The organism is Pseudomonas sp. WSY_20 (genome assembly GCF_043104335.1).
Classification (GTDB): Bacteria; Pseudomonadota; Gammaproteobacteria; order Pseudomonadales; family Pseudomonadaceae; genus Aquipseudomonas; species Aquipseudomonas parafulva_B.
Window position 1 is genome coordinate 1 of the sequence record NZ_JBICKP010000091.1, and the last position, 42,808, is coordinate 42,808.

Consider the following 42,808-nt stretch of genomic DNA (forward strand, 5'->3'; position numbering starts at 1 on the left):
TTGATGCGGGCTTTTTCGTGGCTGGTCTTCGATCAGAACCGATACACTTCCATGTCGGTACGAATCGGCGAGGCCATCGGGATTTTGGATTTCTCGGGCTGCTTCTTGACCTGCACAGGCGCTGCAGGCTTCTTGGGTGCGGCTTCGGCAATGGCCGGCTGGTTTGCCAACGGCTTCACCGCAGTGCTTAGTTGCTCGGCCAGCTTCTGCAGCAGTTGCCCTTGCGCCTGGACCTGCGAGGCCTCGCTGCCTTCATGCTTCTGCTCTAAATGTACGATGCGGTTGTCACGCACCTGACCACGGCGGTCGAGCACACGCCATTGTGCATCCAGAACCGCAGGTTGGTTCTTGCCAGAGTCCAGTCGCGTGATCGATAGCAGCACTTGCACGTCCGGGCTGAAACCTGCCGTCGCCGGCGCCAGCACCACGCGCTGGCTGTCCAGACGCCAAGCCAGCTGCCGCACCAGCAACTGGTCGATATCCGAGGACAGGCTGCCTGCCCAGCGCCCGTCGGTCGCAGCACTGAGGCTGCCGTCGGCCTGGCGTTGCAGGAACGTCTCACGTTGCAGATAGTCGGCCACCGAAACCGGGCCGAGTACGACGGCCATGCCCGCATGTTGCGACGGCTGGCCAGGATCACCGCTGTCGAGCTGGTACAAGGCAACCGGCTGGTGCATGGTGCACCCGCCAAGGCCCAATAGACCCGTCATCAACAGCGCAAAGGGAAGGCGCAGAAATTTCATCATCCCATCCAGGCGGCTGCCTTCAGGCACGCCGCAGTGATACGTATGGATTCAAACGGGCACACGGCTACGCCGGCACCGCAGGGGGCATATCATCCGCGAAATAAGTGCCCGACTCCAGCATTTCTGCCCGCAACGGCGGTGAAATCGCCATTGCGGGCCTGTCGGATGCTCAGCCGGGCAATTCGACCTGCAGCCCATCGACCCGCTGGAAGCCACGGGGCAACTTGCTGCCGCGCCTACCACGTTCGCCCTTGTAGTGCTCCAGGTCATCGCCCTTGAGTGATAGGGTCCGCTTGCCGGCTTGTAGCACCAGCGTGGCCCCTTCGGCCACCACGGCAAGGTCGGTGACGTACTCTTCCCGGCTGGCGACCCGGTCACCGGGCACGCCGATGATCTTGTTGCCCTTGCCCTTGCCCAACTGCGGCAGATCACTGACCTTGAACACCAGTAGACGGCCTTCGGTGGTTACCGCTGCCAACCAGTCCTGCTCCCGGTTGGCCACCGGTCGCGGCGTCATCACCTTGGCGCCGTTGGGCAGGCTGAGCAGCCCTTTGCCAGCCTTGTTCTTGGCCTGCAGGTCTTCACCCTTGACCACGAACCCGTAGCCGGCATCGGAAGCCACCACGTAGAGCGCATCGTCTTCGGGCAGCAGCACGCACTCGAAAGTGGCGCCCGGTGGCGGCGCCAGGCGCCCGGTCAGGGGCTCGCCCTGGCCACGGGCTGACGGCAGGCTGTGGGCGGCCACCGAATAACTTCGTCCGGTGGAGTCGATGAGCACGGCAAATTGGTTCGAGCGCCCTGCGGCCGCGGCCTTGAACCCATCCCCGGCTTTATAAGACAGGCCAGTGGCATCGATGTCATGCCCCTTGGCACACCTTACCCAGCCTTTCTCCGACAGCACCACCGTGACGGGCTCGGTCGGCATCAGCTCGTTTTCCGAGAGCGCCTTGGCTTCTGCCCGCGCCACGATGGGCGAGCGTCGGTCATCGCCATAGGTCTGAGCATCCTTGATCAATTCGCTGCGCACCAACTTGCGCAACTTCGCCTCGCTGCCCAGCAGTGCCTGCAGCTTGGCCTGCTCCTTGAGCAGCTCGTCCTGCTCGCCACGGATTTTCATCTCTTCCAGCCGGGCGAGCTGGCGCAGGCGGGTTTCCAGGATGTAATCGGCCTGGATCTCGGTGAGGTTGAAGCGGGCGATCAGCGCCTGCTTGGGATTTTCCTCGGTACGGATGATATGAATCACTTCGTCCAGATTGAGGAAGGCAGTGAGCAAGCCGTCCAGCAAGTGCAGGCGTTTTTCGACCTTGTCCAGGCGATGCTGCAAGCGCCGCCGGACAGTGCCGGTACGGAACTCCAACCATTCCAGCAGCAGCGCCCGCAGGTTCTTCAGTTGCGGGCGGCCGTCCAGGCCGATGATGTTGACGTTGACCCGGTAGCTGCTTTCAAGGTCGGTGGTGGCGAACAGGTGCTGCATCAGCTCGTCGGCATCCACGCGATTGGAGCGCGGGATGATGACGATGCGGCAGGGGTTTTCGTGATCGGACTCATCGCGCAGGTCAGCGACCATCGGCAGCTTCTTGGCCTGCATCTGTGCGGCGATCTGCTCCAATACCTTGGCGCCGGACACCTGGTGCGGTAACGCCGTGACGACGATATCGCCATCCTCGACCCGGTACACTGCACGCATGCGAATCGAACCGCGCCCGCTTTCATACATCTTGAGAATGTCGGCCCGAGGCGTGACGATCTCTGCCTCGGTCGGGTAATCGGGCCCCTGGATGTGCTCGCACAAATGCTCGATGGAGGCCTTTGGCTCGTCGAGCAAGCGCACGCAGGCACTGGCGACCTCGCGCAGGTTGTGCGGCGGCACGTCGGTGGCCATGCCCACGGCGATGCCGGTGGTGCCGTTGAGCAGAATGTTGGGCAGGCGCGCGGGCAACACCGCCGGTTCCTGCAAGGTGCCGTCGAAGTTGGGCACCCAATCCACGGTACCTTGGCCGACTTCGTCGAGCAGCACCTCGGCATACCGCGACAGCCGTGCTTCGGTATAACGCATGGCGGCAAACGACTTGGGATCGTCCGGCGCGCCCCAGTTGCCCTGGCCGTCCACCAGTGTGTAGCGGTAGCTGAAGGGCTGCGCCATCAGCACCATGGCCTCGTAGCAGGCCGAGTCCCCGTGAGGGTGAAACTTGCCGAGCACATCGCCCACGGTGCGCGCCGACTTCTTGTGCTTGGCATCGGCGTCCAGGCCCAGCTCGCTCATGGCGTAGACAATGCGCCGCTGCACAGGCTTGAGGCCGTCGCCGATATGCGGCAAGGCCCGGTCCATGATCACGTACATGGAGTAGTTGAGGTAGGCCTGTTCGGTGAAGTCAGCCAACGAGCGGCGTTCGACGCCGTCCAGACTGTCTTGTAGTTCGCTCATGCGAGCCTCGTCATTTCAGGTTCTGGCGCAGCAGCATGGTGCCGCCGCGCTGGGTAAATTCAAGTTGTTTCAAGGCGCTCATGCCCAACAGCACGGTGGTGCCATCCAGGCCCGGCACCACGATCGCGCGAATGTCGCGCAGGTGGATATCGCCTAATTGCAGGCTGTCCAGCCGGGTGCGATAGCCTTGCGTGCGACCGTTGGCGGTGCTGACGGTTACCGGGCTGCCACGCTTGAGCGCAAGGCCGTCGGCCAGGGATTCGGGTATGGCAACATCGGTGGCACCGGTGTCGAGCATGAAATGCACCACCTGGCCATTGATGGCGCCATCGGCGACGAAGTGGCCCTGGCCATTGCCCAGCAGGCGCACCTCGACGAACCCTTGTCCATGGGAGGACTGGACCTGGGCATTGGGGTTGCGCTGGCGGTCTTCCCATTGCCCGAAGAAGCGCGTGGCCAGGAACAGCGCCGCCGCCCAGGCCAGGATCATCAGCACCCTGCCCGCCCGTTTGCCCGGTGCCTGGCTCACGGCTTGGCACTCCAGCCGCCGGCAGGGGCCGCAAAGCGCCAGACGATCGGCCGGCGCTCGCCATCGGCACGCGCGCCTTCATTGTTGTCCAGGCCGATCCACGCCCCCTCGGCGTCGACCACTAGCGCCTCGGCCACACCGAACAGCTGGTCATAGCGGCGTGGCTCGGTCAACGCGTCGGCCGCAAACGACCAGCAGCGCTCGATCTGACCGCTGTCGGCATCGCGGCGACAGATGCGATAGGCATTGCGCTCGAGCGTGAACAGTTTGCCGTCGAACCAGGCCAGGTCGGCAAAGTCCCGCGAAACCGGTCGCGCATCGGGTAGCTGCGGCGGCTGCATCTCTACACCGGCTTCACTGAACAGGACGCAGCGTCGCCCGCAGGCCCACACCGACTGTTGGCGCTCGATGGCCACCAGCCCACGGCGCTCACGCTCGCCGGCCAGCCACAGGCGATCGCCGGCAGGGTTGACGGCCACGCCTTCGAACAACGCATTGTAGTTCAGCAGCATGCCGCTGGCCCGTGCCTGGCGCACCATGGCCGAATCGATCTTCAGCCAGTGCGGCGCGCCCGAAACAGGCAGTTGCAGCACGGCGGCATGCGCCTCGCTGACCAGGTACAGGTTGCCGGCCTGGTCACAGGTGATGCCCTCGAAATCAAGGTCGCCACCGCGCAGCCACGACGCCAGCCAGGTCCGCATCTTCAGCCCCCACGGCAAGCCGCTCTCCGGCACCGGTGGTGGGTCGAACGCCACTGCCTGCGCCTGCCACGCACCATCCTTGAGTTCGAAACGGTAGAGGCGGTCGTCGTCCCGGTCCGAGACACCCCATAAGCTACCCCGGCATTGCGCAAGGCCCGACAGGTTACCGGCACGCATGCCATCGACGGGATGCTCGCCGATCAGTTCAAGTTCAGGCCAGGTGTCTGCCAGGGTCGGCAAGGCCACCAGCGGCAGGCAAGCCGCCAGGAGCCAACGAATCAAACCATGACCTCTGCCAGGTTGCCCTTGGTTTCCAGCCAGGCCTTGCGGTCCCCGGCACGCTTCTTGGCCAGCAGCTTGTCCATCAGCTCGCATGTGGTCTGCACGTCGTCCAGGGTGAGCTGGACCAGGCGCCGAGTGTTGGGGTCCATGGTGGTTTCGCGCAATTGGGGCGGGTTCATCTCGCCCAGGCCCTTGAAGCGGGTGACCTGCGGCTTGCCGCGCTTTTTCTCTGCCACCAGGCGGTCGAGAATGCCGTCTCGTTCGGCTTCATCCAGGGCGTAGTAGATTTCCTTGCCCAGGTCGATACGGTACAGCGGCGGCATGGCCACGTACACATGACCGGCTTCGACCAGTGCCCGGAAATGCTGCACGAACAGCGCGCACAGCAGGGTGGCGATGTGCAGGCCGTCGGAGTCGGCGTCGGCCAGGATGCACACCTTGCCGTAACGAAGCTGCGCCAGGTCGGTAGCGCCTGGGTCCACGCCAATGGCGACAGCGATGTTGTGCACTTCCTGACTGGCGAGCACTTCACCGCCGTCCACTTCCCAGGTGTTGAGGATCTTGCCGCGCAGCGGCAGGATCGCCTGGAACTCTTTGTCACGCGCCTGCTTGGCCGAACCACCGGCCGAGTCGCCCTCGACCAGGAACAGCTCGGCGCGCATCGGGTCCTGGCCCGCGCAATCGGCCAGCTTGCCCGGCAGTGCGGGGCCCTGGGTGATGCGCTTGCGCTCGACCTTCTTGCTGGCCTTCAGGCGACGACCGGCGTTGCTGATGGCCAACTCGGCCAGCTGCATGCCCAGCTCCGGGTGGGCGTTGAGCCACAGGCTGAAGGCATCCTTGACCACGCCTGAGACGAAGGCGGCGGCTTCGCGCGAGGAAAGGCGTTCCTTGGTCTGCCCGGAGAACTGTGGGTCCTGCATCTTCATCGACAGCACGAAGGTGATGCGCTCCCAGACGTCTTCCGGGGCCAGCTTCACGCCACGGGGCAGCAGGTTGCGGAATTCGCAGAACTCACGCATCGCGTCCAGCAGGCCTTGGCGAAGGCCGTTGACATGGGTGCCGCCCTGGGCCGTGGGGATCAGGTTGACGTAGCTTTCCTGAATGCTGTCGCCCCCTTCGGGCAGCCACAGCAGGGCCCAGTCGACCGCTTCCTTGTTGCCGGCCAGGCTGCCGCAGAACGGCTCGTCGGGCAGGCGCTGGAAGTCACTGACCGAATCCACGAGGTAGGAGCGCAGGCCGTCTTCGTAATGCCACTCCACCTTCTCGCCGCTGGCCTTGTCCTCGAAACTGACCAGCAGGCCTGGGCAGAGCACGGCCTTGGCCTTCAGTACGTGCTTGAGCCGGCTGATGGAGAACCGCGGGGAGTCGAAGTACTTGGGGTCGGGGCTGAAATAGACGCTGGTGCCAGTGTTGCGCTTGCCGACCGTGCCGACCACTTCCAGCTCGCTTGACTTGAAGCCATCGGCAAAGGTCATCTGGTATTCGTTGCCGTCACGCTTCACCCGCACGCGCACCTGCGTGGACAAGGCGTTGACCACCGAAATACCGACGCCATGGAGGCCGCCGGAGAATTGGTAGTTCTTGTTAGAGAACTTACCGCCGGCATGCAGCTTGGTGAGGATCAGTTCGACGCCCGACACGCCTTCTTCAGGGTGGATGTCCACTGGCATGCCGCGACCATCGTCGCTGACTTCCAGCGAATGGTCGGCGTGCAGGATGACCTGCACCGAACGGGCGTGGCCGGCGAGGGCTTCGTCGACACTGTTGTCGATGACTTCCTGGGCCAGGTGGTTGGGGCGGCTGGTGTCGGTGTACATGCCCGGCCGCTTGCGAACCGGGTCAAGGCCCGAGAGGACTTCGATGGCGTCTGCGTTATAGGCGCTAGCGCTGGGATTGGCCATGGGGTCTCGTCGTCAGTCTGGTGAATGCAAAAAAATCAAAATACAGAAAAATCGAGTGCAGCGTACTGCGTCGGGGCAACACCGGCGAAGGCCAGTAGGGCCGGCAGGCGCTCGGCGAAGCCTTGGAAGCTGTGGTCGCCACCGGCCTGGATACGCAGCGCGCAGTGGCGGTAGTACCGCTCGGCGTGGCGATAGTCCAGGGTTTCGTCGCCGGTCTGCAACCATACCTGGTAGCGGCTTGGGTCCGTAGGGGGCGGGACCTCCAGCTCGGCCAGCGCCTGGACGTGGTCGAGGGTCAACTCCCACGCCTGGCCTGTGTGATGGTTGTGCTGGGTACCCAAATAGCCGTCGAACAGGCGGTGCGGCCCTACGGCGGGGTTGACCAGCAAGGCCTTGAGGCCATGGCGCTCGGCCAGGAAGGTGGCATAGTAGCCGCCCAGTGAACTGCCCACCAGCAACGGCGCGCCCAGTTCGGCAATGCAACCTTCAAGCTGCTCGATGGCCTGGCGGGGATGATGATGCAGCGCTGGCAGGCGCAGCCGGTCGATCAGCCCGAGGTGCTGCATGACGGCCTGAAGCTGCCTGGCCTTGGCTGACAACGGCGAGCTGTTGAAGCCGTGTATATAGAGGATGGAACCCGACATGCTGCCCCCGGAAGCTGTAGCGTTGCGCCTGTAGGCAGGCGCAGGGACGCGCAGTGTATCGCGTTCGCAAGGTTTTGGCGCCGCGCTGGTTTTTCTGAAACACATTCCGCTATGGGCAGGTGGAGAGTCACTGACACTATTGGCAGCTATGGTGACACGGTTAGGATGGGAGCGGCCGGTCCGGCGCCCCGGCGAGGCCGTTCCCACACGGAACTGGGTTCTTTGGAGAGCGGGTGCAGGACAGCCCGCGCAGTTCAATACCCCGGGCTATCGAAATCGAGCCTGACCTCGAAATCCAGCGCCCGCTCCACCCCCGTGTCCACCGTCCCATCAGTCTGCAAGCGGATCCAGCGATAGCCAGGATGCTGCTGGCTTACCTCGAAATCTTCACTGCCTGGGGCGAACTGGATGCAGGTCGAAGGCGTGGCCAGCAGCCGCAGGTCGCCGCGCCATTGATCCCATTCCTGATGCACGTGCCCCCACAACAGCGCACGCACCTGGGGGTGACGATCGATCACGGCGAACAGCGCATCGGCGTTGCGCAGGCCGATGGGGGCGATCCATGCACAGCCGATGTCGACCGGTTGATGGTGCAGGCACACCAGGCAGTGGCGCTCCCCTGACGTGCGCAATGCAGTTTCCAGCAGGCTGAGCTGGGTATCCTGCAGCCAACCATGGGCCGCTCCTGGCACTGCCGTGTCGAGCATGACGATGCGCCAGGCCCCGATGTCGGTAACCGGCTGCACCAACTCAGGCGCCACCTGCGCCATCACCTGCGCTTCGTCATGGTTGCCCGGTAGCCAGCGCGCCGGCGCAGCAAAGCCTGCGGTCAATTGCTCAAAGGCCGTGTAGGAAGCAACGCTGGCGTCCTGGGATAAGTCCCCCGTGCACAACAACAGGTGCGTGTCGCTCTGCTCGCGCAATGCCTGCCGCACCACATGGCGCAGGCTGTCGCGGGTATTGAGGCCTAGCATGCTGCCCTCGGGGCTGGCGAACAGATGGGCGTCGGTCAGGTGCACCACGTTAACGGTGCCGGCAGGGTTCGAGTGCGGCAAGGCCGTCTCCTTTTCAGCGAGCGCTTACCAGTTCGTGGCCGCAGGCCAGGCAGTGAGAAAGCCATTCACCCAGGAACAGGTTCAGCTGGGCTTTTTCGTCCGGCTGGTGCATGGCGGCGTTGGGGTAAGGATAGATGCTGCGCAGACGCCTGGCGTGCTCGGCGCTCACCACTTCGGCCATGCGGGCGTCATGGTAAACCTGCACCTCCATGACCGGGACCGGCAGCCAGGGCAGGCTGTGCTCCTGGCGTATGCGCAGCGTGGTGGTGTAGGGGCAGGCCAGGACCACGTCGAGCACTAGCACGCCCAGCATCTGGTCGCCCTGGGTCATGCCGATGCTACGCGAGCTCTGGGTGGTGCGCATGTCCGGGAGCAGGCGCATCAGCCGGGCATAGTTGGCCTCACAGGCGGCCTGCAATCCGGCCAGGTCGACCCGGTAGCGCTCGCGCAGCAGGTTCACTTCCACATACCTCGAACTTCGTCACGGTTCAGGGCGAGCCATTGCAAGCCGATGATGGTCGCGGCATTGCAGATGCGCCCGTCGCGTACCGCCTGCAAGGCATCCTCGAACGACCACACGCGAACCCGGATATCCTCGCCTTCAGACTCCAGCCCGTGCAGGCCACCAGCACCCTCGGCGCTGCAGCGGCCAAGGAACAGGTGGACGTATTCGTCACTGCCGCCTGGCGAAGGGAAGTAGCGCGTCATCGGCCACAGCGCGCTGAACGTCAGGCCGGCCTCTTCCTCGGCCTCACGGTGGGCCACTTCTTCTGGCTGCTCGTCCTTGTCGATCAGCCCGGCGACCATCTCGATCAACCAGGGGTTGGCGACCTTGTCCAGGGCGCCCACACGAAACTGCTCGATCAGGACCACTTCATCGCGCTGCGGGTCGTACGGCAAAACGCACACCGCGTCATGGCGCACGAACAGCTCACGGCTGATTTCCCGGCCCATTCCACCGGCGAACAGCTCATGGCGAAGGTGCAGCTTGTCGAGCCTGTAAAAGCCCTGGAAGCACTTGTCCCGCTTGACGATCTCGACCGCCTGGGGCACTGAATTCAACGTATCCGACATGAAAATCCTCGTTGCATCGCTGCTGCATCGCGCCATCCTACTCTGCACGCTGGCACGTTTCACCCCCCGGCGACAACCGTTGGCGTACATGGCACAGCGGGCCCGGTCTCTGTTAGCTTAGTGGCGAACTGAAGGCCATGCCGACGGTCAAAGGCCGACTTTTCCCTGTTCTTGCAAGGATCATCATGACACTCGTCAAACTGACATCCATCGCTGTGCTGGCCTTGGCGCTGGGCGCATGCCAGAGCCTGTTCGCCCCCAACTACCGAGCACCGCTCGAGGTCAAGCGCGAAGCCTGGGAGCACGTCAAGCCAGGCTGCAGCGAGCGTGATTGCCCGTTGGTGAATATTGACACCGTGCATTTCCCGGCGTTGCCCAAGCTCGACGGTATTGTCGAAAAGCGCCTGCTACAGCTGACCGAGGACAACCAGCACGGGGCAGCACCGACCACGTTGCAAGCCTACGAACAGCACTACCTGGCCAGCGCCGAGAAGCGCAACAGCAGCTACTTGCAGGCCAAGGTACGCGAACAGCATGACGGGCTGGTGATCATCGAGCTGTCCAGCTACCTGGATACCGGTGGCGCCCATGGCATGCCAGGACGTGCCTTCATCAACTATTCACGCAAGCTGGACAAGGTCCTGACCCTGCAGGACATGCTGGTCCCGGGCCAGGAAGAAACGTTCTGGAAGACGGTGGAGGAATCGCACCGCGCCTGGCTGATCAGTGTCGGCATGGACAAGGATGCCGAGTTCATCAAGACCTGGCCATTCAAACGCTCGCCCCATATCGCCCTGACCTACGGCGCGGTGGTGGTGAAGTACGAGGTGTACGCCATCGCGCCGTATTCCATGGGCCATGTGGAGCTGAAAATCCCTTACCCACGCCTCAATGGCGTGATCAAGCCCGAACTGTTCCCCGGCCGCGGCTGAGGTTCAACACGCCATACAACACCCCTGCCAGCACCAACGCCGGCAGGGTCGCGCCCAGGTCCGGCGCCTGGGCGGCGATGATGTGATACGCCGCCACCCCAGCCGCCCATGCCAGCAATGCCGGCCAGTGCAGCGCCCCTACATGGGCTGGAACGCTGCGACGGCGAACCCAGTAATGGTCCATCAGCACCACGCCGAACAGCGGGGCGAACACCGAGCCGATCAGCAGCAGGAAGTTCTCGTACTGCGCAAGCGGTGCCAACAGGGCGATCAGCGTGCACAACACACCGATGGCCAGGGCCAGGTGTTCTACCTTCACGCGTGCCAGCACCCCGGCGGAGACCGCTGCCGAATGAATATCGGCGAAGGCTTTTTCCGATTCGTCGAGCAGAATCAGCAACAACGGAATACCCATGCCAGCCCCGGCGAGCGCCAGTAGCAGGGCATTGACTTCGCCCTGCGCCGCGAAGGCCAGGGTGTAGGCCACCCCCAGGCTCATCAGCCAGGTGTTGCCGATGAAGTACCCCACCACCGTACTACCGAACACCTGCCTGCCGTCACGGGCAAACCGCGAATAGTCGGCAATCAGCGGCAACCACGACAGGGGCATGGCGATGACGATGTCAAAGCCCACGGCCAGCGACATCGACCCATCCCCGCCGCGTTGCCACAGCGTCGCCAGGTCAGCCTTGGCGAACAGATTCCAGGTCAGCCAGGCACAGGCGCCCAGCAGCAGCCAGATACCCCAGGCCCGCAGGATCTTGCGCACGAAGGCCAACGGCCCGCTGACCGCAAGCACGGTGGCCAGCGCGCCGAAACACAGCGTCCACAGTACCGGGCTGTTCCACACGCTGGCCTCACCGAAGGCTCGTGCACCCAGCAGGCTTGCGGCATCGCGCATGACGATGATCTCGAAGCCGCCCCAGCCTATCAGCTGCAATACGTTGAGCAGCGCTGGCAAGCGCGCACCTTGCGCCCCCAGGCTGAGCTTGAGCGTACCCATGGCGGACAAACCGGTGTCACTGCCGATCACACCGGCAGCACCCAACAACAACACACCGACCCCGGTGCCCAAGGCGATGGCCAGGATAGCCCCGGACAGGCCAAGGCCCGGCGCCAGCATGGCACCGACTTGCAGCACCATCAGGCCGATGCCTAGGGAAAACCATAGTGAAAACAGGTCGCGGCCGCCGAACACGCGTTGGCCGTTGGGGATGGGATGATCGGGGGAGAATAGACTGGACGTGGTCATGCTTGCTCGCACTCGGCAATGTGATTGTAGGGGTGGGCGCAAGGCAGGCGGCTAACCGCGTTGCAGCACTTACCTGCTTCGCGGCGTAGGGTGTACCCACCTTGGCCCAAAGGCTGCGCCTCAGACCTTGTGGTACAGCTGGCTGCCGGCCTGGCGGAAGCGCTCGGCCTGCTCGCGCATGCCCTGCTCCACCGAGACGTCCACGGTTTCGATCCGAGCAGCGTATTCACGCACTTCCTGGGTGATCTTCATGGAGCAGAACTTCGGCCCGCACATGGAGCAGAAATGCGCCACCTTGGCCGACTCCTTGGGCAGGGTTTCGTCGTGGAAGGCACGCGCCGTGTCAGGGTCCAACCCCAGGTTGAACTGATCTTCCCAGCGAAACTCGAAGCGCGCCTTCGACAACGCGTTATCGCGAATCTGGGCCCCTGGGTGACCTTTGGCCAGGTCGGCTGCATGGGCTGCAATCTTGTAGGTGATGATGCCGGTCTTGACGTCGTCCTTGTCAGGCAGTCCCAGGTGTTCCTTGGGCGTCACATAGCAGAGCATGGCGCAGCCAAACCAGCCGATCATGGCCGCCCCGATGCCGGAGGTGATGTGGTCGTAGCCAGGGGCGATGTCGGTGGTCAGCGGGCCGAGGGTGTAGAACGGCGCTTCGTCACAGCACTCTAGCTGCTTGTCCATGTTCTCCTTGATCAACTGCATCGGCACATGGCCAGGGCCTTCGATCATGCATTGCACATCGTGCTTCCAGGCGATCTTGGTCAGTTCGCCCAGGGTTTCCAGCTCGCCGAACTGCGCCGCATCGTTGGCGTCGGCGATCGAGCCTGGGCGCAGGCCATCGCCCAGCGAGAAGCTGACGTCGTAGGCCTTCATGATTTCGCAGATTTCTTCGAAGTGGGTGTACAGGAAGTTCTCCTGGTGATGCGCCAAGCACCACTTGGCCATGATCGAGCCACCCCGGCTGACGATGCCGGTGACGCGCTTGGCGGTCAGCGGGACATAGCGCAGCAGCACCCCGGCATGGATGGTGAAGTAGTCCACGCCCTGCTCGGCCTGTTCGATCAGCGTGTCGCGAAACAGCTCCCAGGTCAGGTCCTCGGCCACACCGCCAACCTTTTCCAATGCCTGGTAGATGGGAACGGTGCCGATGGGCACGGGTGAGTTGCGAATGATCCATTCGCGGGTTTCATGGATGTGCTTGCCGGTGGACAAGTCCATGACGGTGTCCGAGCCCCAGCGAATGCCCCAGGTGAGCTTGGCCACTTCTTCTTCGATGGAAGAACCCAACGCACTGTTGCCGATGTTGCCGTTGATTTTCACCAGGAAGTTGCGGCCGATGATCATCGGCTCCAGCTCGGTATGGTTGATGTTGGCCGGGATGATGGCGCGGCCACGGGCCACTTCCTCACGTACGAACTCGGGGGTGATTTCCTTGGGAATGCTGGCGCCGAAGCTGTGACCGGCATGCTGCGTATCGAGCAGGCCTGCCGCCCGGGCCTCCTGCAGCTTCATGTTCTCGCGGATGGCCACGTATTCCATCTCGGCGGTGATGATGCCCTGGCGGGCGTAATGCATCTGCGACACATTGGCGCCTGGCTTGGCACGACGCGGGTTGCGGACATGGGCGAAGCGCAGCTTGGCCAGTTCGGCGTCGTTCAGCCGCTGCTGGCCGAAGTGGGAGCTCAGCCCGCTCAGGCGCTCGGTGTCACCCCGTGCGTCGATCCAGGCCGAACGCACGTCGGCCAGGCCCTTGCGCACGTCGATCAACACCTCTGGGTCGGTGTAAGGGCCGGAAGTGTCGTAGACCAGCACGGGCGCATTGCTCTCACCCCCAAAATCGGTGGGCGTGTCGGCCAGGCTGATCGCGCGCATCGGTACGCGAATATCCGGGCGCGAGCCCTGGACATAAACCTTGCGCGAGCGCGGAAACGGCTGCACGGACTGCCGATCGACTTGCGCCGATTCGCTGAGGTTCATCGCTTTTTCTTGTTGGGTCATCACAGGCTCTCCAGACGGCTTCCTAGCAGTGGAATGTCGGGGTGAACCTGAAGGACGCGGACGCACTCCTAGACGGGTGCGGTGCCAAAGACGGGGTGTCATGGGCTGCAAGCAGCCGATGCTTTCCCGGACCTGGCACAAGAGGCTCCCCGGGAAGGCGAGCAATCTTGTTCCCTACGCAGGCGCTAACCTGATCAGGTTCAACGGGATCCGCACCTATGCGATCTCAGCCTTTGCTTCAAGGCACCCCGACAAGAACATGCGCAGTCTAGACTGGAGTTGCCGGCAAAGCCAAGCGAGCAATCCCGGGAATGATCAACGGCATCCGGGGTGATTGTTGCCCGGTGCGCGTGGCACTACACTGCGTCATCACACGAAACTCAACAGTTCAGTAATTACATTTCGTACAAGGATTGCCCCTATGCTGCGCAAACTCTCACTGGCCCTGGCCGTGTCTTGTGCGTCCCAGACGATGGCCTGGGCAGCGGACGTGCCGGCTACGGTGAAGACCGATCTGGTGAGCGTTTACCAGGAAGCGGTACAGAACAACGCCGATCTGGCCGCCGCTCGCGCCGACTACGGCGCGCGTCGCGAAATCGTGCCCCAGGCCCGTGCCGGCTTGCTGCCCAACCTGTCGGCCGGTGCCGAAATGCAAAGCACCCGCACCAAGCTCGACGAACCTTCGATCACATCCAACCGCAGCGGCAATGCCTGGAGCGCGACCCTGGCCCAGCCCATCTTCCGCGCCGACCGCTGGTTCCAGTTGCAGGCTGCCGAAGCGTTCAACGAACAGGCCGCGCTGGAGCTGTCTGCTACCGAGCAGAACCTGATCCTGCAGACGGCGCAAAGCTACTTCGCGGTGCTGCGCGCCCAGGACAACCTGGCGGCCAGCAAGGCCGAGGAAGCGGCCCTCAAGCGTCAGCTCGACCAGTCCAACGAGCGTTTCGACGTGGGGCTTTCGGACAAGACCGACGTGCTGCAGTCCCAGGCCAGTTACGACACGGCCCGCGCCAACCGCATCATCGCCGACCGTCAGGTGCAGGACGCCTTCGAGGCGTTGGTCACCCTGACCAACCGGGAATACACCGCTATCCAAGGCGTGGTGCACAGCCTGCCGGTGCAGGTGCCCGTGCCCAACGACGCCAAGGCCTGGGTCGAAACTGCAGGCCGGCAGAACCTCAACCTGCTGGCGACCAACTACGCAGTGTCCGCGGCGCAAGAAACGCTGCGTCAGCGCAAGGCCGGTCACGCCCCGACCGTGGATGCCGTGGCCAAATACCAGAAGGGTGACAACGACAACCTGGGCTTTAGCAACCCTTCACCGCTGGGTGTTCGCTATGGCGGCGACGTGGAGCAGACCACCGTTGGCTTGCAGTTGAACATCCCAATCTACAGCGGCGGGCTGACCAGTTCACAGGTACGCGAAGCCTACCAACGCCTGAGCCAGAGCGAGCAGCAGCGCGAAAGCCTGCGCCGCCAGGTGGTGGAGAATACCCGCAACCTGCACCGCGCGGTGAACACCGACGTCGAACAGGTGCAGGCGCGCAAGCAGTCGATCATTTCCAACCAGAGCGCACTTGAGGCTACCGAAATCGGCTATCAGGTGGGCACCCGCAACATCGTCGATGTGCTCGACGCCCAGCGCCAGCTGTACACCTCGGTGCGCGACTACAACAACAGCCGGTACGCCTACATCCTCGACAACCTGAGCCTGAAACAGGCAGCCGGTACGCTGAGCCCGCAAGACCTGCAGGACCTCAAGCGCTACCTGAAACCCGACTACAACCCGGACAAGGATTTCCTGCCTCCGGACCTGGCGGCAGCGGCGGCGAAGAATTTCGAGCGCAGGCCCTGAGGGCGGGCTGTCCGAACTGCAAGATGGGCCGCAAAAGCGGCCCCCCTGATCACGGCAACCGCAGCCATCGCCCCCGTGGTGAGCTCAGGGCATCAACTTTTCCAACCCCTCGAGCAAGCGCTGCAACGCCCCCTGATTGGCCCTCATCACCGCCCTGCCCGCCTCACCCATGCGCCGGGCATCTTGCGGTAATTCGACCAGCCGCTGCACGGCACCGGCCAGCCCCTGGGCGTCATCGACCTGCTGCAACCCGCCCGCCTCGCGCAACATGGCACTGATCTCGAGAAAATTGAACACGTGCGGCCCCATCAGCACCGGTAGCGCCAGGGCTGCCGGTTCCAACGGGTTGTGCCCGCCAGTCGGCACCAGGCTGCCGCCGACGAACGCCATGTCGGCAAGGGCATACAAGAACAGCAACTCACCCATGGTGTCGCCCAGCAGCACTTGGGTTTGTGCAAGCACCGGCAGCCCGGTGGAGCGACGCACCGTGGCAAACTGCTGGCTGCATAAGGCATGGACCGCCTCAAAGCGCTCCGGATGCCGGGGCACCAGGATCAACAGCGCATCCCCATGCACCTGCAACAACTGCCGGTGCGCCTGCAGGACCAGGGCATCTTCGCCATCGTGGGTGCTGGCGGCGATCCACACCGGGCGCGAAGCGGCGGCCCATTGCTGGCGCAAGGCCTGGGCCCGCGGCACCAGGTGCTCATCGATCTTCAGGTCGAACTTGATCGAGCCGGTCACCTGCACGCAGCCAGTACGCGCTCCGAGTGCAAGAAAGCGCTGGGCCTCGACTTCGGTCTGCGCAGCAATCAGGCTCATTTCGGCCAGCATGGGCCGGGTCAGCCTGGCAAACCGCCCGTAGCCACGGGCCGAGCGTTCTGACAAGCGCGCGTTGGCCAGCGCCACGGGAATGCCACGCCTGGCGCACTGATGGATGTGATTGGGCCAGAGTTCGGTTTCCATGATCACGCCCAGCCTTGGCTGCACATGGTCGAGAAAGCGCCCTGCCGCCCACGGCAGGTCATATGGCAAGTAGCAATGCTGGACCCGGGGTTCATCGCCGAACAGGGCGCGAATACGCTCCGACCCGGTGGGCGTCATGCACGTCAGTGTAATCGGCAGCTCAGGGTAGGCCTTGAGCAGGGCGCGCACCATGGGCGCGGCTGCAATGCTTTCGCCCACCGAGACGGCATGCACCCAGATGCCGCCTTTGCGCATGGCCGGTAGCCTGAAGGCGAACCGCTCACCGAGGCGGCGGCCGTAGGCAGGGGCCTTGCGCGCGCGCAAGTACAGGCGCAGCGCCAGCAAGGGCAGGCCCAGGTGAAACAGCAAAGTGTAGAGGGTTCTGTTCATGGCGACGCAGTTTACCCGATCGCACGCAAATGCACCGCAAAGCGCTCGGCCAGCCACTGCGCAGCAGGCCCCAGCGGTTCGTCCCGACGCCAGGCAAGCTCCACCACCAGCGCCGGTGGCCGCCAGTCGCTGGCCAGCTCTACCATGTGCGCCTGGTAGGTGGGGTACTGCACCACATGGCGCGGCAGCCAGGCCCAGCCCAGCCCACGCATCAGCAGTTCGGCCATGGCATAGAAGCTGTCGGCCCGCCATACCTGCGGGCTGATCGCCTCACCCCCCGGGTAACCGCTCTGCTGGGGCGTAATCAGCAGCTGTCGATGGCGTGCCAGTTGCTGTCGGTCCACCCGGCCGGCCTGCGCCAAAGGATGGCCGACGGCGCAGACTGTGACCATTTCCACGCTACCCAAGGCCCGCCGTTCAAGCGACGCCGGTATGCGCTCGTGGTGAAAGAACAACCCCAAGTCGGCGCGCCGCTCCACCAGCTTGCGCGCGACATCGCCCTGAGCGCCGCTGGCCAGTTGCACTTGCAGAAAGGGGTAACAGGTTGCCAGCTCATCCAGGCTGTCGATGACAGGCTGATACGGCATCGCCTCATCCTGCGCCACCCGCAGCAGTGCTTCCTGGCCACGCATCAGTGCCAGGGCCCGCCCGTCCAGGCGCTCGCATTGGCGCAGCAGCTCACGGGCATCGGCAAGCAGCGCTTCGCCGTTTGCGGTGAGCTTCGGTTGGCGCCCACTGCTGCGTTCGAACAAGGTGACCCCAAGGTCCGCTTCGAGCAGGGCGATGGCGCTGCTGATCGCTGACTGAGCCTTGTGCTGTTCGCGTGCAACCGCCGAAAACGAACGCAGCTCAGCCACCCGCAGGAACGTGCGCAGCTGATCCAGACTCCATTGCTCGGCCATCCACCTATCTCCTTGCCAGATAGGTAATGACTTTACCGCATCCGAGTACGGCCTAGAATGCGCCCATCGAATGGAGAACCGTCATGAATGCCTACACCTACCTTGCGATTGCCATCTGCGCCGAAGTCGTCGCCACCGCTTCCATGAAGGCCGTCAAAGGCCTTAGCACGCCATTGCCTTTGCTGCTGATGGTGGTGGGTTACGGCATCGCGTTCTGGATGCTGACGCTGGTGGTGCGCAGCATTCCGGTGGGCATCGCCTACGCGATCTGGTCTGGGCTCGGTATCGTCCTGATCAGCGTGGCAGCACTGGTGATCTATGGGCAGAAGCTGGACATCCCGGCGATACTCGGCATGGCGATGATCGTCGGCGGCGTGGTGGTGATCCAGTTGTTCTCCAAGACCACGGGGCATTGAGCCGGGCCTTGGCAGCAGCCTCTGGATGCGTGACGCACGCCACCCCGTGCATCCGATCCTGAGCCTGTATACTTGCCAGCTGTCCCAGTTTTCGAGGTATCGCCATGCCATCTGCCATTTCCACTGACGTGCTGATCGTCGGCGCCGGGGTCGCAGGCCTCTGGCTCAATGCCCGCTTGCGCCGCTTGGGTTATTCGACAGTGCTGGTGGAGCGCGCCACGGTAGGCGGCGCACAGACGCTCAAGTCCCAGGGCATCATCCATGGCGGGACCAAGTACGCGCTGCATGGGGCCTTGACCGGCGCCTCGGAAGCGATTGCCGACATGCCGCGCCGCTGGCGCGAAGCCTTGGCGGGCAACGGCGAACTGGACCTGCGCCACACGCGCTTGCTGTCCGATGCGCATTACCTGTGGTCTCCAGGCACCCTGGCCGGCAACCTCACCAGCTTCTTCGCCAGCAAGGCGGTGCGTGGCCGGGTGGATCAGGTCAAAGGCGACCAATTGCCTGCGGCGCTGCAAGACCGCGCCTTCAAGGGCAAGGTCTATCGCTTGGCCGAGCTGGTGATCGACGTGCCCAGCCTATTGGCCAACCTGGCCGAACTGGCCGGTGACAGCCTCTTGGCAGGCGAGCGCATCGAGCCGCTGCGCGACGATGGCGAGCTGGTGGGCCTACGTGTGGATGGGCGTGACATCCGCGCCCAGCGCATCGTGCTCAGCGCCGGCGCCGGCATCGCGGACCTGTTGCAGGCACTGGGCCTCGAGCAGCCCGCCATGCAAACCCGCCCCCTGCACATGGTGATGGTCAAGGGGGCCAACCTCAAGCCACTCTATGCCCATTGCCTGGGCGCAGGCCCCAAGCCGCGCATGACGGTGACCACCCACCCGGCCGCCGACGGACAGTGGGTGTGGTACCTGGGCGGCGAGCTGGCCGAAGCCGATGGGGTGGCCCGTGAGCCGGCCGAGCAGATCGCCGCGGCACAGAAAGAAGTGGCCAGCCTGCTGCCCTGGGTGGATCAAAGCCAGCTGCACTGGGCCACCTTGCGGGTGGACCGTGCCGAGCCTGCCCAGTCCGGCCTGGTGCGCCCGGACAATGCGTTTCTTGCCGAGCAGCAACGGCTGCTGGTGGGCTGGCCTACCAAGCTGGCCCTGGCACCTGATTTCAGCGATCGGGTTATCCGCCAGTTGCAACGCGACGCCGTGCAGCCCCAGGCCCAGGCCGACCTGACCGACTTGCCGCGCCCGCCGCTGGGCCAGCCTGCGTGGGAGACCCTGCTGCCATGAGCCTGCCAACCCTCCACGGTCTGCATCGCCCCCTGGGCAGCACGGGCTTGCAGGTTTCGCCCCTGGGGCTGGGCACGGTCAAGCTTGGCCGGGACCAGGGCGTCAAATACCCTTCAGGCTTCACCATCCCCGGCGACGATGAAGCCAGGCTGCTGCTCGGCCAGGCCCGCGACCTGGGCATCAACCTGCTCGACACCGCCCCCGCCTATGGCCGTAGTGAAGAGCGCCTTGGCCCGCTGCTGCGGGGTCAGCGCGATGCCTGGGTGCTGGTGAGCAAGGTGGGCGAGGAATACGACGGCGGTCAATCGCGCTTCGATTTCAGCGCAGCCCACACCCGCCGCTCGGTAGAACGCAGCCTGCGCCGGCTGGAAACCGACCGTATCGACCTGGTGCTGGTGCACTCCGACGGTAATGACCTGGCCATCCTCGAGCAGCAGGAAGTGTATGAGACCTTGGCCGCGCTCAAGCGTGAAGGCAAGCTCCTGGGTTTCGGCTTTTCAGGCAAGACTGCGGCCGGAGGCTTGAAGGCGTTGGAGCAAGGCGACTGCGCCATGGTGACCTTCAACCTGAACGAACAGGCGGAGCGACCGGTACTCGACTACGCTGCGCAGCACGGCAAGGCCATCTTGGTTAAAAAGGCCCTGGCCAGCGGCCATGCCTGCCTGGCACCCGGCGTCGACCCGGTCCGTGCCAGCTTCGAGCTGCTGTTCGCCCACCCAGGCGTCAGCAGTGCTATCGTGGGCACCATCAACCCGTTGCACCTGGCCCATAACGTGGCCACCGTCGCCCGAATCCTGGGCCAGCATTGAGTCTGCCTGGCCACGCGCCAGGTGAGCCGTCGCAAGGAGGAGCAACGTGGCGCGAACGCTGATACGCAAGAACCCGAGCAACTTCAAGACGCTGCCGCTGCATGTCGAGGCCACGGCCGAAAGCCTTCTCTACCAGGGCACCGGCATGCCCCTCAATTTCGCCCAGACCCAGCAACGTCGCAAACCGGTGGCGGTGGCAGATCCGCAGCGGTTCGCGGTTGAGCTTGCCAACCTGGGTGTGTCGGTGCGCCTGACGCTGAGCTGGCAGAACCGTTACTACTGGGTGCTGGTCCGTCAACGGCGGCAAGACCGTGGCGACGTGGTGCTGAAACTGATCTCAGGCTACGTGCCCGCCCAGGAGCTGAACCTGCCGTTGCACACCGCCGTGCAGGAAGTGGCCGAGGAATGCCTGCTGGAAACCACCGAGGGTTGGCTGGGCGGCCGTTTCAACGACACCTGGCTACCGGTGCCCTATGCAGCAGCCTTGCACTACCGTGAGACGCCGCATTTTCAACTGGCCCCGCAGTCCGGTGCCGCCCGCCCGGTCTACTGCGGTAACCTGGTCCTGCTGGAACGGCCCCGGGCCTACGTGCACCTGCCGACCGCTTCCCTGCAACTGATCTACGACATGCGCCTGCAAGTGCCCAGGGAGATCAAGAAACTCAGCCTGTTCCATGTGGACGAACGCCTGGAGGGTGACCAGTTGGTGGCGCGGCTGAACCGCAAGCGCCCGGACCTGTACCTGATGCCGCTACAGGACGGCCAGCCCCTGGCCGAGCTGTATACCTTGAAGAAAGACGAACTGGTGCCAGCCAGCACACGCGGGTTGTACCTGGCCGAAAGCTTCGCGCGGCAGGAGGGCTGGGTGGTCAACGAGGAACGCATACGCTGGAAGGACTGGGTGCGCCAGCAAGGCCTGGTGGAGCCCAAGCCAGCCCGCGCCTCTCACCTGCAACGGTTCGGTGCCAAGGCCCGAGCGCTGCTCAAGCGGGCGCGTACCTCACTGCACAAGCCCTGACCGAAGCCGGCCTGCAGCGCGCCGCTAGCAGGGCCGGCTGACGACCGAGGACCACCACGCAGCCCTGCCCTGTCAGTGCTTGCGGATCTTCTCGACGATGGCGGTGGTAGAGCTGTTTTCCACCAGCCCCAGCACTTTCACGGTGCCGCCATAGGCGTTGACGATGTCGGCGCCAACCACTTGGTCGATGCCGTAGTCGCCGCCTTTGACCAGCACATCCGGCTTGACCTGGCTCAGCAGGTTTTCCGGGGTGCCCTCGGAGAAACTGATCACCCAGTCCACCGCGCCCAGGCCTGCCAACACGGCCATGCGGCGGTCGACGCTGTTGATCGGCCGGCCCGGGCCCTTCAGGCGGCTGACCGATGCATCGTCATTGACCGCGACGATCAGACGATCGCCTTGCGCGCGTGCCTGCTCCAGGTAGGTCACATGGCCCGCATGCAAGATGTCGAAGCAGCCGTTGGTGAACACGATGCGCTCGTTGTGCGCCCTGGCATCGTCGATTGCCACCAGCAATTGCTCAAGGCCCAGCACCCCGCGCTCGGAGCCCTCTTCGCGCTGGATGGCGCGGCGCAGCTCCGGCGCGCTGATCGCCGCAGTACCGAGCTTGCCGACGACAATGCCCGCTGCCAGGTTGGCCAGGGCCACTGCCTGGGGCAGTTCCTCACCGGCGGCAATGGCGGCGGCAAGGGTGGAGATCACGGTATCGCCTGCGCCGGTCACATCGAACACTTCACGCGCACGGGCTGGCAGGTGCAGGGGCGGATGGCCCTCGCGCAGCAAGGTCATGCCGTGCTCGCCACGGGTCACCAGCAAGGCGCCCATGTCCAGTTCCTGCAGCAGCTGCAAACCCTTGGCAACCAGCTCCGCCTCGTCGGCACAACGGCCGACGATGTTCTCGAACTCGCTGAGGTTGGGGGTGATCAGGCTGGCCCCGCGGTAGACGGAGAAATCCTTGCCCTTGGGGTCGGCCAGCACCGGGATGCCCTTGGCCCGTGCAGCCTGGATCAACGCCTGATGGTTTTTCAGCGCGCCTTTGCCGTAGTCCGACAGCACCAGAACCTTGACGCCTTCGAGCAAACCGTCGACTTCTGCGCTGAGCGATACCGGGTCGGTGGCGAAGGATTCTTCGAAATCGATGCGCAGCAGTTGCTGGTGCCGGCTCATGACCCGCAGCTTGACGATGGTCGGCTGGTGCGCAATGCGCTGGAACACAGAACGCACGCCTGCCGCCTGCAGGCTGTTGGAAAGGCTGTCGGCAGCTTCGTCCTGCCCGGTGACGCCCACCAGGGAAGCCGGCGCGCCGAGTGCGGCGATGTTCAAGGCCACGTTGGCCGCACCGCCTGGGCGATCCTCGATCTGATCGACCTTGACCACCGGCACTGGCGCTTCCGGCGAAATACGCGACGTACCGCCATGCCAGTAGCGGTCGAGCATGACATCGCCGACCACCAGTACCGGGGCTTGATCGAAACGCGGCATGGACAACTTCATGGGCAACCCATATGACAATAGTGAACAGGGACGGGATATTAGCACAGCGTGGCTGGCGGCTTTAGGGCCAGTTCGCGCTGAGGAATACCCCGAAACAGAAGGGGCGCTGGGCCCCCTTTGCGGGCAGGGTCAGGTGATGTCGGCCTTGGCCGGCTCATCCAGGCCCATGGCGTGCAGGCGGGCATAGTAGCCGTTGGCGGCCAGCAGCTCGGCATGGGTGCCCCGCTCCACCAGGCGGCCCTGATCCATGACCAGGATCTGGTCGGCCTTCTCGATGGTCGACAGGCGATGCGCGATCACCAACGTGGTGCGCCCCTGCATCACGCGGTCCAGCGCAGCCTGGATGTGCCGCTCGGATTCGGTATCCAGAGCCGAGGTCGCTTCGTCCAGGATCAGCAATGGCGAGTTCTTCAACAGCGCACGGGCGATAGCCAGGCGTTGGCGCTGGCCACCGGAGAGCAACACGCCGTTTTCGCCGATCTGGGTATCGAAGCCCTTGGGCAACTGATCGACGAAATCCTTGGCAAACGCCGCCTCGGCCGCCGCTTCGATGTCGGCACGCGGCGCGCCGGCCAGGTCACCGTAGGCAATGTTGTTGGCGATGGTGTCGCTGAACAAGGTCACATGCTGGTTGACCTGGGCGATGTGTCGACGCAGGTTGAGCAACTTGAAGTCTTCGATTTCCACGCCATCGAGCAGTATCTCGCCGCTGCTGTGGTGGTAGAAGCGTGGAATCAGGCCGGCCAGGGTGGACTTGCCGCTCCCGGAGCGGCCCACCAGCGCGACCATCTGCCCAGGCTCGACGGTGAAGTTGATGTCGCTCAGCACTTGGCGATCGGTACCGGGGTAGGTGAAGCTGAGGTTGCGAACTTCCAGGCGCCCGCTGACCGCATCGCGCTCGACGGTGCCCGTGTCCACTTCCCGCTGCTCGTCGAGCTGCTCGAAGATACTCTCGGCACCGGCCACGCCCTTCTGGATGGTCGAACTGACTTCCGAAAGCTGGCGAATCGGCTTGGGCAGCAGGCCGGCCAGGGTGATATAGGCCACCATGTCACCTGCCGAGGCGTCGCCACGAAGGTACAGCACCAGGAACATCAGAACGGCCATGGCAACATAGATCACCAGTTGCAACAGGGGCGTATAGATGGCGCTGGTGCGGGTCATGCGCAGCTGCTTGTCGGTGTTGCTCTGGCTGGCCTTGAGGAAGCGCTGGCGCTCGTAGGCTTCACCGCCGAAGCTGCGCACCACGCGGTAGCCCTGAATGGTCTCGGACGCCACGTGGGTGACGTCGCCCATGGCAACCTGGATCTTCTTGCTCTGCTTGCGGAATTTCTTGCTGGCACGGCCCACCATGAAGGCGATCAGGGGCAGGATGGCCAGCATCACTAGCGTCAGGCGCCAGTTCATCAGCAGCAGCGAGCCGAACAGGAACACCACCGTCATGCCTTCGCGAATGACCACCTTGATGGCATCGGTAGCCGCCCCAGTGACCATGGTCACGTTGAAGGTGATGCGCGAGATCAGGTGCCCGGAGTTGTTCTGGTCGAAGTAGCGGTTGGGCAGGCTCAGCAGGTTATTGAACAGTTGCACCCGCAGGTCATGGACCAGGCCCAGCGAGACCTTGGCCAGGAAGTAGTTGCCCAGAAACGACCCCAGGCCCTGCCAGGCAGCGATGATGATGATCAGCGCCGGCACCGTGTGCAGCAGGTTCAGGTCACGCAGGTGCGGGACGTTGGGAAACAGCGAGGCATCCGGGTTGGACAGGCCGTCGACGAAATACTTGAGGATGTAGCCCAGCATTGGCTGGGTCGATGCAAAGATCAGAAAGCCCAGGATACTCAGCAGGAACACGCCGATGTAGGGTCGGACATAACCAAGTAGACGGAAATAGATCTTCATGCTCGATGGGCTCTGGGAGCCGTTGGCGTCTGTCATATCACGGAACATGCTGAAAATGGGGTGCTGACTTTACCACACGTTGGCAGCGGCGTCGGACCACTCGGCCCCGCCGCTTACCAGCAGCAATGCGCGCAAAGCTGGGTTAACATTGCCCGTTCTTTCGACCTGGGCCCTCTTTCTCCATGTTCCCAAGCAGCCTACACAACGCCGGCAACCGCTTTTTCGATTTCGTGTGCCTGTGGCTGCTGCCGGCCGGCATGCTGGCGCTGCTCGGTGCCCTGTTCTTCCTGCCCGAACGCAGCCTGCACCACAAGCTGTACTACGGTCTTTTCAGCATTCCGACCCTGCTGGCGCTGTGCGTCCGGCCTCGTGAACTGAAAACCCTGTTTCGTGAACCGCTGCTGTGGCTGTTCGTGGCCTTCGCCGGCTACGCCATCCTCAGCCTGAGCTGGTCACCCTCGCCGGCGCAGGCGGACAACCTGATCAAGCGGCCCCTGCACACCCTGATGCTGTTCCTGGGCACCGGGCTGATGCTGCGTTACCGACCCGAGGCGCTCAAGGGGCTGTTCCTGGGCGCTGCGCTGCTGGCGCTGCTGGCCACGCTGCGGGACCTGACCACGTTCATGCTCACCTACACCCCGGGCAGCCGGCTAATCGGGGCCGGCGCTCTGGACAACCCGCTGCTCAGCTCGCACCTGTACGGTTTCTTCGGGACCTACTGGCTGTGGATGGCGGTCAACGGCAAGCGGGCGTTGACCGTGTCGCTGTGCATGGCGGCCTTTGCGGTCATGTTCGCCGCGGTGGTGGCCACCGGTTCCCGCACGCCCCTGGTGGCCATGACCCTGGCGGTGAACTGGATCGCCCTGCTCTGCCTGGACCGTCGCTCGATCCCCCTGTTCCTGGCCGCCCCGCTGTTTATCGTCGCGGTGCTGGTGGTGGACCCGCAGTTGATCATGGCGCGCGGCGACTCGTACCGTTTCGATATCTGGCGCATTACGTGGGACCTGTTCCTCCAGCACCCGCTGATCGGCCATGGCTACGACGCGCCCCTGTCCATCGATGTCGGCGTGGGCTACCTGCTGAGCGAGCCCCACAGTTTCGTCATGGGCGTGCTGTATTACGTGGGCATCCTGGGCTTGCTGCCGTGGCTGGGCATGATCGTCTACGCGCTTTACAGCGGCTGGAAGTACCGCACCCACCCTGCCTTGCAGATGGCCTCGGCGCTGCTGGTGTTTGGCATCGGTGCGGGTCTGACCGAGGGCGGCGGTATCCTGTCGCGGCCCAAGGAGCATTGGTTCCTGCTGTGGATTCCGCTGGCGCTGGTCGCCGGGCTGAATATCGCACGCCGGGGTGGCAGGCTGGTGGCGGCCAACCGCGCCCGCTTGAGCGAGGCGCAGGCCAGGCAGCTGCATGAGGGTGCTCGCGTCATCGAAGAGGACGGGCTGGGCCCCAAGGTCCTGCTGCTGCAAGATGGCAGCTTCCTGAAGTTGTTCCGCCCGCGCGCCTGGTACACCGCCGGCGCCTTCTACCCCTACGCGCGCCGCTTTGCCAGGAACAGCCAGCAACTGGCACTCGAAGGCATTCCCACGCCCCCCGTGGTGGAGCTGCTGAACTACGCCGATGGCACCCAAGGCGTGCGCTACATCCCCCTGGCAGGCCAGACCGTGCGCCAGGCGCTGCAGGCCTGCCCATCGCTGGCAGAACGCCGGGCCCTGGTGCAGCGTATGGGGCGGTTCATGGGGCGTCTGCACCAGCAAGGCGTCTACTTCCGGTCCTTGCACCTGGGCAACGTACTGCTGATGGACAACGGCGAATTCGGCCTGATCGACCTTGCCGACATGCGCTTGCTGCCTTCGCCGCTGTCGGCGGAGCTGCGCCAGCGCAACCTGCGCCACATGCAGCGCTACACCGAAGACAAGCAGTGGCTGTTCGAGGAAAACGTCCAGGCCCTGCTGGAGGGCTACAGCGCAGCAGCCAGCCAGACCATGAGCCACGCCCTGCGCCAAAAGCTCGAACTGGCCCCGGGAGCGGAACGCTGACATGGGCTATCTGGCGCCGCTGCTCAGTTTCCTGGTGTTCGGCCTTGCCTTGTTGCTGGCAGGGCTGCTGCTGCGCAGCCCTTGGGTGGCGCGCCATCTTGAGCCGGTGGCGGGGCGCTGGGCCACTCTCGATGGCTTGAGGGGCTACCTGGCACTCGGGGTCTTCATCCACCATGCCGCCATTGCCTGGCACTACCAGCACACCGGCCAGATCAACATGCCCCCCGAACGCTTCTTCGCCCAGATCGGGCAAGCGAGCGTCGCGCTGTTCTTCATGATCACCGGGTTTCTGTTCTGGAGCAGGCTGGTGCGCCAGGGCCGCGCCTTCGATTGGCGAGCCTTTGCCATTTCCCGCGTCATGCGCCTGTACCCGCTGTATTTCGGCCTGCTGGCTGCAGTGCTTGTGACGGTGTTCTACCTGCAAGGCTGGAAGCTGCTCGACACGCCAACCGCTCTGGCACAACAGCTTTCAGGCTGGCTGCTGTTCCACCGCCCCGACATCAACCAGTTGGCCGGCACCGGCAACCTGATCTCGAACGTGACCTGGACCCTTAACTACGAAATCTACTTCTACCTGGCCCTGCCGTTGCTGGGCCTGATGTTCGTCTACCGCGGTACGCTCTTGAGGGCCATTGCCTGCGTGGTCGCCCTGTACCTGCTGGCAAAGCTTGTGGGCTGGGAACATGCGCTGAAAAAGAAATACCTGATGAGCTTTGCAGGCGGCATTGCGGCGGTTTACTGGGTACGCAGCCCGGCACTGGTGCAATGGGCCAAGGGCAGGTACGGCACCTGGATGGCCATCGGCTTGCTGGTGCTGGTAATGACGGTGCTGCACAAGACCTTCGCGGTGTTCCCGCTGCTGCTGCTAAGCCTCGTGTTCTGCATCATCGTCTCAGGCAACGACCTACTGGGCGCCCTGGCCCTGCGCAGTGCCCGCTGGCTAGGCGAAATCAGCTATAGCCTGTACCTGCTCCATGGGCTGGTGCTGTGGTGGCTCGCCTATCGCCTCTACCCCGCTTACGGGTTCACCTACGACGACCGCGGGGCGTTCATGGCCGTGATCGCCATCGCCTGCACCGTGCTGGTGGTCGTGAGCAGCGCCACGTTCCTCCTACTGGAAAAGCCGGGTATCGCCCTGGGCAAGCGCCTGGCCCAGCGCCCGCAGGCCAGGCCTGGAAACCTGAAGTCAGGCTCGACCCACCAGGCCTGAGGCGCGCCGCTCGGCATAGGCGAGAAACGCCTGGATGTCATCGCTGCACAGCTTGCCCACCACATGGGCAATCTCGGCAGGTGGCCAGTCCCACCAGGCGCTGGCCAGCAGTTGCTCTCGCACCGCTTCCGGAAATCGCCAGCGCACGATGCTGGCCGGGTTGCCGCCGACCACCGCGTAAGCGGGCACATCCCGGGTCACCACGGCCCCAGCGGCCACGATGGCCCCGCTGCCAATGCTAACCCCCGACAGGATCGTGCAGTTGGAGCACAGCCATACGTCGTTGCCGATGGTCACGTCACCGCGGCTGAAGGCATAGCCCTCGATGGCCGATGCCTCGGGCAGCATGGCCGGGAATGGGTAAGTGGTTACCCAGTCGGCCCGATGATGCCCGCCCAGGAAAATCTGCACGCCTTCGGCAATCGAGCAATAGGCGCCGATGCGCAGCGTCGTCCCCTCCTGCCAGTCGTGCACCTCGGGCACGCCATAGCTGCCCACGCCGAAAGCGTACTGGGGGTAACGCGCGGCAAATCGCGCCTGCCCGCGCTCGATGGCCGGCAGCTTGCGAATCGCCCGCTTGGCCCGTTTTTCCCGGTAGCGCGAGAGCCAGCCCATGCCCTTCAGCCCTTTTCCAGTGGCGAGAAGAACAATCGCCCCAGCCCGCGCCAGGTCTTGCGCGTATAGGCGCGCAGTGGAATCTGCGCCAGCAGTTCGCGGGCCAGCTTGCGATCACGGTTGGCCACCTTGAGGAACATCGAGTTCAGCGCCTTGAACTTGACCTGCTCATAGGCCGGATGATCCTTGAACTTGGCATAGGTGCGCAGGATGTTGTCGATCATGAAACGATGGTTCTTGTACGAGTTGCTGGCATGCTTGCGGTAGCGCGCCATGACCACGCTCAGGCCATCGATGAAGTACCCGGCATGGGTCACCTTCAGTTCGATCAACAGGTCTTCCAGGCGGATATCCGGGTCGAAGCCGCCCACCTTCTCCAGTGCCTCGCGGCGGATCAGCAGCGTGGGCGCAGGTGGGTAGGGTTTGCGCTCAAGGAACATGTCCTCGAAGTCCAGGCGCCTGAACGGGACTTCGCGGCGCTGCCGCGCTTCGGGGAACAGCTCACCCTGGGAATCGATGAGCTCGATGTTGCCAGCGCAGATACCCACTTCGGGCTTGTCGGCCATGTACTGGACCTGGATCGCGATGCGGTCCGGCATCATGATGTCGTCGGAACCAAACGGCGCAATCAGCGAGCCCTTGGCCCGCGCAATGGCCTCGTTGAGCGTGTGGGTCAGGCCTTTGTTGCGCTGCACGCGAAAATCGAAACCGTGCTGCGCCTGCAGGCGCTCGATACGCTCGACGCTGTCATCGGTAGAGCCGTCGTCCACCACCAGCAGCTCGATGTGCGGGTAGGTCTGGTTCAGCACGCTGAGAATGCTCTGCTCGATGTATGGGCCATGGTTGTACGATGCGATGATCACCGTGACCAGGGTTGGGTCCGCACTCATTTCGGCTCCTTCGCAGCCAAGCCCGACTCGATCAGCGCCAGGTATTGCTGACGGAACACGTCGATGTCGTGGTGTTGATTGAGGTAGTGATAGGCCTGCTCGCCCTTGGCGTGCAACGCCGCGTCATCCAGCGCCAGGTAGCGGTCCAGTGCTGTGGTCAGGCTGGCAACGTCCGCAGGCTTGACCACCTCGCCGCCCGCGCCGGTGATCAGCGGCAACATGGCCGGCACGTCGCTGGCGATGACCGGCAAACGCCCGCTCATACCTTCGAGCAGGGCAAGGCCCAGACCTTCGGCCAGCGATGGCATGGCCCAGATGTCGAACGCACGGACATAGCGCAGGGCGTTGTCACGAAAGCCCAGCAAGTGCGCCCTGCCCGTCAGCCCCAGGCGATCGATCTCGGCCTGCAGGCGCGCCTGCTCACGACCCGCCCCGATGATCGCCAGTTGCGCGGTGGGGTACTTGTCCTTCAAGGCGGCAAACGCCTGGATCAGGTAGGTATGGCCCTTGACCGGCACCAGGCGGCCCAGCGCCCCGACCATGCGAACGTTCTGGGTCAGGCCAAGTTGTGTGCGGGCCTCGGCCTTGTTCAGCTGCAACGCCTGGGCCTGATCCGTGTCGATGGCATTGGTGATGGCATGGGTGTTGGCATCGGTGAAACCGCACTTGCAGTCCAGCAGGTATTGCTTGACTGCCGGCGACACACCCACGAACTGCCAATGCCCGTCGATCAGGCGCTGGGTCTGACGACGGCGATAGGTGCGGTCGTACTCGCCAAAGCCATGGGAAATGCCGATGCACAACGGGATCTTCAACCAACGGTTGAGTTGCAACAGCATGTTCACAGGCTTGAAGCGGTTGCAGATCACCACGTCGAAGCGTTCGCGCCGGCAAAACCGGTAGAGCTGCCACAGTGCCTTGAGGCGCATGCCCTTGAGCGCACCGTCGCTGAAGTCGAAGTACACCGAATGGTCGGCGCGACTGACCGGTTGGCCAGGCGCAGGCCGGCCCTTGAGAAAGGCCATGGTCGTTTCGAACCGATCCGCTGGCAGCGCCTTGAAGATCTGTTCGGCCAGGTCGGCAAAATCGTGCTGCTTGATGTTGTAGTCCGGTTGCAGTTGCAGGACTTTGAAACGCTTCATACGTTTTCCCGATGTACACCCTGGTGGCGGTCCGTCAGAACCCAGAACAGCTCGTGGCGACGCACGGCCTTGCGGAAAAATTCGTTCTCGCCATAAGGCGAACTGCGCCGGCCTGCCAACCAGCGCTGGATCACTCGGCGTACTCGGCGCTTGAAGGGCGGGCGGGGCTGCAGGTCGTGCATCATGCCCAGTGCCATGGCCTTGTCATGTTGCAGTGAGCGGTCCAGCACCAGGGTGCAAGGGCGCCCGACCGACAACTCACTGGTGACCGGCGGCAAGGCCACGCCTGCACCGCTGTCGCCCATGGGCCAGCGGTCGTTGTCGTGCAGGTGATTGGCATAGCCCAGCAGGATTTCGGGTTGCCACTGCAGGCCCTGCAACGCTTCGTGCAGCGCTTGCTGGGCAGCCACGTGGTCAGGATGCGGATCGAGCACCGGGTGCGGCATCACGATCACTTCCGGGCGCGCCTGTAGTACCAACGCGCGCACGTCGGCCAGCAGGTTCTGCCAGGTCGGAACGCCGTCGTCGCCCGGCAAAGGCAGCGCGTTGAGGGTACGGAAGGGGCGCGTGTCGGTCATGTCCGCCTCGCGCGAGCCGAAGGGGGTGGTCGGTGCCTGCCGCATGGCGGGCAATTGCAGGCAGAAGTAGCCCAACTGCACGCAGCGCTCTTGCGCAACGCCCGCCCAGCGAGGCACCGCGATACTGTCCCAAGCCCGCAAGCGCCCTTTGAGGCGCGCAGCCTCGGCAGATGACAGGCCCATGGCCTGGTAGTGCTCGGCCTCGATTTCGCCAGCGGTCAGGGTCACGATCCAGGCTTCGTCTGCCTGGCTGTACAGGCCGTAGGCGGCGAGTTCGGCATCATCGGCATGGGGCGCGATGACCATCACCCGCTTGCGGCGTAGGTCTGGCTGCTGGAACATCCACAGGCGCGGCTGGCCCACCAGCCGGCAGAAGCGCCCGCGCAAGGTGATCTGGCCTTGACGCAGCGCCGTGTCGAGCCCAGTCAGGTTGAGGTAGCGCTTGCCGCGAACACCGCGCTCGAACACCTGCAGGTCTTTGCCGCCTGCGCCTTCGATGTACACCCCGGGGTCGAAAAACCTGCCCAGCAGGGCGCAACGCAGTTCAACCTGCAGCACCCATGTTGCACCTTCAGCGACGGGCGCTGCGGGTAATTGCAAACGGCCGCCCTGCAGGCTTACGCCCATCACTTCATCGGCCCCATCGAAGGCATAGGTGTAGTCGTCGGCCGGGGTGTAGAACAGGTGGTCGGCCAGCCACGCCTCGTGGGCTACCCACAGCAGCGGCAGGAGCAACAACGGCAGCCACCAGATGAACGCACCCAGCGCAATCAACGCCACCAGGGCCACCAGCAGCCCGAGGCGCTTGTTGCGCCGATGGCGCTTTAGCAACTGCTGCTTGCGGCTCACGCCTGGTACACCGGCACAGGGTGGCACCAGCGGTCCTTGTACTCGCGATCGGCCCGGCCGAACGAGAACCGCAATGGCTTGTTGCGCGCGCGGGCGTCCTCCCAGGCGGCCTGGGTATTGAGGAAGCTCAGCACGCTGCCGGGGCTGAACGCCTTGGTCTCAGGGTCGACGCCGCCATTGACGTATTCGACGCTGATCCACTCAGGCGCCTCGACGCGATACACCAGCTGGATGGCGATAGGCTTGTCATCGAGCAGCAAGACCGAGCCGATCAGCAGGTCCCGCAGGCGCTCGATCACGTCGCCCATGCGCTCGGCGCCAGTGGCTGCGAACCCCCAGCGACGCTGGAAAAGGTCGCAATACATGGCGGCGACAGTAGCGGCATCGAAGTCGCTGATCGGCCGCACCACGCCACCGGCTTCTTCCAGCAACCGCAGTTCACGGCGCTGGTTGTAACGGAATTTCTTCGACAGGTCTTCTGGCGCACGGGCCATCGCCAGCTGTTCTTTCTGCGCCTTGAGGCCGACAAAGCGGCCCTGGTTCAGTTCGGACAGGTAGCGTGCGCCATGGCGCAGCGGCGCGGCGGCGTCGGCTGCCGCAGGCAGGATGATTTCGGCATTGCCCAGGTCGAACAATGCCTTCTTGCCGCTGCGCTTGAGCACGTCCTTGGACAGCGCCAGGTGACGCCCCCAGGTGGGGATGGCCGCCTTGAGCTCGCCGGCCTGGTGCCAGGCCAGGTAACGCACGGGGATCTGCGCCAGGTCCGCCAACTGCGAGACCACCAGGGGATGGGTGGCGACACTACCGCCGAAGCGCGCCCAGGCCTGGGCATAGGTCTGCGCATCGATGACTTGCCAGCCACGCTCGCGCAGGGCTTTTACAGGATTGAACATCAGGCCCCCACCAACGCGCGAACCTGGGGCAGTTGCCAGAAGGTGTCGCGCACCGCCTGGTCCGAGAAACGCTCGCGCAGGCGTTCGAGCATATGCTCGGCGCACACCCGGCGTTGCGAGTCGTCCAGCGCGGCCATGCGTTCGAGGCCTTGCGCCAGTTGGCTGGCATCGCCCAGGGGGAACAGCATGCCGACACCTTCGACCACTTCCCGCGCACCGCCACAGGCCGTGGCCAACACCGGGACGCCAGCGACCATAGCTTCGAGCAGGACCATGCCGAAGGGCTCATGATCGGAACTCAAGGCGAACACGTCGAAGGCCTGGAAATAGCGACGCGCATCGGGCACCTGCCCCAGGAAGTCGACCTGATCGGCAATGCCCAGCTCGCGGGCCAGGGCCTTTAGCTTGGATTCCAGACGGCCCTTGCCCAGGATGGCCAGGCGCGCACCAACCGGCAATGCCGGCAACGCCTGGGCAAAGCCGCGCAGCAAGGTGGCCTGGTCCTTGTCTGGGTGCAACCGACCGACATTGCCCACCACCCAGGCCTGCGCATCCAGCCCCAAGGCTTCGCGTGCCTCTGCACGCGGCACCAGGGCAGCCTGAAGGGTGGCGATGTCGATGCGGTTGTACAGCGTCTGGATGCGGTCGGCGGGCCACTGCGCCAGGCAGCGGCGCATGTCGTCGCGCACCGCGTCGGATACACCCAACAGGCTCAAGCGCTTGCTGAACAGGTTGGCGAACAGGCGCCGGCCTTTGCGCTCATAGTCGCCAAAGGCGTGGTGCACGCCTATCACCGGTAACCGGGTCCCGAGCAAGGCGACGTAGATCGGCTTGAAGCGGTGAGCGATGCAGAACGCGAAGTCGCGCTGGGCCGCGATCTTGCGCAACGCCCGGATCGCGCCGAGCTTCAGGCCACGGACCGCCTTGGAACTGAACTCCAGAAACAGCACTTCATCCGACCCACAGCCGGCCGCCACCTGCGGGTCGGCTGCACCAGTCAGAAACACGGTCGTGACCTTGTAGCCGCTGCCCTCGAACAGGCTGGCGTATTGACGGGCACAATCGAGGAAAGGCCCGTCATAGCCATGACAGAACTGCAGGATGCGCGGTTCAGAGCGGCTGTTCATAGGCGGCAGCGCCGTCCTTGACGACAAGGATATCTTCCATGATCAGGTACTGCAGATCGGAGCCGAAGAACATGTTCAGGGCATCGGTCGGCGAACAGATCATCGGCTCACCCCGGCGGTTGAGCGAGGTGTTCAGCGAGACGCCGTTGCCGGTCAACGTCTCCAGCGCCTTCATCATGTCGTAGTAGCGCGGGTTGTACTCGCGCTTGAGCACCTGGGCACGGGAAGTGCCGTCTTCATGGACCACCTCCGGCACGCGGCTTTTCCACTCCTCGGCCACTTCGAAGGTGAAGGTCATGAAGGGCGCCGGGTGGTCGACCTTGATCATCTGCGGGGCGACCGTATCGAGCATCGACGGGCAGAAGGGTCTCCAGCGTTCGCGGAACTTGATCTGCTCGTTGATGCGGTTGGCCACGCCCGGCACGCTCGGGCAACCGATGATCGAGCGGCCACCCAGGGCACGAGGGCCGAACTCCATGCGGCCCTGGAACCAGGCCACCGGGTTGCCATCGACCATGATCTTGGCGATGCGCTGCGGCATGTCGTCGAGCTTGCGCCATTTCGGCGCGTTGGGGTGACGGGCGCAGGCTGCGATCACATCTTCGTTGGAGTAGGACGGGCCGAGGTAGACGTGCTCCATCTTCTCGACCGGCACGCCGCGGGCGTGGGACACGTAGGCGGCCGCCCCCACTGCCGTGCCGGCATCGCCGGAGGCTGGCTGCACGAACAGTTCCTTCACGTCGGGACGGGCGATGATCTTCTGGTTGAGCTTCACGTTCAGCGCACAACCGCCGGCGAAGGCCAGCTTGCCGGTTTCGCGCAGGGTGTCGCCCAGGTAGTGGTCGATCATCTGCAGGGCGATCTTCTCGAACAGCGCCTGCATGCTGGCTGCGTAATGGATGTACGGCTCGTCAGCGATGTCGCCTTCGCGCTTGGGCCCCAGCCATTCGATCAACTTGGGCGAGAAGTAGAAGCCCTTGCCTTTCTCTTTGTAGCGGCGCAAGCCAATGACGTTGGCGTAGTCGGTGTTGATCACCAACTCGCCGTTTTCGAAACTGGCCAGGCGTGAGAAGTCATATTTGCTGGCATCGCCATAGGGCGCCATGCCCATGACCTTGAATTCGCCGTCGAGCATTTCGAACCCGAGGAATTCGGTGATGGCACCGTACAGGCCCCCCAGCGAATCCGGATCGAAGAACTCCTTGATCTTGTGGATCTTGCCGTTCTCGCCGTAGCCGAAGAAGGTGGTGGCGTACTCGCCTTTACCGTCAATGCCCAGGATCGCGGTCTTTTCCTTGAAGCCCGAGCAGTGGTAGGCGCTGGAGGCATGAGCCAGGTGATGTTCCACGGGCTCGATCTTGACCTTTTTCGGGTCGAAGCCCAGCTGTTCCAGGCACCAGACGATCTTCTTGCGGTAGCGCTTGTAGCGGCGGTTGCCCATCAGAATCGCGTCGAGGGCGCGGTCCGGTGCGTACCAGTAGCGTTTGGCGTAGTGCCAGCGCGCCTTGCCGAACAGGCTGATGGGCGCGAACGGGATGGCAATGACATCGACGTCGGAGGGCTTGATACCGGCTTGTTCCAGGCAGAACTTCGCCGATTCGTAGGGCATGCGGTTTTTTGCATGCTTGTCGCGCACGAAACGCTCTTCTTCGGCGGCGGCAATCAGCTTGCCGTCGATGTACAGGGCCGCGGAAGGGTCATGGCTGAGGGCGCCGGACAGGCCAAGAATCGTCAATGCCAAGGGATAGGCCTCTTCATTCGATAAAGATGCGCCAGCGGCCTGGTGGGCGGGTGGCGGCTAAAAGGCGGGATTATAACGCAAAGCGCAGCGTGCGCATGCCTCTGCAAAGGCTACGCCTTTGGCCAGGGCACAAACTCCACAAACACGGCAATCCCGCAGCTCACCCATCACGCGGTCACTGGCGCGGCCTAGCCGGGGCGACCGCAATGGGCCCGTCAGCGACCGCCAGGCCTCATTCGGCGATCAGCCAATCCATGCGGTAGCTGCCCTCGGTCTGCGCCAATTCCCGGGCGAGCCAAGGCAGCAGTTCCTTGAGCTCATCTTCCAGCCCCCAAGGCGGGTTAGCGATGGCCAGCCCGGATCCATTGAGGCCCTGCGGGCTGTCCTGGTGGTGCACATACAGTTCGACACGCAACAGCTTGGGCGCGCCAGTGCTGGTGAGGTCCTGGTAGAAACGGGTCAGCGAGCGCTGGTCCTTGATCGGGTACCAGATGGCCACCACCGTCTGGCGCATCCGACCAATGGCTTCCTTCATCGCAGCCGTGCAACGCTTGAGCTCATCAGCCTGCTCGAACGGCGGGTCGATGAGCATGACCGCGCGTTTTTCCTGCACGGGCAACAAGGCGCGCGGCACGTGCCAACCCTCGCCCAGGTGCACGACCACGCGCGGATCCTTCTTCATGTTTTCCTTAAGCAGCGGCCCGTCCTCGGGGTGCTTCTCGTTGAGCAAGGCGCGGTCCTGCTGGCGCATCAGGCGACGCGCCAATTCAGGGGAGCCTGGGTAGTAGCGCAGCTCGCCATCGGCATTCAGGCGCTTGATGACGCGCAGGTAATCGGCGGTCATGGCCGGCAGGTCATCACGGTTCCACAGCCGCGCGACCCCCTCGAGGTACTCACCGGTTCGGCTCGCCTGATCACCCTTGAGGTCGTACAACCCCAGCCCGGCATGGGTGTCGAGGTAGGCGAACGGTTGCTCCTTGCGCGACATCAGGGCGATGAGGCGGGTCAGCACAATATGTTTGAGAACGTCGGCATGGTTGCCGGCGTGGAAGGCGTGACGATAATTCATGGCAACTCCTGCGCAGGACGCAAGTTTACCCTGCCTGGCAAACGACGTCAGGCCTGACGGTCCCCAGAAAACAACGAACCCGCCACCGCAGTGCTGCACGAACCCTCAAAGGCCGTGCGGACACTGCTGGAGCGGGTCCGGCTTTCAGCTAGCAGCGAGCCTTGGTGGCTGTCACTTGTCAGCGCGATAAGCCGCATCTGCCGTTTCAAAGCGGCTGACCATCGCCTGCGATGGGCGGCCCAGCTTGCTCACCAGGACGATGGCGATGCTGGCGAACAGGAAGCCAGGGATGATTTCGTACAAGCCCATGGTGTCGAAGCTTTTCCACAGGATCACGGTCAGCGCACCCACCACGATACCGGCCAGCGCGCCGTTGCGCGTCATGCCCTTCCACAGCACCGAGATCAGCACGACAGGGCCGAATGCAGCGCCGAAGCCGGCCCAGGCGTAGGCCACCAGGCCCAGCACGCGGTTTTCAGGATTGGCAGCCATGGCGATGGCGATCAAGGCCACGGCCAGTACCATCAGACGACCGACCCACACCAGTTCTCGCTGGGAGGCGTTCTTGCGCAGGAAGGCTTTGTAAAAGTCTTCGGTCAGCGCACTCGAGCACACCAGCAGCTGGCAACTCAGGGTACTCATCACCGCCGCCAGGATGGCCGACAGCAGGACGCCGGCGACCCACGGGTTGAACAGGATCTTCGCCAACTCGATGAACACGCGCTCGTGGTTTTCATTCACTGGCCCGGCCACCTCAGGGTGGGCCGAGAAATAGGCGATGCCGAAGAAACCGACGGCGCAGGTACCGGCCAGGCACAGGATCATCCAGGTCATGGAGATGCGGCGTGCGTTGGCGATGGACTTCACCGAGTCGGCGGCCATGAAGCGCGCCAGAATATGGGGCTGACCGAAGTAGCCCAGGCCCCAGCCCATCAGCGAGATGATCCCGATGAAGCTCGCACCCTTGAGCAGGTCGAAGTGCGCCGGGTTGACGGCTTCGATGGCGGCGAAGGTCTGGTCGAAGCCACCGGTGGAGATCAGCACGATTACCGGCGTCAGGATCAGCGCGAAGATCATCAGCGATGCCTGGACCGTGTCGGTCCAGCTCACGGCCAGGAAGCCACCGACGAAGGTGTAGATGATGGTAGCGGCAGCACCTGCCCACAGCGCTGTCTCGTACGACATGCCGAAGGTGCTTTCGAACAGGCGAGCACCGGCCACGATGCCGGAGGCGCAATAGATAGTGAAGAACACCAGAATGACGATGGCAGAGATGATTCGCAGCAGGCCGCTCTTGTCTTCGAAACGACTGGAGAAATAGTCCGGCAGGGTGAGCGCATCGCCGTTGTGCTCGGTCTGCACGCGCAGACGGCCGGCGACGAACAGCCAGTTCAGGTAGGCGCCGACGGTTAGGCCGATGGCGATCCAGACTTCCGACAGCCCCGCGAAATAGATGGCGCCGGGCAGGCCCATCAGCAGCCAACCACTCATGTCGGAAGCACCGGCCGACAATGCGGTGACCACGCTGCCTAGGCTGCGACCGCCAAGGATGTAGTCGGAAAGGTTCTTGGTGGCGCGGTAGGCAGCGAAGCCGATCAGCACCATTGCTGCGATGTAGATCACGAATGTGATCGTTAACGGATTACCCATGTGTTGGCCCTGGCGTTTGTTGTTATCTCATGCGCACCCACATCGTTGGTGGTTGCACCCAGGCGGCAGATGCTATTCAACAACATAAATCCGGTGCAACCATTTTTCACTGTGAAGTTGCACCCAAGTATGCTTTTTCAGATAAAGCTCCGTTTTTGCTCCCTAATGAGGCAGGCGTTGCCCTTTTATAGAACAAAATCTTGTCGACTTGACGCTTTGACCCTCACTAAAAACGACAGCCTGACGAGTTGCACCTTATTCGCGACATTTTAGGGTTGCACCTGGTTGCACCCGCGTTTTCCTACAGATAATCTTGTCGCCAGCTTAAGCCGCACTCGTGGCAATAATGAGGATAAGAAATGGCGACGACCACCCTTGGGGTCAAACTCGACGACCCTACCCGTGAACGACTCAAGGCCGCTGCGCTGTCCGTGGACCGCACGCCGCATTGGTTGATCAAGCAAGCGATCTTCAGCTACCTGGAGAAGCTCGAGGGTGGCGCGACCCTGACCGAAATCAGTGGCCAGGCCCTGGGCCTGAGCGATGAAGCCGGCGATGTACAGCCCGAGCAAGGTCACCAGAGCTTCATGGAATTCGCCGAAAGCATCCTGCCGCAGTCGGTCCTGCGCTCGGCCATTACCGCCGCCTACCGTCGGCCCGAGCAGGAAATGGTGCCGATGCTGCTGGAGCAGGCGCGCCTGAGCGCTCCGCTTGCCGACGCGGCCAACAAGATGGCTGCCGGCATCGCCGAGAAGCTGCGCAACCAGAAGAGCACCGGTGGCCGGGCCGGCATCGTTCAAGGCCTGCTGCAGGAATTCTCGTTGTCTTCGCAGGAAGGTGTGGCGCTGATGTGCCTGGCCGAAGCGCTGCTGCGCATCCCCGACAAAGGCACTCGCGACGCCCTGATCCGCGACAAGATCAGCACCGGTAACTGGCAGCCGCACCTGGGCAACAGCCCGTCGCTGTTCGTCAACGCCGCCACCTGGGGCCTGTTGCTGACGGGCAGGCTGGTAAGCACCCACAACGAATCCGGCCTGACCTCCTCGCTGACCCGTATCATCGGCAAGAGCGGCGAGCCGATGATCCGCAAGGGCGTGGACATGGCCATGCGCTTGATGGGCGAGCAGTTCGTCACCGGCGAAACCATCGCCGAAGCACTGGCCAATGCCACGCGCTTCGAGTCCAAGGGCTTCCGTTATTCCTATGACATGCTCGGTGAAGCAGCACTCACCGAGCATGATGCCCAGAAGTACCTGGCATCCTATGAGCAAGCCATCCACTCGATCGGCAAGGCTTCCAACGGCCGTGGCATCTATGAAGGCCCGGGCATTTCCATCAAGCTCTCGGCCCTTCACCCACGCTACAGCCGTGCCCAGTACGAGCGGGTGATGGAAGAACTGTACCCGCGCCTGCTGTCCCTGACCCTGCTGGCCAAGCAATACGACATCGGCCTGAACATCGATGCCGAGGAAGCCGACCGCCTTGAGCTGTCCCTGGACCTGCTCGAGCGCCTGTGCTTCGAGCCCGCGCTGGCCGGCTGGAACGGTATCGGCTTCGTGATCCAGGCGTACCAGAAGCGCTGCCCGTATGTAATCGACTACGTGATCGACCTGGCCAAGCGCAGCCGCCACCGCCTGATGATCCGCCTGGTGAAAGGTGCCTACTGGGACAGCGAGATCAAGCGCGCCCAGGTCGAAGGCCTGGAGGGCTACCCGGTTTACACCCGCAAGGTCTACACCGACGTGTCGTACGTGGCCTGCGCGCGCAAGCTGCTGGCTGTGCCCGAGGCTATCTACCCGCAGTTCGCCACGCACAACGCCCACACCCTGTCGGCCATCTACCAGATCGCCGGGCAGAACTACTACCCCGGCCAGTACGAGTTCCAGTGTCTGCACGGCATGGGTGAGCCGCTGTACGAACAGGTGGTCGGCAAGATCGCCGACGGCAAGCTGAACCGCCCTTGCCGCGTGTATGCGCCGGTCGGCACCCACGAAACCCTGCTGGCCTACCTGGTTCGCCGCCTGCTGGAAAACGGCGCGAACACCTCGTTCGTCAACCGCATCGCCGACCAGTCCATTTCCATCCAGGAACTGGTCGCCGACCCTGTTACCAGCATCGAGCGCATGGGTACCCAGGAAGGCCGCATCGGCTTGCCACACCCCCGCATTCCGCTGCCACGTGACCTGTACGGCACCGAGCGGGCCAACTCCGCCGGCATCGACATGGCCAACGAACACCGCCTGGCTTCGCTGTCCTGCGCCATGCTGGCCACCGCCAACAACGACTGGAAAGCCGGTCCGCTGCTGGCCTGCACCGCCAGTGACAGCGCGGCAACGCCGGTGCTGAACCCTGCCGATCACCGCGATGTGGTCGGCCACGTTCAGGAAGCGACCGTTGCAGACGTCGACAATGCCATCCAGTGCGCACTCAACGCAGCGCCCATCTGGCAGGCCACCCCGCCAGCCGAGCGCGCCGCCATCCTGGAACGCACGGCCGACCTGATGGAAGCCGAGATTCAGCCCCTGATGGGTCTGTTGATCCGCGAAGCCGGCAAAACCTTTGCCAACGCCATTGCCGAAGTGCGCGAAGCCGTCGACTTCCTGCGCTACTACGCCGTCCAGGCGCGCAACGACCTGAGCAACGATGCCCACCGCCCATTGGGCCCTGTGGTGTGCATCAGCCCATGGAACTTCCCGCTGGCGATCTTCACCGGCCAGGTAGCCGCAGCCTTGGCCGCCGGCAACCCAGTATTGGCCAAGCCTGCCGAGCAAACCCCGCTGATCGCCGCCCAGGCCGTGCGCCTGCTGCTGGAAGCCGGCATTCCGGAAGGTGTCCTGCAACTGCTGCCGGGCCGCGGCGAAACCGTCGGTGCTGGCCTGGTGGGTGACGAGCGCGTCAAGGGCGTGATGTTCACCGGTTCCACCGAAGTGGCTCGCCTGCTGCAACGCAACGTGGCAGGCCGCCTGGACAACCAGGGTCGCCCAGTGCCACTGATCGCCGAAACCGGCGGCCAGAACGCGATGATCGTCGACTCCTCGGCACTGACCGAGCAGGTGGTGATCGATGTCGTGTCCTCAGCCTTCGACAGTGCCGGCCAGCGTTGCTCCGCGCTGCGCGTACTGTGCCTGCAGGAAGACTCCGCCGACCGCGTGATCGAGATGCTCAAGGGCGCCATGGCCGAAAGCCGGCTCGGTTGCCCGGATCGCCTGGCCGTGGATATCGGCCCGGTGATCGACGCTGAAGCCAAGGCTGGCATCGAGAAGCACATCCAGGGCATGCGCGAGAAAGGCCGCTCGGTCTATCAGGTGGCGATTGCCGACAGTGCCGAGATCAAGCGTGGCACCTTCGTGATGCCAACTTTGATCGAACTGGACAGCTTCGACGAGCTCAAGCGCGAGATCTTCGGCCCAGTACTGCACGTGGTGCGCTACAACCGCCGCAACCTGGACCAGTTGATCGAGCAAATCAACAATTCGGGCTATGGCCTGACCCTGGGTGTGCACACACGCATCGACGAAACCATCGCCAAGGTGGTCGAGTCGGCCCATGCCGGCAACATGTACGTCAACCGCAACATTGTCGGTGCCGTGGTGGGCGTACAGCCGTTCGGTGGCGAAGGCCTGTCGGGCACTGGCCCGAAAGCCGGCGGCCCGCTGTACCTGTACCGCCTGCTGTCGACCCGCCCGGCGGACGCCATCGGCAGCCACTTCCAGCACCAGGATGGCGAAGCCAAGCCAGACCGCGCGCTGCACGAGCAGCTTGTCAAGCCGCTCCACGCCCTGAAGGCCTGGGCCGAGAGCAATCAGCTGTCCGACCTCGCCGTGCTGTGCAGCCAGTTCGCCAGCCAGTCGCAGAGCGGTATCGCCCGTCTGCTGCCTGGCCCGACCGGCGAGCGCAACACTTACACCATCCTGCCACGCGAACACGTGCTGTGCCTGGCGGACAACGAAACCGACCTGCTGGCGCAGTTCGCCGCCGTGCTGGCGGTGGGAAGCTCAGCGGTGTGGGCCGACGGCGAACCCGGCAAGGCCCTGCGCGCCCGCCTGCCACGCGAACTGCAGGCCAAGGTGAAGCTGGTACCGGACTGGAGCAAGGACGAAGTGGCGTTCGATGCCGTGATCCATCACGGCGATTCGGACCAGCTGCGCAGTGTCTGCCAGCAGGTGGCCAAGCGTGCCGGGGCGATTGTCGGGGTACACGGCTTGTCCAGCGGCGATCATCAGATTGCACTGGAGCGCCTGGTGATCGAGCGGGCGGTGAGTGTGAACACTGCGGCGGCTGGGGGTAACGCCAGCTTGATGACCATTGGCTGAGGCTGAGGGTTGTTGAAGAAAAAGGGAGAGCTTCGGCTCTCCCTTTTTTATGGAGTGCATGACTTGAGGCTGGGGATGGGCAGACAGTCTCCACCCTTTGCAGCGCCGGAGACCGAACGGC

33 protein-coding genes and 1 riboswitch are annotated in these 42,808 nt (G+C 63.9%); of the genes, 9 read left to right on the forward strand and 24 right to left on the reverse strand.

The window, feature by feature from the left end; translation table 11 throughout:
- Window positions 1-32 precede the first annotated feature (32 nt).
- The 9 genes from ACF8E5_RS21910 to ACF8E5_RS21950 all read right to left on the reverse strand — a co-directional run bounded on the left by ACF8E5_RS21910 (window position 33) and on the right by ACF8E5_RS21950 (window position 9,357).
- Window positions 33-743: a membrane integrity-associated transporter subunit PqiC gene (locus ACF8E5_RS21910; protein WP_023532908.1), complete on the reverse strand. Its 711-nt coding sequence runs from the start codon at window positions 741-743 to the stop codon at window positions 33-35.
- Between the two features lie 172 nt (window positions 744-915).
- Window positions 916-3,171 (reverse strand): DNA topoisomerase IV subunit A, encoded by a 2,256-nt coding sequence (parC, locus tag ACF8E5_RS21915; protein WP_392475801.1) that lies wholly within the window; start codon window positions 3,169-3,171, stop codon window positions 916-918.
- A gap of 10 nt (window positions 3,172-3,181) precedes the next feature.
- The gene (locus tag ACF8E5_RS21920; RefSeq protein ID WP_058638923.1) at window positions 3,182-3,700 is read right to left on the reverse strand and encodes a TIGR02281 family clan AA aspartic protease; all 519 of its coding nucleotides are present in this window, start codon (window positions 3,698-3,700) and stop codon (window positions 3,182-3,184) included.
- Window positions 3,697-4,683 carry an esterase-like activity of phytase family protein gene (locus tag ACF8E5_RS21925; RefSeq protein ID WP_196142501.1) on the reverse strand — a complete coding sequence of 329 codons (987 nt, stop codon included), beginning with the start codon at window positions 4,681-4,683 and terminating at the stop codon, window positions 3,697-3,699. Before ACF8E5_RS21925 ends, ACF8E5_RS21920 begins: the two co-directional genes overlap by 4 nt.
- Window positions 4,680-6,584 carry a DNA topoisomerase IV subunit B gene (gene parE, locus ACF8E5_RS21930; protein ID WP_058603996.1) on the reverse strand — a complete coding sequence of 635 codons (1,905 nt, stop codon included), beginning with the start codon at window positions 6,582-6,584 and terminating at the stop codon, window positions 4,680-4,682. Before parE ends, ACF8E5_RS21925 begins: the two co-directional genes overlap by 4 nt.
- Window positions 6,585-6,619: 35 nt before the next feature.
- Window positions 6,620-7,228, reverse strand: a complete 609-nt coding sequence (locus ACF8E5_RS21935) for a YqiA/YcfP family alpha/beta fold hydrolase (RefSeq protein ID WP_196121423.1) — start codon at window positions 7,226-7,228, stop codon at window positions 6,620-6,622.
- 254 nt (window positions 7,229-7,482) lie between these two features.
- Window positions 7,483-8,283, reverse strand: coding sequence for a 3',5'-cyclic-AMP phosphodiesterase (gene cpdA / locus ACF8E5_RS21940; RefSeq protein WP_145253681.1), 801 nt, complete (start codon window positions 8,281-8,283; stop codon window positions 7,483-7,485).
- A gap of 13 nt (window positions 8,284-8,296) precedes the next feature.
- The gene (locus ACF8E5_RS21945) at window positions 8,297-8,749 is read right to left on the reverse strand and encodes a DUF1249 domain-containing protein (RefSeq protein ID WP_027913973.1); all 453 of its coding nucleotides are present in this window, start codon (window positions 8,747-8,749) and stop codon (window positions 8,297-8,299) included.
- The gene (locus tag ACF8E5_RS21950; RefSeq protein WP_023532940.1) at window positions 8,740-9,357 is read right to left on the reverse strand and encodes an NUDIX domain-containing protein; all 618 of its coding nucleotides are present in this window, start codon (window positions 9,355-9,357) and stop codon (window positions 8,740-8,742) included. The genes ACF8E5_RS21945 and ACF8E5_RS21950 overlap by 10 nt, the downstream gene beginning before the upstream one ends.
- Window positions 9,358-9,542: 185 nt before the next feature.
- Here ACF8E5_RS21950 and ACF8E5_RS21955 point away from each other — a divergent pair, with 185 nt between their 5' ends.
- Window positions 9,543-10,289 carry an RsiV family protein gene (locus ACF8E5_RS21955; RefSeq protein WP_023533033.1) on the forward strand — a complete coding sequence of 249 codons (747 nt, stop codon included), beginning with the start codon at window positions 9,543-9,545 and terminating at the stop codon, window positions 10,287-10,289.
- On the opposite strand, the gene cytX is transcribed toward ACF8E5_RS21955, so the two are convergent.
- Window positions 10,258-11,541: a putative hydroxymethylpyrimidine transporter CytX gene (gene cytX / locus ACF8E5_RS21960; protein WP_392475802.1), complete on the reverse strand. Its 1,284-nt coding sequence runs from the start codon at window positions 11,539-11,541 to the stop codon at window positions 10,258-10,260. The genes ACF8E5_RS21955 and cytX overlap by 32 nt on opposite strands.
- A gap of 120 nt (window positions 11,542-11,661) precedes the next feature.
- Window positions 11,662-13,542, reverse strand: a complete 1,881-nt coding sequence (gene thiC, locus ACF8E5_RS21965) for a phosphomethylpyrimidine synthase ThiC (RefSeq protein WP_392475804.1) — start codon at window positions 13,540-13,542, stop codon at window positions 11,662-11,664.
- Window positions 13,543-13,696: 154 nt separating this feature from the next.
- Window positions 13,697-13,803: riboswitch (TPP riboswitch) on the reverse strand.
- Window positions 13,804-13,963: 160 nt separating this feature from the next.
- On the opposite strand from thiC, the gene ACF8E5_RS21970 reads away from it, so the two are divergent.
- Entirely contained in the window at window positions 13,964-15,397 is a 1,434-nt protein-coding gene (locus tag ACF8E5_RS21970) for a TolC family outer membrane protein (protein WP_058638916.1), read from the forward strand.
- An 84-nt stretch (window positions 15,398-15,481) separates the two neighbouring features.
- Here ACF8E5_RS21970 and waaA read toward each other — a convergent pair whose 3' ends face one another.
- Entirely contained in the window at window positions 15,482-16,753 is a 1,272-nt protein-coding gene (gene waaA / locus ACF8E5_RS21975) for a lipid IV(A) 3-deoxy-D-manno-octulosonic acid transferase (RefSeq protein ID WP_196124466.1), read from the reverse strand.
- 11 nt (window positions 16,754-16,764) lie between these two features.
- The gene (locus ACF8E5_RS21980; RefSeq protein WP_196186384.1) at window positions 16,765-17,655 is read right to left on the reverse strand and encodes a LysR family transcriptional regulator; all 891 of its coding nucleotides are present in this window, start codon (window positions 17,653-17,655) and stop codon (window positions 16,765-16,767) included.
- An 83-nt stretch (window positions 17,656-17,738) separates the two neighbouring features.
- Between ACF8E5_RS21980 and ACF8E5_RS21985 the strand changes: the two genes are divergently transcribed.
- The 4 genes from ACF8E5_RS21985 to ACF8E5_RS22000 all read left to right on the forward strand — a co-directional run bounded on the left by ACF8E5_RS21985 (window position 17,739) and on the right by ACF8E5_RS22000 (window position 21,178).
- A complete protein-coding gene (locus tag ACF8E5_RS21985) occupies window positions 17,739-18,071 on the forward strand; it encodes a multidrug efflux SMR transporter (RefSeq protein WP_058638913.1) in 333 nt (110 codons plus the stop codon).
- Window positions 18,072-18,175: 104 nt separating this feature from the next.
- A complete protein-coding gene (locus ACF8E5_RS21990) occupies window positions 18,176-19,351 on the forward strand; it encodes an FAD-binding oxidoreductase (RefSeq protein WP_058638912.1) in 1,176 nt (391 codons plus the stop codon).
- On the forward strand, window positions 19,348-20,160 hold the full coding sequence (locus ACF8E5_RS21995; protein ID WP_100850678.1) for an aldo/keto reductase: 813 nt from the start codon (window positions 19,348-19,350) through the stop codon (window positions 20,158-20,160). The genes ACF8E5_RS21990 and ACF8E5_RS21995 overlap by 4 nt, the downstream gene beginning before the upstream one ends.
- A gap of 46 nt (window positions 20,161-20,206) precedes the next feature.
- Window positions 20,207-21,178: a metal ABC transporter ATPase gene (locus ACF8E5_RS22000; RefSeq protein ID WP_197844734.1), complete on the forward strand. Its 972-nt coding sequence runs from the start codon at window positions 20,207-20,209 to the stop codon at window positions 21,176-21,178.
- A 72-nt stretch (window positions 21,179-21,250) separates the two neighbouring features.
- Here ACF8E5_RS22000 and hldE read toward each other — a convergent pair whose 3' ends face one another.
- Window positions 21,251-22,672, reverse strand: a complete 1,422-nt coding sequence (gene hldE / locus ACF8E5_RS22005) for a bifunctional D-glycero-beta-D-manno-heptose-7-phosphate kinase/D-glycero-beta-D-manno-heptose 1-phosphate adenylyltransferase HldE (RefSeq protein ID WP_023532960.1) — start codon at window positions 22,670-22,672, stop codon at window positions 21,251-21,253.
- Window positions 22,673-22,801: 129 nt separating this feature from the next.
- Window positions 22,802-24,607, reverse strand: coding sequence for a lipid A export permease/ATP-binding protein MsbA (gene msbA, locus ACF8E5_RS22010; RefSeq protein ID WP_027913984.1), 1,806 nt, complete (start codon window positions 24,605-24,607; stop codon window positions 22,802-22,804).
- Window positions 24,608-24,753: 146 nt separating this feature from the next.
- On the opposite strand from msbA, the gene ACF8E5_RS22015 reads away from it, so the two are divergent.
- Together ACF8E5_RS22015 and ACF8E5_RS22020 are read left to right on the forward strand one after the other, a co-directional pair.
- Entirely contained in the window at window positions 24,754-26,610 is a 1,857-nt protein-coding gene (locus ACF8E5_RS22015; RefSeq protein ID WP_058604010.1) for a bifunctional O-antigen ligase/aminoglycoside phosphotransferase family protein, read from the forward strand.
- A 1-nt stretch (window position 26,611) separates the two neighbouring features.
- Window positions 26,612-27,820: an acyltransferase family protein gene (locus tag ACF8E5_RS22020; protein ID WP_392475805.1), complete on the forward strand. Its 1,209-nt coding sequence runs from the start codon at window positions 26,612-26,614 to the stop codon at window positions 27,818-27,820.
- Here the strand turns inward: ACF8E5_RS22020 and ACF8E5_RS22025 are convergent.
- From ACF8E5_RS22025 to putP, 9 genes are all read right to left on the reverse strand, one after another.
- On the reverse strand, window positions 27,797-28,435 hold the full coding sequence (locus ACF8E5_RS22025; protein ID WP_058638908.1) for a CatB-related O-acetyltransferase: 639 nt from the start codon (window positions 28,433-28,435) through the stop codon (window positions 27,797-27,799). The genes ACF8E5_RS22020 and ACF8E5_RS22025 overlap by 24 nt on opposite strands.
- Window positions 28,436-28,440: 5 nt before the next feature.
- A complete protein-coding gene (locus ACF8E5_RS22030) occupies window positions 28,441-29,325 on the reverse strand; it encodes a glycosyltransferase (protein ID WP_058604013.1) in 885 nt (294 codons plus the stop codon).
- On the reverse strand, window positions 29,322-30,467 hold the full coding sequence (locus ACF8E5_RS22035; protein WP_197844732.1) for a glycosyltransferase: 1,146 nt from the start codon (window positions 30,465-30,467) through the stop codon (window positions 29,322-29,324). The genes ACF8E5_RS22030 and ACF8E5_RS22035 overlap by 4 nt, the downstream gene beginning before the upstream one ends.
- Window positions 30,464-31,894: a PIG-L deacetylase family protein gene (locus ACF8E5_RS22040; protein ID WP_392475806.1), complete on the reverse strand. Its 1,431-nt coding sequence runs from the start codon at window positions 31,892-31,894 to the stop codon at window positions 30,464-30,466. Before ACF8E5_RS22040 ends, ACF8E5_RS22035 begins: the two co-directional genes overlap by 4 nt.
- Entirely contained in the window at window positions 31,891-32,787 is an 897-nt protein-coding gene (locus ACF8E5_RS22045) for an antimicrobial resistance protein Mig-14 (RefSeq protein WP_058638906.1), read from the reverse strand. The genes ACF8E5_RS22040 and ACF8E5_RS22045 overlap by 4 nt, the downstream gene beginning before the upstream one ends.
- Complete coding sequence (locus ACF8E5_RS22050; RefSeq protein ID WP_182139318.1) at window positions 32,787-33,914, reverse strand: glycosyltransferase; 1,128 nt, start codon at window positions 33,912-33,914, stop codon at window positions 32,787-32,789. Before ACF8E5_RS22050 ends, ACF8E5_RS22045 begins: the two co-directional genes overlap by 1 nt.
- Window positions 33,898-35,655 carry a carbamoyltransferase gene (locus ACF8E5_RS22055; protein WP_058604017.1) on the reverse strand — a complete coding sequence of 586 codons (1,758 nt, stop codon included), beginning with the start codon at window positions 35,653-35,655 and terminating at the stop codon, window positions 33,898-33,900. The genes ACF8E5_RS22050 and ACF8E5_RS22055 overlap by 17 nt, the downstream gene beginning before the upstream one ends.
- A 232-nt stretch (window positions 35,656-35,887) precedes the next feature.
- Window positions 35,888-36,724: a 23S rRNA (adenine(2030)-N(6))-methyltransferase RlmJ gene (locus ACF8E5_RS22060; RefSeq protein WP_078477889.1), complete on the reverse strand. Its 837-nt coding sequence runs from the start codon at window positions 36,722-36,724 to the stop codon at window positions 35,888-35,890.
- A 171-nt stretch (window positions 36,725-36,895) separates the two neighbouring features.
- Complete coding sequence (gene putP, locus ACF8E5_RS22065) at window positions 36,896-38,374, reverse strand: sodium/proline symporter PutP (protein ID WP_058638903.1); 1,479 nt, start codon at window positions 38,372-38,374, stop codon at window positions 36,896-36,898.
- Between the two features lie 359 nt (window positions 38,375-38,733).
- Between putP and putA the strand changes: the two genes are divergently transcribed.
- Window positions 38,734-42,687, forward strand: a complete 3,954-nt coding sequence (gene putA, locus ACF8E5_RS22070) for a trifunctional transcriptional regulator/proline dehydrogenase/L-glutamate gamma-semialdehyde dehydrogenase (RefSeq protein ID WP_197844729.1) — start codon at window positions 38,734-38,736, stop codon at window positions 42,685-42,687.
- Window positions 42,688-42,808: the final 121 nt, after the last annotated feature.

Excerpts from the sequence above, each read along its gene's own strand:
- cytX (WP_392475802.1), bottom strand. The coding sequence starts at position 11,541 with ATGACCACGTCCAGTCTATTCTCCCCCGATCATCCCATCCCCAACGGC.
- ACF8E5_RS21970 (WP_058638916.1), top strand. The coding sequence starts at position 13,964 with ATGCTGCGCAAACTCTCACTGGCCCTGGCCGTGTCTTGTGCGTCCCAG.
- ACF8E5_RS21955 (WP_023533033.1), top strand. The coding sequence starts at position 9,543 with ATGACACTCGTCAAACTGACATCCATCGCTGTGCTGGCCTTGGCGCTG.
- msbA (WP_027913984.1), bottom strand. The coding sequence starts at position 24,607 with ATGACAGACGCCAACGGCTCCCAGAGCCCATCGAGCATGAAGATCTAT.
- hldE (WP_023532960.1), bottom strand. The coding sequence starts at position 22,672 with ATGAAGTTGTCCATGCCGCGTTTCGATCAAGCCCCGGTACTGGTGGTC.
- ACF8E5_RS22015 (WP_058604010.1), top strand. The coding sequence starts at position 24,754 with ATGTTCCCAAGCAGCCTACACAACGCCGGCAACCGCTTTTTCGATTTC.
- waaA (WP_196124466.1), bottom strand. The coding sequence starts at position 16,753 with ATGAACAGAACCCTCTACACTTTGCTGTTTCACCTGGGCCTGCCCTTG.
- ACF8E5_RS22030 (WP_058604013.1), bottom strand. The coding sequence starts at position 29,325 with ATGAGTGCGGACCCAACCCTGGTCACGGTGATCATCGCATCGTACAAC.
- ACF8E5_RS22025 (WP_058638908.1), bottom strand. The coding sequence starts at position 28,435 with ATGGGCTGGCTCTCGCGCTACCGGGAAAAACGGGCCAAGCGGGCGATT.
- parC (WP_392475801.1), bottom strand. The coding sequence starts at position 3,171 with ATGAGCGAACTACAAGACAGTCTGGACGGCGTCGAACGCCGCTCGTTG.
- ACF8E5_RS22035 (WP_197844732.1), bottom strand. The coding sequence starts at position 30,467 with ATGAAGCGTTTCAAAGTCCTGCAACTGCAACCGGACTACAACATCAAG.
- ACF8E5_RS21985 (WP_058638913.1), top strand. The coding sequence starts at position 17,739 with ATGAATGCCTACACCTACCTTGCGATTGCCATCTGCGCCGAAGTCGTC.
- putA (WP_197844729.1), top strand. The coding sequence starts at position 38,734 with ATGGCGACGACCACCCTTGGGGTCAAACTCGACGACCCTACCCGTGAA.
- ACF8E5_RS21950 (WP_023532940.1), bottom strand. The coding sequence starts at position 9,357 with ATGTCGGATACGTTGAATTCAGTGCCCCAGGCGGTCGAGATCGTCAAG.
- ACF8E5_RS21910 (WP_023532908.1), bottom strand. The coding sequence starts at position 743 with ATGAAATTTCTGCGCCTTCCCTTTGCGCTGTTGATGACGGGTCTATTG.
- ACF8E5_RS21990 (WP_058638912.1), top strand. The coding sequence starts at position 18,176 with ATGCCATCTGCCATTTCCACTGACGTGCTGATCGTCGGCGCCGGGGTC.
- ACF8E5_RS21980 (WP_196186384.1), bottom strand. The coding sequence starts at position 17,655 with ATGGCCGAGCAATGGAGTCTGGATCAGCTGCGCACGTTCCTGCGGGTG.
- ACF8E5_RS22060 (WP_078477889.1), bottom strand. The coding sequence starts at position 36,724 with ATGAATTATCGTCACGCCTTCCACGCCGGCAACCATGCCGACGTTCTC.
- ACF8E5_RS22045 (WP_058638906.1), bottom strand. The coding sequence starts at position 32,787 with ATGTTCAATCCTGTAAAAGCCCTGCGCGAGCGTGGCTGGCAAGTCATC.
- ACF8E5_RS22020 (WP_392475805.1), top strand. The coding sequence starts at position 26,612 with ATGGGCTATCTGGCGCCGCTGCTCAGTTTCCTGGTGTTCGGCCTTGCC.
- thiC (WP_392475804.1), bottom strand. The coding sequence starts at position 13,542 with ATGACCCAACAAGAAAAAGCGATGAACCTCAGCGAATCGGCGCAAGTC.
- parE (WP_058603996.1), bottom strand. The coding sequence starts at position 6,584 with ATGGCCAATCCCAGCGCTAGCGCCTATAACGCAGACGCCATCGAAGTC.
- putP (WP_058638903.1), bottom strand. The coding sequence starts at position 38,374 with ATGGGTAATCCGTTAACGATCACATTCGTGATCTACATCGCAGCAATG.
- ACF8E5_RS21935 (WP_196121423.1), bottom strand. The coding sequence starts at position 7,228 with ATGTCGGGTTCCATCCTCTATATACACGGCTTCAACAGCTCGCCGTTG.
- ACF8E5_RS21995 (WP_100850678.1), top strand. The coding sequence starts at position 19,348 with ATGAGCCTGCCAACCCTCCACGGTCTGCATCGCCCCCTGGGCAGCACG.
- ACF8E5_RS22050 (WP_182139318.1), bottom strand. The coding sequence starts at position 33,914 with ATGAACAGCCGCTCTGAACCGCGCATCCTGCAGTTCTGTCATGGCTAT.